The sequence below is a fragment of the Candidatus Allofournierella merdavium genome (assembly GCF_944382735.1).
GTDB classification, from domain to species: domain Bacteria; phylum Bacillota; class Clostridia; order Oscillospirales; family Ruminococcaceae; genus Allofournierella_A; species Allofournierella_A merdavium.
The window spans coordinates 115,344-164,956 of record NZ_CALWND010000009.1; the positions used below are offsets into that span (position 1 = coordinate 115,344).

The window sequence follows — 49,613 nt, forward strand, 5'->3', positions numbered from 1 at the left end:
CCCGGCGGCGGCGGCCAGGGCCAGCTCCTGGTTGCGGCCGCCCTTGCCGGTGCCGGTGAGGCGCACCACCGTCTCGCCGCCGGCCAGAAAAGCCAGCCGCCGGCCCTGGCCGGCGTGGGTCTGGAGCACCGAGGCCAGAAAGCTGCCCGCCTCCCGGGCCTGGCAGCACAGCCGGTCGGTGAGCAGCACCGGCTCATAGCCGAGGGATTGGCAGGCCTGGGCGGCGGCGGCGCACAGCTGCCGCACCGAGCCGGTGATCTGGGTGGTCACGTTGTCCAGCTGCTTGGGGGTCTCCTCCTCCATCAGGGCCAGCGCCCCGTCGCTCAGCTTCAGGCCGTATTTGGCGATGATCGCCTTCGCGTCGGCGGCGGTGGAGGAGTCGGGATAGGCGGGGCCGGAGGCGATCATGTCCAGCGGGTCGCCCAGGATGTCCGACAGCACGATGCTGTACACCCGGGCCGGGGCGCACAGGCGGGCAAACTTGCCCCCCTTCACCGCCGACAGGCGCTTGCGCAGGGTGTTGATCTCCACGATGTCCGCCCCGCAGGCCAGCAGCTGCCGGGTGATGTCCGCCAGTTCCCCGCCGCTCACCAGCGGCTTTTCGAACAGGGCCGACCCCCCGCCGGACACCAGAAAGAGCACCGTGTCCTGGGGGGTGAGGCCCCGCACCAGGTCGATGGCCGCCTGGGCCCCGGCGAAGCTGTTGTCGTCCGGCACGGGGTGGCCGGCCTCCCGGATGTCAAAGTTGGCGATGGGGCCCTTGCTGTGACCGTACTTCGTGACCACCACGCCCGCCTCGATGCGGCTGCCCAGCAGGTCGGCGGCGCACTTTGCCATCTGCCAGGCCGCCTTGCCCACAGACACCAGCCGCACCCGGCCGGGGAACTCCCGGCCTTCCAGCGCCCGCCGCACCGCCTCGTCCGGCTGCACGGCGCGGATGGAGGCGGCCACGATGGCGTCGGCGTCTCTTCGTAATTTTTCGTTCACAGGGAATCTCTCCTTTCCTTGGGGCCCTTGAAAAAAGCGGGCGGGATGTGCCGCTCATCCCGCCCGCGGTGTGCAGTTTCGGATCAGAATACCAGCGACAGCAGGAAGATCTCCACCATGGAAGCGACGCCAAGCACCAGCGTCATCATGGTCTGGGTCTTGTAGCCCTGTTCCGGGGTCATCTCACCGAAGTTGGTGACCACCCAGAAGTAGGAGTCGTTGGCGTGGGAGACGGTCATGGCGCCGGCGCCGATGGCCATGACGGTGAGGGCGGCCCGCACGGGGCTGGCCAGGCCCAGCACTCCCAGCAGCGGGGCCACGATGCCCGCGGTGGTGGTGATGGCCACGGTGGAGGAGCCCTGGGCGCTCTTGAGGATGGCCGCCAGCAGGAAGGGGAACAGGATGCCCACAGCCTCCAGGGCGGTGGCGTTGTCGGTGATGAAGGACACCAGGCTGGTGGAGGAGATCACCTTGCCCAGCACGCCGCCCGCCGCGGTGACGAACAGGATGGGGCCGGTGGTCTTCAGGGTCTCGTTGGTGATGGTGTAGAAATCCGCCATCTTGCCGGCGCCCGCCAGCTGGAGGATGCCGAAGATGGTGCCCACCGCCAGCGCGATGATGGGCTTGCCCAGGAAATCGCACAGGGAGAAGAGCATGCCGGTCCAGCCGGCCATGGAGGCGATGGAGCCCAGGGCCATCAGCACGATGGGCACCAGGATGGGGGCCAGGGCGTTCAGGCCGCCGGGCAGCTTGCCGTACTCGGCCACCAGCTGCTCATAGCTCTTGGTCACGCGGGAGGCGTCCTCCTCGTCGGCGCTCTTGACCTTGCCGCCGATGAACTTGGCGTAGAAGTAGCCGGCGATCAGGGGGAACACCGAGGCCAGCGCGCCCACGCCCATCACCAGCAGCAGGTTGTTGCCCACGCCCAGGGTGTTGGCGGCGGCGATGGGGCCGGGGGTGGGGGGAATGAACACATGGGAGATGTACAGGCCGGCGCTCAGAGCCACGGTCATGGCCACGCTGGAGGTGCCGGTGCGCTTGACCAGCGCGCTGCGGATGGGGTTGAGGATGACGAAGCCGCTGTCACAGAACACAGGGATGGAGACCACCCAGCCCATCAGCTCAATGGCCAGCTCGGGGTGCTTTTTGCCCACCAGCCGGATGACCATGTCCGCCAGCTTCAGCGCCGCGCCGGTCTTTTCCAGAATGGAGCCGATCAGCGCGCCCAGGATGATGACGATGCCGATGCTGTTGAAGGTGCCCGAGAAGCCCGCGCCGATGACGGTGGGGATGCCGGAGACGGTGGTGCCGTCGGCGTTCTTCACATCGGTGAGGGGGATGCCGGCGATCAGCGCCAGCACCACCGACACCGCCATGATGGCCAGGAACGGGTGGACCTTGAACTTGGAGATGGCCACGATCATGACCACGATCGCAAGAACAAAGGCGATGATAAGCGGTATACCTGTCATAACGATTCCTCCTGTCGCAAAAATCACAGCATATTCACCAAAAACTTTTCCGTGAACGCTGTTTTCGTAGATTTATTGTACAACAGGAGCCGGCCGGAATGCTATGGCCCGAAAAACGCAATTGCGGCCGTATCTTTGTCATCGGGAACAAAGGGGTAAGTTTTTTACCGCCTCTTTTGTGGGAGCCTCACAAAGGAGCGGCCTGGTTTTCCATATCCCGGTAGAACAGCAGCGCCAGGTAGAGGGTGGGCGCGTCGCTGGGTTTGCGCACGTCCAGGCCGGTCTCCTCCGCCAGCCGGCGCAGGCGGTACTGCAGGGTGTTTTTGTGGATGAACAGCGTCGCCGCCGCGGCGTTCAGCGAGCCCTCGGTGAGGAAATAGGCCTCCAGCAGGTCCATCTCCTCCCCCAGCCGGGCCAGGGGCCGGTGGGGGAACACCCGGCGGAGAAATTCCACCTTGCGGCGGGCGGGCACGTCGTCCAGGATCATCTCCGCCCCCAGGCGGCAGTAACTCACCACGGCGTTGCGCCGGTGGTGGGCGATGCGCCAGGCCCGGTTGGCCTGCAGGTAGGCCAGGTGCAGATCGTCGGCGCCGCCGTCCACCCCGGCCATCATCTCCACCCCGTGCCGCCGGCGCACCGTCTCCACGATCTGCGCGGCCAGTTCCTCCGGGTCCAGCGAGTCCCGCCGGGGCACCAGCAGGATCTGGCGGCCGGCGTTGCGCAGGGTCAGCGCCCCGCCGCACCCGGCCAGGCAGCCGGTGACGGTGGCCTCCGCCTCCTCCAGCAGCTGCTGCCCGCGGGAGGTGCCCACCAGTTCGGTGAGGCGGCGGGCGCTCACCACCAGCACCCGCCGGGCGGCGCGGATGTCCACCCCCAGGGCGAACCCCCGCTCGGACAGCTCCTGCGGGTTGGACAGCCCGCTGCCCAGCACCCAGTCCTCCAGAAAGCGGCTGCGCACCCGGCCGTCCAGCCGGCGGCGGTCCTGCTCGCTGCGCTCCCGGATGAGGATCTCGGTCATCTTCTTCACGATCTGGCCGTAGGCGAACACCTCGTCGTAGCCGCCGGTGATGCCGATGACCCCCACGATCTCCCCGTTCTCCTCGATGGGCAGGTTGACGCCCCGGCGCACGGTGGGGGTCTCCGCCTCCGGCCGGATGTACAACTCCGGCAGCCGGTGGGAGATCACCTGGTACGCCCCCTGGTGGAACATCCCGATGCGCTTGGGGTCGGTGCTGGCGATGATGTGGCCGGTCTCGTCCATCATGTTGATGTTCTGGCGCACCAGCGCGCCGATCTCCTCCACGATCTGCTGGGCGCTGCTGCGGGAAAGGTGATGCATGGAGCCGCCCTCCTTTCGGTTTTCTCCATCATAACACAGCGCGCGGGGATTTTCATCCCCGCGCGCTGTTTCGCCGGCAAAGCCGGCGGCCTTATTCCTTTTTCAGCGAGCCCAGGCAGCCCAGGATGCTGTCCGCCGCGCTGAGTTTCATGGCCTCTTTCTCGGCGAAGGCCGCGTCGGCGGTGTTCCACAGGCTGATGGCCCGCCGGGTGGCCAGGATGGAACTGGCGCTCACGCTGAACTCGTCCAGCCCCCAGGCCAGCAGCAGCGGCAGCAGCGCCGGGTCGGCGGCGGCCTCGCCGCACATGCCCACCGGGATGCCCGCCGCCTTGGCCGCGGCAATCACGCTTTTGATGATGCGCAGCACCGCCGGGTGGAACACGGTGTAAAGCTTCGCCACGTCGGCGTTGCCCCGGTCCACCGCCAGGGTGTACTGGGTCAGGTCGTTGGTGCCGATGCTGAAGAAGTCCGCCTCCTGGGCCAACAGGTCCGCCACCAGGGCGGCGGCGGGGGTCTCGATCATCACGCCCACCTTGATGTCCGCGTCAAAGGCCTTGCCCTCGGCGGCCAGCTGGCTCTTGGCCTTTTCCAAAAGGGCCTTCGCCGCCCGCAGTTCCTCCACGCCGGTGACCAGCGGCAGCATGATGCGCACGTTGTGCTTCTCCGCGCCCGCCTGCAGCAGGGCCCGCAGCTGCACCAGGTACAGGTCGGGATTGTCCAGGCAATAGCGGATGGCCCGGTGGCCCAGGAAGGGGTTCTCCTCCTTCTTCATGGCCAGGTAGGGCACGTCCTTGTCGCCGCCCACGTCCAGCGTGCGGATGATGACCTCTTTGCCGGCGAACTGGGCCGCCACCTGCCGGTAGGCCGTCAGCTGCTCCTCCTCGGTGGGGGCGGCGTCCCGGTCCATGAACAGGAATTCGGTGCGGAACAACCCGATGCCCTCGGCGCCTTTCTCCAGGGCGGGGGCGGCGTCCTCCGGCCGGCCGATGTTGGCGTAGAGCGCCACCGTGCGCCCGTCGGCGGTGACGGTGGGCTTGCCCAGATAGCCCTTGAGCATGACCCGCCGCTTCTCAAAGGTGACCCGGCGCGCCTCGTAGTCCTTCACGGTGCGCTCGTCCGGGTCCACATAGACGTGGCCCAGCTCGCCGTCCATGGCGATCTTCACCCCCGGGGCGATGGCGGCCAGCGCACCCGGCACGCTGAGCACCGCGGGGATCTCCAGCGCCCGGGCCAGGATGGCCGAGTGGCTGGTGGCGCCCCCCGTCTCGGTGATGATGCCGGCGATGTTCTCCCGCTTCAGGCCCACCGTCATGCTGGGGGTCAGGTCGTGGGCCACGATCACCGAACCCGCCGGCGCGGCGGCCAGGTCCTGATCCTCCCGGCCCAGCAGGGTCTTGAGCAGCCGGTCCCGCAGGTCGGCCACGTCGGTGGCCCGCTGGCGGGTCAGTTCGTCCTCCACCCCGCTGAACATGGCGATGAAGCTGCCGCACACCGCGTCCACCGCCGCCTCGGCGGTGGAGCCTGCCTCGATCTGCTCGTTCATCTGGCTCAGCATGAACGGGTCGGCCAGCATCATGACCTGGCCGGAGAGGATCTCCGCCGCGTGTTCGCCCACACGGCTGGTCATGGTCTTGGCCATGGAGGCCAGCGCCTCGCTCACCGTCTTGGCCGCGGCGGCCAGCCGGGCCTTCTCGTTCTCGGCCCCGGAATACACCACGGCCGAGTAGTCCAGATCCTGCGGCTGCACCACCAGCGCGGTGCCGATGCCCACGCCGGCGCAGACGCCCGTACCCTTCAACATGGCGACAGTCTCCTTCCCTTGTGTGTTCGTTACTCGCCCAGGCCGCTGTCGATCAGCCGCAGGGCCTCCGTCAGGGCGGCCTGCTCGTCGGGGCCGCTGCACTGCACCTCCACCTCGGTGCCGCACTTGATGCAGGCGGCGATCAGGTTCATGATGCTCTTGGCGTTCACGGTCTTGCCGTTCGCCACCAGTTCCACCTCGCTGTCGAACTTCATCATGGCGTTGGCGAACATGCCGGCGGGACGCATGTGCATCCCCATGGGGTTGACGATCTTGGTTTTCTTCGAGACCATTTTATATTCTCCTTTGTTTGTGAGGTGAAAAGCGGGGGGCGCACAGCCCCCCGCGCGGTTCACAGGATTCAGGCTTCCTTGTTCTTCTTGAGCAGGGCCAGCATGGCCATGCCCACCACGCTGCCGGCCACCAGGCTGATGACGTAGCCCGCCACGTTGGTGACCACCGGGAAGACGAAGATGCCGCCGTGGGGGGCCATCAGGCCGCAGCCGAACACCATGGAGAGCGCGCCGGCCACCGCGCTGCCCACCACGCAGCTGGGGATCACCCGCAGGGGATCGGCGGCGGCAAAGGGGATGGCGCCCTCGGAGATGAAGCACAGGCCCATGATGTAGTTCACCGGGCCGGACTTGCGCTCGTCGGCGGTGAACTTCTTCTTGAAGAAGGTGGTGCACAGGGCGATGGCGATGGGGGGCACCATGCCGCCCACCATGACGCTGGCCATCATCTGATACTCGATGGCCCCCTGGCCCGCGCCCGCCGCCAGGGCGGTGGCGATGGCGCCGGTGCCGGTGACGTAGGCAGCTTTGTTGAAGGGGCCGCCCATATCGATGCTCATCATGCCGCCCAGCACAGCGCCCATCAGCACCTTGCTGGTGCCGCCAAGACCGGCCAGGAAACCGGTCAGCGCGGTGTTCAGCGCGCCCACGATGGGCCCGAAGGCACACATGAACAGGCCCATGAACAGAACGCCCACCACGGGGTAGATCAGGATGGGCTTGATGCCCTCCAGGCTGCGGGGCAGCTTGTCACACAGCTTTTCCAGGCCCAGCATGAAGTAGCCGCCCACGAAGCCCGCCAGCAGCGCGCCCAGAAAACCGGAGGAGACGGCCGTGCCGGTGCCCAGGATGGTGGCGAAGCTGGTGCCGGCAGCCGCCAGGCTGCCGCCCACGAAGCCCACCACCAGGCCCGGCCGGTCGGCGATGCTCATGGCGATGTAGCCCGCCAGGATGGGCAGCATGAAGTTGAAGGCCGCGTTGCCCACCGTCTTGAAGAAGGCGGCCACGGGGGTGCCCATGCCGAAGTTGGCGGCGTTGTTCGGGTCAAAGGTGTCCAGCAGGAAGGCCAGGGCGATCAGGATGCCGCCGCCGATGACGAAGGGCAGCATGTGGGACACGCCGTTCATCAGGTCCTTGTAGGTCTTGCGGCCCAGGGACTCCTTCACCGCGGAGGAGGCGGCCTCCGCGGCCTCGCCGCCGCCCTGGTGGTGGTAGACGGGCACCTTGCCCTCCTCCACCTGGCGGATCAGCTCCTCGGGACGGTGGATGCCGTCGCTCACCGGCACGAACAGCACCGGCTTGCCGTCAAAACGGGCGGTCTCCACGTTCTTGTCGGCGGCCACGATGATGCCGTCGGCAACGGCGATCTCGGCGGCGGTCAGGGCGTTCTTCACGCCGCCGGAGCCGTTGGTCTCCACCTTCACGGTCACGTTCATGGCTTTGCCGGCCTTCTCCAGCGCCTCGGCGGCCATGTAGGTATGGGCGATGCCGGTGGGGCAGGCGGTGACCGCCAGCACCCGATACTCGGCACCCTCGTTTTTGGCGGCCTTGGCGGCGGCCTCCTCGCTGGTCTCCACCGACTCCACGCCCGGCACGCCCGCCTCACCGTACTTGGCGGCCTCGGCCTTGTCGATCACCGCCAGGAACTCGTCGGTGGTCTTGGCGGCCCGCAGCGCGGCGGTGAAGTCCGCGTCCATCAGCAGCACCATCAGGCGGCTGAGGATCTCCAGATGGAGGTTGCCGTCCATGGGGGCGGCGATCATGAAGAACAGGTCGCTGGGCTTTTTGTCCATGGCGCCGTAGTCCACGCCCTCGGTGAGGGTCATGGCCGCGAGACCGGGGTTCGCCACCGCGTCGCTCTTGGCGTGGGGCACCGCGATGCCCGCCTCGATGGCGGTGCTGCTCTGGGCCTCACGGGCCAGGATGGCCTCCTTGTAGGCGGCCTTGTCCGCCAGGTGGCCGCCGGCGGCCTGCAGGTCGATCAGGGTGTCGATGGCGCTCTGTTTGTCAGCCGCCTGACCGCCCAGCAGGATGCTCTGGGGTTTGAGCAAATCTGTGATGCGCATGTTGTTCCTTCCTCTCGGTGTTTTTTATCTGTATAAAGCAAAGGCTCTGCCCGCTTTGGGTCAGCAATGGGGAATGGGGCCCGGTATCAGCGCCGCAGCAGGGCGTCGATCTCCGCCCGGGTGGCCAGGGTGTCGGAGAAGGCGGTGGCGCTGCCGCAGGCGGAGCCCAGGCGCAGCGCCCAGTCGTAGTCGCCCTTTTCCAGCCAGCCGGCCACAAAGCCGGCCACCATGGAATCGCCCGCGCCCACCGAGTTCTTCACCTTGCCCCGGAAGGCCTCCAGCCGGTGCACGCCGCCGGTCTCGTCCAGCAGCAGCGCGCCGTCGCCCGCCATGCTCACCAGCACGTTGCGGGCGCCCTTTTGCTGCAAAAGGCGGGCGCAGTCGGCGATCTCGTCGTCGGTGGAGAGGGTGCGGCCGAAGATCTCGCCCAGCTCGTGATTGTTGGGCTTGACGAGGAACGGCCGGTAGGGCAGCACCTTCACCAGCAGCTGGCCGGTGGCGTCCACCGCGCACAGCACCCCTTTGGGGGCCAGCTGTTCCAGGATGCGCTGGTAGATGTCGCTGGGCAGGCTGGCGGGAATGCTGCCCGCCAGCACCAGCACGTCCCCCGCGCCCAGGGCGTCCAGCTTTTTGAACAGTTGCCGGAGGGCGTCGGCGGGGATGTCCGGCCCGCGGCCGTTGATCTCGGTCTCGGCGGAGGCCTTGATCTTCACGTTGATGCGGGTGAGCCCCCCGGGCAGATGGATAAAGTCGGTGGTCACTCCCCGGCGGGCCAGGCCCGTTTCCACGGCGTCGCCGGTGAAGCCGGCCACAAAGCCCAGGGCCACGCTCTCAAAGCCCAGCTGCCCCAGCACGCAGGAGACGTTGATGCCCTTGCCGCCCAGCTGGATGTCCTCGCTGTCGGTGCGGTTCACGTCCCCCGGCACCAGGTCCGACAGGCGCACCACATAGTCCAGCGCGGGGTTAAAGGTAACGGTGTAGATCATTGGTCCGGTTCGACCTCCTTGACGATGGCGTGTTTGGCGTATGTTTTGTCCGGCAGGCGGTCGGTGAGGATGCAGGCCCGGTCCAGCGGGGCGATGGACACCGCCGACACCCGGCCGAACTTGGAGGAATCCGCCAGCACATAACTCACATAGGCCTGGGTCATGGCGGTGGATTTCACCAGCGCTTCCTCCGGGTCGGGGGTGGTGTAGCCCTGGCTGAGGGCGATGCCGTTCACCCCCAGAAACGCCTTGGTGAAGTTGTAGCGGGAGAGGCTTTGCACCGCCGCCGCCCCCACGATGGCCTCGGTGCCCGGCTTGAGCATACCGCCCGGCACAAAGGCCCGAAAGCCCTTCTGCACCAGCTTTTGCGCGTGCATCACCCCGTTGGTGATGAACACCGCGCCCCCCGGCTGCAGAAAATCCAGCATCATCAGGGTGGTGCTGCCCGCGTCCAGAAAGACCACGTCGTCCGGCTGGATCTGCCGGGCCGCGTAGCGGGCGATGGCCTGCTTTTCGGCCACGTTCTGCTGCTCCTTGGCGCTCATGGTCTCCTCGCCCGCGTCGAAGGTGTCCTCCCGGGCCACGGCGCCGCCGTGCACCTTGTTTAGTTTGCCCTGCCCGGCCAGGAGTATCAGATCCCGCCGGATGGTGGACTCGGAGGTGTTCAGCGCCCGTGCCAGCTCGGTGACGGTGGCCGCCCTCTTTTTGTGCAGCAGTTCCTGGATCACAGCGAACCGTTCCTCTGCCAGCATGCCGTCACTTCCTTTCTTCTGCCTTCACTATACCACGTCAAATAATCAAAATCAAGCATAAGCATGCATATTCGTGCACAAGCTTCCCGGATTATTTTGGTCAACCTGCACAGTTTTGACGTAATTCGCGGGAAAAACGGGGGATGGACGGGAAAAAGCGCGCGAAATCCGCAAAATTCGTGCGCGTTCGGGCGGCGCGCAGAAAAGCGGCCCGGTGAGAACACCGGGCCGCTTTGGGCGGAAAATGTTTTTTACAGGGACCGGCGGCGGGCCTCCCGCGTCAGAAAGCCTGCCGCAGCATCCGAAAAAATCAGGGGTCGGCGGGAAGGGTGAGATCCTCCTCCAGCAGACGGGCTTTGACCTGCAGCAGGCTGGCGGCCTCGGTGGCGAAGCAGCGCACCCCCTGGCGGGCGTAGCGCACCACCTGGTTGGGGCTGCCCGCGTGCACCCCGCAGATGCACACCGGCACGCCCGCGGCCTTGGCGGCGTCCAGGGCCATGCCCACCAGCCGGTGCACCGCCGGGCTTTGCCCGCTGAAAAATTCCGAAAAACGGCTGTCCAGCCGGTCGGCGGCGTAGGTGTACTGGATCAGGTCGTTGGTGCCGATCACCAGAAAGCGGCAGCCGGCGGCCAGGATGTCCGGCGCCAGCAGGGCCGCGCTGGGGGTCTCCACCATGCAGCCGAACTCCAGTTCCTCGTTGAACACCACCCCCCGGCGGCGCAGGGCGCGGCGGGCCTTCTCCACATGTTCCATGGCCTGCAGCCAGTCCTCGGGGGTGCTCACCATGGGGATGGACACCCGCAGCGGCCCCCGGGTCCCCGCCCGCAGCAGCGCGCACAGCTGCTCCTCGAACATCTGGGGATGGGCCAGGCTCATCCGCAGCCCCCGCATGCCCAGCGCCGGGTGGGGAGAATCCTCGGTGAGGCCGGGCACGCTCTTGTCCGCCCCGATGTCAAAGGTGCGCACCGTCACCGGCTTGCCGCCGGCGGCCTGCAGGCAGCTGAGGTAGAAGAAATACTGCTCCTCCTCGCTGGGCACGCGCCCGGCCATGATGGAGAACTCGCTGCGCAAAAGGCCCACGCCCTCGGCCCCCGCCTGCATCGCCAGCTCCACGTCCTCGGGGCCGGAGCAGCTGGCCAGCAGGGCCACATGGGTGCCGTCCTTGGTGCGGCAGGGCCCCGCGCCCAGGGCGGCCAGCCGCTTTTTCAGGATGGAGGCCCCCACGATGCGCCGCTGGGCGTCCTTGCGGGCGGCCTCGTCCGGCTGGAGGATCAGGCAGCCGTTGTCCGCGTCCAGCACGCCGCCGCCGGCGCAGTTCTGCTCCAGAAAGGCGCCGCCCAGCTGCACCACCGCCGGGATGCCCATGGTGCGGGCGATGATGGAGGCGTGGCTCTGCTCGCTGCCCTCGGCGCAGGCCACCCCCAGCAGCATCCCCCGGCCGATGGCCACGATGTCGCTGGGGTAGAGGAATTCGCTGATGAGGATGGAGGGGGTCTCCAGCCGCAGGGGGGTGCGGGGCCGCCCGTCCAGGATGTTCACCACCCGGCGGCAGGCGTCCCGCACGTCCATCGCCCGCTGGCGTATGTACTCGTCGTCCCCCGCCTCGATGCGCCCGGCGTAGATCTCCGCCGCCCGCTCCACCGCGGGGGCGGCCCCCGCGCCGGCGGCGATGTAGGCCGCGATCTCCCGGTTGAGGCCGGGGTCGTCCAGCATCACCCGCTGGAACAGGAAGATGTCCTTGTCGGTGCCCTCGGCGGCCTCCTCCAGCTGGCGCAGTTCGTCCTTGGCCAGCACCACCGCCGCGTTCAGCAGCGCCTGCTCCCGGCCGGGGGTCTGCACCACCCGCTCCAGCCCCGGCCCGCTGTGATGCAGCCGGCGCACCGGCCCCATCACCAGGCCGGGCGACGCCTTTGTGCCCTGATACACCAGCATGGATCCTCGCCCTCCTCTCGCTGCCGGCCTGCCGGCCGGGCTCAAAACGGATGCGGTCGGCGCCTTACTGCGCCGTCAGAACAAAGCGGACCAGCGCCGTCAAAAACTCGCCCGGGGCGGCCGCGGCGGCCGCGGACTCCTTCAGGCACAGGCCCGCGCCCTCCCGGAACAGGGGGGCAAAGCGGGCCGCGGCCGCGCCGTCGCTCTTTTCCAGAAAGGCCGCGCACAGCCCGTCGGCGGTGTAAAGGCCCACCGGGTCCACCCCGGCCAGTTCGGCCGCCCGCTCCAGCGGCAGCAGCGCCCGGGCCGGCCCGGCGGGGCAGGCGGATTCCATCGGGCGCAGCGCCGCGCCCTCCGCCAGCGCCAGGGCGGGGTTGCGGCCGATGGCCGCCCGCAGCACCCGGGCGTAGGGCCGCACGAACCGCTCGGCCAGCTCCTTCTCCTCCCCCGCGCGGATGGCGTAGGCGGTGCCGGAAAGGCGGCCGAAGGCGCGGTAGCAGTCCTGATAGCCCAGGGCGATGTTCCGCCTGGCGGTGGCGGGCTCGAAGCGCAGGATGGGCCCCAGGTCCCAGTAGCTGCGCACGAAGGTGGTGGGCAGGCCGGTGAGGTTGGGCAGGGTGACGCCCACCCCGTCCACGTCCACCGCCAGCAACTCCTCGGCCCCCATCCGGGCCGCCAGGCCCAGGGGCATGTTGTCGGACCAGCCCCCGTCGATGTACTCCTCCCCGTCGATGACGTGGGGCCGGAAGGCCGGGAAGCAGGCGGCGGAGGCCAGCATGTAGTCCGCCAGTTTGCCCTCGGGGATCTCCTCCAGGGTCAGCTTCAGGGGCTTCAGGGTGTTCTTCTGCACCGTCACCAGGCCGTAGCGCACCGGCGAAGCGCGCAGGGCCTTTTCGTCCACCACCCGGCGCACCGTGGCCTCCAGGGGCGACACGTCCATGCCGCCCTGTTCCACCGCCGCCTGCAGAAAGGCGGCCCAGTCGGCGGGGCGGCCGTCCGCCGCCGGCTCCATCACCTGCCCGTCCCCGATGGTGAGCCACATCTCCTGGGCCAGCTCCCAGTCGTCCAGCGCGAAGAGCGCCCCGTTCAAACACCCCACCGAGGTGCCGGCGATCACGCCGCAGCGCCAGTCCAGTTCGGTGAGGGCTTTGTAGACCCCTACCTGGTAGCTGCCCCGGGCGCCGCCCCCGGCCAGCACAAGACCCTTTGTCATCCCTGCGTCCTTTCCGGCCCGGACGGGCCCCTGTTGCGAAGTCTTTTATGTATACCATATTATACCACGAATTTATGACGGAACAACGGCGGATCGGTAAAACCAAAATGACAAAAAATCAGCATATTTTACAAATTATATTGCCCTTTGTGGAGAAAGAGGATATAATGAAACAACAAGAGTGCGTCGCCCGTAGCCTGCCGCGGAATGCGGCAGGCTGTTTTACATGGGGACGCCCAACATCAAAAGGAGGGTTTTGGTTTCTATGGACGCAATGCTTCTTGTGGCGGCGGGCGCGGTGCTGGCGCTGGCCTTTGCCGCCACCATGTTCCGGCGGGTGAAGGCGCAGCCCGCGGGCACCCCGCAGATGGAGAAGATCTCGAACGCGGTGAGCAGCGGCGCCACCGCCTATCTGAAGCGGCAGTACAAGGGCGTGGCCATCTTTTTCGCCGTGGTGTTCTGCATCCTGCTGGTCATGGCCGCCGCGGGCCTTTTGAGCTTCTTCACCCCCTTCGCCTTTGTCACCGGCGGCTTCTTCAGCGGCCTGGCGGGCTTCATCGGCATGAAGACCGCCACCATGGCCAACTGCCGCACCGCCAACGCCGCCTCCGAGAGCCTGAACCGCGGGCTGCGGGTGGCCTTCTCGGCGGGCAGCGTGATGGGCTTCACGGTGGTGGGGCTGGGCCTTTTGGACCTGTCCTTCTGGTATTTCTTCCTGCGCTTCTGGTACACCACGGTGGACCCGGCGGCCACCTCCGAACTGCTGATCCAGAGCATCACCTCCAACTTGCTCACCTTCGGCATGGGCGCCTCCAGCATGGCGCTGTTCGCCCGGGTGGGCGGCGGCATCTTCACCAAGGCCGCCGACGTGGGCGCCGACCTGGTGGGCAAGGTGGAGGCGGGCATCCCGGAGGATGATCCCCGCAACCCCGCCGCCATCGCCGACAACGTGGGCGACAACGTGGGCGACGTGGCCGGCATGGGCGCCGACCTGTACGAGAGCTATGTGGGCAGCATCGTCTCCACCAGCACGCTGGCGGTGGCCGCGGGCTACGGCGTGGGCGGCGTGGGCGTGCCCATGCTGCTGGCGGCGCTGGGCGTGGCCTGCTCCATCGTGGGCAGCTTCTTTGTCAAGACCAAAGAGGGCGCCAGCCAGAAGAACCTGCTGGCGGCCCTGCGCACCGGCACCTACATCGCCAGCGCGCTGATCATGGTGTGCGCCTGGTTCGCGGTGCACTGGCTGCTGCCCGCTGAGAACGCCCTGGGGGTGTTCATCGCGGTCATCAGCGGCCTGGTGGCGGGGGTGGCCATCGGCGCCATCACCGAATATTACACCTCCGACACCTACAAGCCCACCCAGCGGCTCAGCGCCTCCAGCGAGACCGGCAGCGCCACCGTCATCATCAGCGGCCTGTCGCTGGGCATGCTCAGCACCGTGGCCCCGGTGGTGATCGTGGGCGTGAGCGTGCTGATCAGCTACTTCTGCGCCGGCGGCGCGGCCGACTTCAACATGGGCCTTTACGGCGTGGGCGTGAGCGCCGTGGGCATGCTCAGCACCCTGGGCATCACCCTGGCCACCGACGCCTACGGCCCCATCGCCGACAACGCCGGCGGCATCGCCGAGATGACCCACATGCCCGCCGAGGTGCGCCAGCGCACCGACGCGCTGGACTCCCTGGGCAACACCACCGCCGCCACCGGCAAGGGCTTTGCCATCGGCTCGGCGGCCCTCACCGCCCTGGCCCTCATCGCCAGCTACATCGACAAGGTGCACCAGATCAAGCCGGACATCGCGCTGGATCTGTCCATCACCAACCCCACCACCCTCATCGGGCTGTTCGTGGGGGGCATGCTGCCCTTCCTGTTCGCGGCCCTCACCATGGACGCGGTGGGCAAGGCGGCCCAGAGCATCGTGGTGGAGGTACGCCGGCAGTTTTCCACCATCGCCGGCCTGATGGAGGGCAAGGCGGAACCGGACTACGCCCGCTGTGTGGACATGTGCACCCGCAGCGCCCAGAAACTGATGCTGGCCCCCGCCCTCCTCGCGGTGATCGTGCCGGTGGTGGTGGGCCTCATCCTGGGTGTGAACGGCGTGGCGGGCCTCTTGGCAGGCACCACCGTCACCGGCTTTGTGCTGGCGGTGATGATGGCCAACGCCGGCGGCGCCTGGGACAACGCCAAGAAATACATCGAGAGCGGCCAGCACGGAGGCAAGGGCAGCGACTGCCACAAGGCCGCCGTGGTGGGCGACACCGTGGGCGATCCCTTCAAGGACACCTCCGGCCCCGCCATCAACATCCTGATCAAGCTGACCAGCATGGTCTCCATCGTGTTCGCCGGCCTGATCGTCGCGGTGCATCTTCTGTAAATCCGTCCAATCAAAATCGGGAGCCCCGGGGCCGAAAGGCCCCGGGGCTCTCCCTCTTTTTGCCGGTCAGCCCTGCTTCAGCTTTGCCAGCAGCCGGGCCGTTGTCATCATGCCGGTGCGCTCAAACCGCCCCAGCCGGAACAGGCACTCCGGCGCGCGGGTGAGCCGGTTGGCCTTCTCCTCGCCGGTCATGGTCACCCGCGCCCCGCCTGCGCCGGAGGGAAGGGCCCGTTCGGCATAGGAGTGGGCCGGGCGGCCCACACTGTTTTCAAAAAGAGGCCGCCGGACAAGCCGCCGGCGGCCATGGGAGGCAGGTATGGGTTCCATCTGGGAGAAAAGCTGGCAAATGCCCCGCCGCGGGCGGCTGGAAAAAAATATTTGCGCCGACGCGGCGGTCATCGGCGGCGGCATGGCGGGGGTGCTCACCGCCCGGGCGCTGGGTCGGGCGGGGCTGCGGGCGGTGGTGCTGGAGGCCGGGCGGCTGGGGGGCGGCGCCACCGGCCACACCACCGCCAAGGTCACCGCCCAGCACGGGCTGTTCTGCGCCGCGCTGCTGCGGGCGGCGGGCCCGGCGGACGCCCGGCTCTACGCCCGGGCGAACCTGGCGGCGGTGGAGGACTTCCGGCGGATGGTGCGGCAGGAGAACATCGACTGCGACTGGGAGGACTGCGCCGCCGCCGTCTACGGCGGCCGGCGGGCGGTGCTGGAGGTGGAGGCCGCCGCGGCCCGGCGGCTGGGCTTGCCGGTGACCCTCACCGCCTCCACGCCGGAACTGCCCTTTGAGACCGCGGGTGCGGTGTGGCTGGAGGGGCAGGCCCGGTTCCACCCCCTCAAGTTCCTGGCGGCGGCCGCCGAGCCGCTGGAGGTCTACGAGCACACGCCGGTGCGGCGGGTGGAGGGCGACACCCTCCTCACCCCCGGCGGCAGGGTCCGGGCAACGGCGGTGGTGTTCGCCTGCCACTATCCCTTTGTGGATTTTCCGGGCCTGTACTTTGCCCGGATGTACCAGCAGCGCTCCTATGTGGTGGCGCTGGAAGGCGCGCCGCTGCCCGACGCCGTCTACATCGGCGCGGGGCCGGAGGGCCTCTCGCTGCGCCGGTGGCAAAACTACCTGCTGCTGGGGGGCGGCGGCCACCGCACCGGCGAGGCGGACAAGGGCGGCTATCCCCCGCTGCTGGCCCAGGCGGAAAAGTGGTTCCCCGGCAGCCGGCCGGCGGCCCGCTGGTCCGCCCAGGACTGCATGACCCCCGACGGCCTGCCCTATGTGGGCCGCTACGCCCCCTCCCGGCCGAACTGGTATGTGGCCACCGGCTTTCACAAGTGGGGCATGACCGGCTCGATGCTGGCGGCGAAGCTGCTGGCAAATATGATCTGCGGCCGGCCCGACCCGCTGGCGGCGGTGGTGAGCCCCCGGCGCTTTTCCGCCGCCGCCCTGGGCCGGGCGCTGGCCCAGGGCGGGCAGGCGGTAAAGGGGCTTGCCCGGCGGTTTCTGCCCGCCGGGGCGGGGCCGGACTCCCTGGCCTCGGGGTCCGGGGGCGTCATCCGGCTGGAGGGCGAGACGGTGGGCGCCTGGCGGGAGGCGGACGGGCGGCTGTGCGTGGTGGATCTGCGCTGCCCCCACATGGGCTGCCGGCTGGAGTGGAACCCCCACGAACGCAGCTGGGACTGCCCCTGCCACGGCTCCCGGTTCGACCGCTACGGCCGTCTGCTGGACGGCCCGGCCCAGAAGGAGGCGCGCTATGGCTGAACGGTATTTTTGCGGCTGGTATTTCAAGTGCCAGGGCCCCGGCGGCAGCCTGGCCCTCATCCCGGCGGCGCACGCGGGGGGCGGCTCGCTGCAGCTCATCACCGCCGGCGGCAGCTGGAACATCCCCTTCGCCCCCGGCGAGACGGCGGTGAGCGGGGCCCGACCCCGGGCGGCGCTGGGGCAAAACCTCTTTTGCGAGCGGGGCCTGCGCCTGGCGGTGGACGCGCCGGGCCTGTGGGCAGAGGGCGAGGTGCGCTTCGGGCCCCTCCTTCCCCCCGCCTACGACGTCATGGGCCCCCTGTGCGCCCTGCCCTTTCTGCAGTGCCGGCACCGGGTGGCCAGCATGGCCCACCCCCTCGCCGGGCGGCTGGAGGTGAACGGCCGGGCCTTTGACTTTGACGGGGGCAGGGGTTACCTGGAGGGGGACCGGGGCCGGTCCTTCCCGGCGGGCTATCTCTGGACCCAGTGCTTTTTTGAGGGCGGCTCGCTGATGCTGGCGGTGGCCGACGTGCCCCTGGGGCCGGCGGCCTTCCGGGGGGTCATCGCCCTGGTGCGGCTGGCCGGGCGGGAGTGGCGGCTGGCCAGCTACCTGGGGGCCCGGGCCACCGCCCTGGGGGGCGGCGGGGTGACGGTGCGCCAGGGGGACCTGTGCCTTGCGGCCCGGCGGCTGGGCGGGCCGGGCCGGGCGCTGCGGGCCCCCGCCGCGGGGGCGATGGAGCGCACCGTGCGGGAGAACCTGGTCTGCCCGGCGCACTACCGGCTGACAAAGGGCGGCCGGGTGCTGCTGGAACTTGCGGCGCCAAACGCCTCTTTTGAATACGAGTGGCCCTGAGGGGGCCGCGGCCGGGCGGGCGCTCCGCCCGGCCCTTCTGTTTTGCGCCCGGATGTGGTATACTGGCCCTGTAAAACTGCATTGCGGGGTGCTTTGGATGACCGGGACGAAAACCGAACAACGACGGGCGGCGCAGCTGGCGTGGCGGGCCGCCGGCTGGGTGTGGCTGGCGGCGGCCTGGCTGGCGGGCCTGGCGCTGGTGTGGCGCTTCGGCCGCGCTCTGCTGGACAGCGACATGGCCTCCGAGATGGTGCTGGCGGACCTGTTGAACAAAGAGGGGGGCGTGCTCAGCCAAAACTGGTACTACTCCACCGAGCTGCGGGTGATCTGCCAGCAGCTGCTGTTCAAGCTGGGGCTGCTGGTCTTTCCCGGCAGCTGGCACGCGGCGCGGCTGCTGGCCCAGGGCCTTTTGTCGGCGCTGCTGGCGGCAAGCTACCTCTTCTTCGCCCGGGGCGCGGGGCTGTGGAAAAGCGCCCCCTGGGCGGCGGGGGCGCTGCTCTGCCCCTTCGGCTTCTGGCAGCTCTACCACGGGGTGTTCGGCGGGTTTTACTTTGTGCACATGGCCTTTGTGCTGGCCAGCTTCGGCCTGGCGGTGCGGCTGTGCCGCCCGGCCTCCCGGCGGCGCACGGGCCTTTTGGCGGCGGCGCTGGCGCTGGTGAGCTTTGCCGCCGGCCTCAACGGGGTGCGGCTGCTGATGAACCTGTATGTGCCGCTGGCGGCGGGGTGCGCCCTGCTGCTGGCGCTGCGCTGGCTGCGGGCCCCTCTGGGCCCCGGCGCGGCGCGAGACCCGGAGGCGCGGGCCTTTGCCGCCGCCCTGCTGGCCTGCGCCGGCGGCTGCGGGGGGTATCTGGTGAACCGGGCGGTGCTGGCGGCCCGCTACACCTTCCTGGACCAGAGCGCCCGGGCCTGGACGGCCCTCACCCTGGGGGGCGTGCTGGAAAGCTGGAGCGATTTCCTCGCCCTCTTCGGCTACCCGGCGGACCGCTGGCAGCAGGGCGCCACCGGGGCGGTGCCCCTCTTCTCGCTGCCGGGCCTGCTGGGGGCGGCGGGTATCCTGCTGGCGGCGGCGGTGGTGGTTGCCCTGGTCTGGCTGCTGCGGCAGGGGGACGCGCTGCCCTTCGCCCTGCGGCTGACGGGGGTCACCCTGGCCGCCTGCCTGGCGGTGGACGGCCTGGTCTTCGCCTGCATGAACGACGGGGAGGCCGTCAACGGCAGCTACTGGCTGCCGGTGGCGCCGCTGGCCGTCGCGGCCCTGGCAGCGATGGCGGAACGCTTCCCTCTGCGGCGGTGTGCCCTGCGCCGGGCGCTGGCGGAGGCGCTGGCGGCGCTGGTGGTCTGCGCCAGCACCGGCACCACCCTGCGCTTTGCCGCCGCACCGCCCCACGGCAGCCTCGCCCTGGAAACGGTGGCCGGCTGGCTGGAGGAGCAGGGGTATACCAGGGGCTACGCGACCTTCTGGCAGGCCAACGTCCTCACCGAACTGTCCGACGGGGCCATCGAGGTGTGGCAGGTGGAGGACCTGGCCTCCCTGAAAATGCGCCCCTGGCTGCAAAAGACCAGCCACGCCGCGCCCCCGGAGGGCCGGGTGTTCGTGCTGGCCGGCCCCGGGGAGATCGACCGGTCGCTGCCCTGGGCGGCCGTGGCCGAGGCGGTGTATTCCGACGAGGCGGGCTATGTGGTCTTCGCTATGGAGCAATGACAAGGGGATCGCGGCAAAATGGCCGCGCCCGAAACAGCGCGAAAAAAAGCGGGTCCGGAAAGAGGCGAACTTACCTCTTTTGGGACCCGCTTTTTCGGCTTTTTGAGGAGCCGCCGTCCTTCCCCGGTTCCATGGCGGACCGGCCGCGCGCTCGCCGCCCCGCGGAAGAGCGGCGATTTTTCCACACGTTCACAAAAAGTCGGGGAAAATTTCGCTCTCCAGCCCCCGCACCGCCGCCAGGGGCAGCCGCCGCCCGCCCTCAAAAAGCAGCAGGCCGGCGGCCTCGTCCACCCGGCGCAGCCGCCCGGTGAACACCCGCAGCGCCCCGCCCTCCTTTTTTTCGTCCGGCTCGAACCAGGTCACCGTCACTTCCGGGCGGCGGGGCAGGTTTTCCACCAGCAGACGCAGCTTTTCATCCAGCGCCGCCGCCCCGTCCTCCGCCAGTTCCACAGCCGGCTCGGTGAGGCGCGCCGCCTCCCGGATGGCCGCCTCGTAGCCGGACAGGGCCGCGAAGGGGGAGAACTGGGCCGCCCGCTCGGCGCCGGTGAGGGGCTTCGCCCGCCGGCACACCGGGCGGGGCAGGTGGATGATGTCGTCGTAGCGGCCCATGGCTGTTCCCTCCCTCTCACGCCTTGTGGCCGCCGATCTGGCCGTTGCGCAGCTTCCCGGTGGCCCCCTCCTCCAGGTCCATGCCCTTGAGGATGGCGTTCTTTCCGTATTTTTGTTTGATGCCCAGCATCGCCTGCTGCATCTTTTTCTCCCGGGCCCGGCGGGCGGCGGCCTCCTTTTGCCGGGCGGCCTCCGCCTGCCAGTCGTGGAAGAGGTCCAGCTGGCGGCACACCACCGCCGCCTCGGCCTCCGCCTCCGGCAGCACCCGCCCGGCGGTGAGGGTCAGCCGCCGCACCAGCAGCGCCGGGTCGGCGATCTTGTCCATCAGCGCGCCGGCCGCCGCCACCAGCTCCCGGGCGGAGGCGGTGGGCGTTTCCAGTTTGGCGGTGCCGTGGGCGGGTTTCGGCACCCGGCGGCCGTAGTGGTCGGTGACCACCGGCCCGTGATAGGCGGCCTTGCGGGCCGGGTCGGTGAGGTTTTCAATGTCGTAGCCCACCGCCAGGGTCAGCCGGTCGGTCACCAGGCCCTGAGCCACCAGGTCCAGCGCCAGGGCGTCCGCCATCTCCCGCACCGCCAGCGCCGCCTTGGCAAAGGGGTAGGGCTCCTGCAGCACCTGCCCGCTGCCAAGGCTGTGGTCGGCGGGCTTGTAGGCCTTGATGTCCGCCATGGTGCAGCTCTCGAAACCCCAGGCGTGGTCGATCAGCAGTTCGGCGTTCACCCCGAACAGCCGGAACAGCTTCTCCTGCCCCGCGTCCGAGAGGGACAGGCGCGCCACATCCCCCAGGGTGGCAAGGCCGTTTTCCTCCAGCCGCCGCGCGATGCCCCGACCCACCCGCCAGAAGTCGGTGAGGGGGCGGTGGTCCCAGTATTTCTGCCGGAAGCTGCCCTCGTCCAGCCGGGCCACCCGCGCGCCGTTTTCGTCCGGCGGGCAGTGCTTGGCCTCGATGTCCATGGCCACCTTGGCCAGATACAGGTTCGGCCCGATGCCCGCCGTGGCGGTGATGCCGGTGGCCGCCAGCACCTGCCGCACCGCCTCGCGGGCGAAGGCCTCGGCGGTGACGCCGGCGCTTTTTAAGTAATCGGTGGCGTCGATGAACACCTCGTCGATGGAGTACACATGGATGTCGTCGGGGGCGGCAAAGCGCAGGTACACCTGATACACCCTGGCGCTCATCTCGATGTAGTGGGCCATCCGGGGCGGGGCCACCAGAATGTCCATCTCCAGGCCGGGGTCGGCGGCCAGGGCCCTCTCGTCCCAGCTTCTGCCGGTGAACACGCCCCCCGGCGCCCTTGCCCGCCGGCGGCGGTTGGCCTTTTCCACCGCCTGCCGCGCCTCGAACAGCCGCGCCCGGCCGGGCACGCCGTAGGCTTTCAGCGCCGGCGACACCGCCAGGCAGATGGTCTTGTCGGTGCGGGCCTCGTCCGCCACCACCAGGTGGGTGGCCATGGGGTCCAGCCCCCGCTCCACGCACTCCACCGAGGCGTAGAACGATTTGAGATCGATGGCAAGATAGGTGCGTTCGCCCAAAAAGCCCGCCCCCTTTCCCCTTTATTGTACAGGGTTTCGGGAGCGGGCGCAAATCCAATTATTGCCCGGGAACGAGGGCGGCCTCGATGGCCCGGCGGCGGGCCAGCCAGTAGACGAGGCCCGCGGCGTCCGCCAGCAGCCAGCCGATGGGCACCGACCACCAGATGCCCGCCACCCCGAAGAAGGGCAAAGCGGACAGGGCGTAGGCCAGCGCCACCCGGGTGCCCAGGGAGATGACCGTGAGCACCATGCTCATGGAGGGCAGCCCCACCGCCCGGTAGAGGCCGTAGAACAAAAACAGGCAGCCGATGGCGGGGTAGAAGGCGCCCTCGATGCGCAGGTACTGCACGCCGATGCCCAAAATCTCCGTCTCGGAGGCCTCCACAAAAATGCGCATCAGCGGCTGGGCGAAGAGGAACACCAGCGCGCTGACGGCGGCGGAAAAGCCCGCCGCCCAGCCCGCCGCCGCGGCCATGCCCCGGCGGATGCGCTCGGGCTTGCCCGCGCCGTAGTTCTGGGCCACGAAGGTGGAGAAGGCGTTGCCGAAATCCTGCACCGGCAGATAGGCGAAGGCGTCGATCTTCACCCCGGCGGCGAAGGCGGCCATCACCGCCGGCCCGAAGGAGTTCACCCGCCCCTGCACCAGCAGGATGCCGAAGTTCATCACCGACTGCTGGGCGCAGGTGAGCAGCGAAAAGCGGGCGATGCGGGAAAGGTTCTCCCGCCCGAGGCGCCGCTCGCCCCGCCCCGGCAGCAGCTGGGGCCAGCGCAGGGCGGTGTAGGCGGTCATCGCCGCGCCCGAGAGGTACTGGGCGATCACCGTGGCCGCCGCCGCGCCCTCCACGCCCCAGCCCAGGCCCACCACGAACCACAGGTCCAGGGCGATGTTCACCCCTGCCGAAAGGCCCAGGAACACCAGCGGGGCCGCCGAGTCGCCCACCGCCCGCACCAGGCAGGCGAAGAAGTTGTAGAGGAAGGTGGCCGGGATGCCCAGAAAGATGACCCACAGGTAAGCCCGCATCAGGCCGTAGTTTTCCGCCGGCACCTGCAGAAAGCGGAGGATGCCGTCCAGAAAGAGAAAGGCGAAGGCGGTGAGCGCCGCCGTCAGCGCCGCGATCAGGCAGAAGGCGGAAAAGACGCTGCGGCGAAGTTCCGCCAGGTCCCGCCGGCCCCACTCCATCGAGAACACCGCCCCGCTGCCCAAAGCAAGGCCCAGCAGGATGGAGGTGAGAAAGGTCATCAGGGTGTAGGCCGAGCCCACCGCCCCCAGGGCCGCCGCCCCCAGAAACCGCCCCACGATCAGGGTGTCGGCCACATTGTAAAGCTGCTGCAGCATGTCCCCCGCGATGAGGGGCAGGCTGAACAGCAGCATGGTCTTTGCCACCGGGCCGGTGGTCAGGTCCTGCCGCATGGGCTCGCCTCCCGCAAGCGTTTTTCGGCGCCCCGCGCCGGGGCGGCCATCCTCTATCATATACCCCCGGCGGCAAAAGCACAAGAGCCGGGTCTCAGGCCCGCAGCAGCCGCTCCAGCGGCTGCCGCACCCGCCCCAGGATCAGGTTCACAAAAAAGCCGGTGCACAGCGCCGCGATCACCGTGCCCTCCCGGGTGCCCTGCACCGTGAAATGGAAGAACAGCAGCGACAGCGCCACCGCCCCCAGCACGCACACCACGTCAAAGGCGATCTTCAGATCGCCGAAGCGCTTGCCGGTGGTGTCGGCCAGGGCCTTGACAAAGGCCTCGCCGGAGTTCATGATCACCCCCGCCACCACCGAGGGCGACACCCCCAGCGCCAGCACCAGCGTGCCCAGCACCACCAGCCCCAGCCGCACCGGGTAGGCGCTCACCGGCAAAAAGCCCGCCAGCCACACACCCAGGTCGGTGAACCAGCCGAACAAAAAGGACAGGGGCACCTGCAGCAGCTGCACCGGCGAAAAGCGGCGGCGCAGCAGCAGGATCTGCCCGGCAATGAGCAGGAAATTCCAGAGGATGAGCCAGCTGCCCAGGCTCAGGGCGGTGGCCTTCAGGCTCACCACCAAAAGAAAATACCGCCGGGCCAGTTCCCCGCGGCTCATGACGTTGGTTTCGTTCTCTTTCATATTCTTATCCTCTCTCCCTTTCCCGCCCGCCGCGCAACTCAAAAAAACGACAAGACCCCGCAGGGTCTCGTCGTTTTGAACCATTGCAGCAGCCGCGCGGCGCGGTGCACTGTGTATTCAACCTTTATGGTATAGCACAGCGGAAGGCCCGCGTCAAATCCTCACCCGCCGCCGGGCGTTCATCGGCCGCCGCAGCCGCCGCAGCCGGCGCAGCCCTCCTCCGCGGGGCGGCCGAACACCTGTTCGTAGAGCCGGCGGGCGGTGGGGGTGGCGGCAAGGCCGCCCTCGGCGGTCTCCTTCAAAGCGGGGGACATGGCGTCCCCCACCTTTTTCATGGCCGCGATCACCTCGTCGGCGGGGATGGCGCTGGCGATGCCCGCCAGCGCCAGTTCGGCGGCCACAAAGGCCCCCGCCACGCCGGAGGCGTTGCGCTTGATGCAGGGGATCTCCACCAGGCCCGCCACCGGGTCGCACACCAGGCCCAGGATGTTCTTCAGGGCGATGGCCACCCCGTCCGCCGCCTGCCGGGGCGTGCCCCCCGCCAGTTCCACGATGGCGGCGGCGGCCATGGCCGCCGCGCTGCCGCACTCGGCCTGGCAGCCCCCCTGGGCCCCGGCCACACAGGCGCTCGTGGTGATGACCATGCCCACCGCGCTGGCGGTGAACAGCGCCATCACGCAGTCGTGTTCGGCGCAGCCCTTCTCCTTTTGCATGGTGAGCACCGCCGCGGGCAGGATGCCGCAGCTGCCGGCGGTGGGGGCGGCCACCACCCGGCCCATGGCGGCGTTCAGCTCGCTCACCGCCAGCGCCCGGTACAAAGCGCCCCCCAGCACCCCGCCGGTGAGGTTTTTGCCCGTCTCCACCGCCCGGCGCATCCGGAAGGCGTCGCCCCCGGACAGGCCGCTGGCCGAGCGCAGGCCCTCCTCGCTGCCCGGCTCGATGCAGGCGGCCATCACGGCGTAGGTGTCCCGCATGCGGGCGTACACCGCTTCCTCGCTCTGTTCCAGCTGCCGCGCCTGCTGGCGCAGCACCAGCGCCGAGATGGGCTCGCCCGCCGCCTCGGCGGCGGCCACCAGGCCGGCGATGGAATCGTATCTCAGTTCTTCGGTCATGGCGTTCTCCTTGCGTCAGATGGGCTGTAACATGGTGGAGGAGAGGATGTTGGGCAGCGCCTCCACCTCCCGGTTCAGCTTGGGCTCAAAGCTGCCGTCCAGCTCGATGGTCATCACCGCCACGCCCCCCTTTTCCCGGCGGGCCAGGCGGAAGTTGCAGATGTTCACCCCGTGGGCCGCCAGCACGTCGGCCACCGCGGCGATGGTGCCGGGGGTGTCCCGGTGCAGCACGATCAGGGTGGTGTACTGGCCGGTGATCTGCACCTCCATGCCGTTGACCGAGGTGATGAGGATGTTGCCGCCCCCCACGCTGGCCCCCTGCACCGTGACGGTGCGGCCCGCGGCGTCCCACAAAAGGATGCGGGCGGTGTTGGGGTGCGCCCCGTCCAGTTCCACCGTCTCGATGGTCACGGCCAGGTGCGCGGCGGCGGCCAGTTCCGGCGCGCGGCGGATGCGCTCGTCGTCCGGGGCCATGCCCATGATGCCGGCGATGATGGCCTTGTCGGTGCCGTGGCCCTTGTAGGTCTTGGCAAAGCTGCCGTGCAGCTGGATCACCGCCCGCGCCGGCTCGGCGGCCAGCAGCGCCCGGGCCACGCCCCCGATGCGGGCCGCCCCGGCGGTGTGGCTGCTGGAGGGCCCGATCATCACCGGGCCCAGGATGTCGAAAACGTTCATGGCCTGTCGCCTCCTGCAAAATAGGTTGGCCCGCTCACCGGCGGCCCATGCGCCACAGCGCCGCCGCCACCGCCACAAAGGCGGCGGCCAGCAGGCCCATGGCCCCCAGCAGCACCCCCGGGTGTTGTTCCACCAGCGCCCACAGCGCCGGCGCGTTTGCCCCGGGGGCCGGGGTGGCGGCGGGCGGGGCACTGGCGGAGGGGCCGTCCTCCGGCCGCGGTGTGGCCGCGGGCGGGTCCACCACCCTGCCGTCCAGCGCGTCGGCCAGCCGGTCGGCCACCAGCATGCAGGCCGCCTGGAGCGGGGCCTGCAGATCGGCGGCGATCACCGTGCGGCCCTCGTCGTCCACGTCGGCGTACTCGTTGGCCAGCAGATACAGCTGCACCCCCGCGTCCTGGGAAAAGGTGTTCCACACCAGCGCCCGGAACCCCTCGCTGTCGCCGGTGTCCGCCCCGCCGAACTGCAGGGCCACGAACTGCTCCGCGCGCGCCGCGTCCGGGTCACTCGTCCCGGCCAGAAGGGAATAATAGCCCTCCAGCGCGTCGGCCAGCCCCTCGCCCGCCAGCAGCCGCTGGCCCAGGTTCACCCCGTCCACGTCCGCCAGCCAGTCGCTCAAGGGAAAGTAGCCGGTGCCGTCGGGGGCGGCAAAGCCGGCCGCCAGCGCCTCGTAGCAGGCCGCCGGGTCGCCGGATGTGCCCCGGGCCGGTGCCGCCAGCTGCACGCAGTCGCCGCCCCAGCTGCACACGATCTGGGGCATGCCGTAGCCGTAGCACGCCCCCGCGGCGGCCGCCAGATGCAGAAAGTCCACCGCCTCGCCGGTGGGCAGCGTCACGTCCGCAAGGCTTTGCAGCGCCCCCAGGCCGGGGTCGTTTTGGCGCACATAGTCCTCAAAGGCCTCGCTGCCGCCGCCCAGCACCAGGCTCCACAGCGGGTCGTCGTACCGCTGGCCGCACAGGTAGTTCACCGTCAGCTCCATCGGGTCGCTGCCCGGGTGCTCGCCGGCCCAGGCGTCGGCCAGCGCCTCCAGCCGGCGCACCTGGGCCAGCGTGTCCTCCAGCGCGGGGGCGGCGGCCCGGGCGAAGCAGGGCCCCGCCGCCAGCAGAGCGAAAAGCAGCGCCAGCAGGGCGGCGGCGAAGCGCCGCGCCGGCGAAAAAATGGAACGGGTCACGGCACACAAGCCCCCTCTCGGTGGAAAAACAGGGCGGCGCCCGCCGCCCTTTCAGCGCAGTACTATCATAGCGTATCGGGCCCCCGCCGTCAAATGAAAGACGGCCAAAGACGGGCGGGATTCGTGTACATTCAGAGGGGGGCGGGTGAGACCTCGGCATGGGGGGGAGGCGGTAGAGGGATTATCTACAAATAAGTGCAGCATACGGCGAAAATGGCAAACGCTTTTTCAGCAATGGCTTCGCATGATTAAAGAGTCGTTGATAATACACTCTATTATCAACGACTCTTTAAAAACGGCTTTTAATAAGAATTTTAGTTATATTTTGGCCAAAAGATTGGCTTTTTTTGTTCGAATTCTTCGTCAGAAATAATGCCTTTTTCTTTCAACTCGAACAGCATTTGGATTTGAGTGAGCGGATTTGTGTCTGGTACGACTTGTGAAGAGTTAGCAACGGTTTTAATTATGCTTACGATAGTTGCATGAATTTCTTGTGCTATTTTATATGCTTTCTTATATTTTTCGCTTTCTCGATTAGTGACCGTCTCCAGAATAGGTATAATAATCAACGCATTGTTGACATCAGAAGTAATAATTCTGATTGATAAATTATCGACAATAAGTTTGCTTTTCCTGGTACTTGCGCCAACAATAGCCCCAGCGCCACCAGCAAGTACGCCTCCTACAACTGCACGACCAATTCCTCCTGATTGTACTGTTGCACCATTTTCTACAATTTGACACTCCAATATTTTTTGAAAGGGGATAATCTGTAACTCGTCTTTATAATAATTGCACAAGGCAATCCGTTCGTTTTTTACATCAATTTTCATTACCGAAGAAATGCTGTCAAGAGTGAGATAGACCTCTTTGCTTTCATCGAAACCAAGTGTTATAAGTTCTTCATTGATTCGCTGGCGGTTTGTACTCTTCAAATTGTTTTTTTCGTTGACCTTGTTTTTTCTGTTTTGCGTTCGGGTGTTTTGTGTTTCAATGTAAAAAGCCAAGGCTCCTACTGCAATGATTATTGCTACAAAAACAGGATTTGATGAAAACAAAAGCACTGCAATAACAAGAATTATCAATAATAGATAAACCATATATTCCCCCATCTTTCTCTTATCATTGCAAAAATTCAATAAAATCCCAGCAACTGATATCATTATAAAAATTATTATGCCATTGTAAAAAAATGTTGTCAACTTAAAACGAAAATTAGAAAATTAATAAAAGAACCAATCCGAACCCAGCGCCAATCGGCACAAGGTTCGGATGTGTTTGTTATGGTGGACCGATATCCAGATGAACCGCAGCGAATGGAGTTACACCCCGCGCGGGGCCGGTCCGGGCAATGTGGTGGATAGAGAGGTTGGCGCTGCGCCCACCACAAGCGGGAACAGCCACCACCGCAAATATGTTTGCCCCTGCTGCGGCAACAGCGTACGAGCCATCACGGCAGCGAATATTCTTTGTATGGATTGTGGAAAACAGATGGCGGTGCAGGGATAAAAACGGCCAGAAGTATCCGCTTCCGGCTGTTGTCATGCACACATCAAGTTTGCGGGACAAACAGTGTGTACCAGGCCCCGTCGTAGACCATCCGCCAGTCGTCCCGCCCGGCGAAGTAGGAGGCGGTCAGTTCCGCATCGTACTTTGCCAGCAGCACCGCGTCGAACTGCCAGCGGGTCAGCACCTGGTCGATGGACCAGGTGGCGGACTGGCGGCGGGTGCCCGCCAGGATCTGCGCGTCCACCAGCATCTCGGGGGTGAACAGCTGGGCCCGGGAATCCACAAAGGACCGGAACCCGGCCTGGATGGCCATGCCCCCCGCGTTGAAGCTGGTGTACAGCCGCTGGGGGTCTGCCTGTTCCAGCGCGTCCACCAGTTCCGGGGGGAACACCCGGTAAAACCGGTTGTGCAGCGCCGCGGGGGCAAAGCACGCGCCGGCGGCCAGGGCGGCGGCGGTCACCAGCGGGAAAAGGGCCCGGCCCGCCGCCCGGGCAAGGGGACGCAGCCGCCCGGGGCGAAAGCGCCCGGCCACCCGCTCCAGGCCGGCGCGCAGCGCCGGGGCCTGCCGCAGCAAAAACGCCGCCGCGCACACGCACCACCAGAACATCCCCCGCACATGCAGCAGGGTGAAGCCGGCGGTGAGCAGCAGGGGAGCCACAGGCTCCAGTTCAAAGGGCCGGCGGGCCAGCAGCCAGACCAGGGCCAGCAGTCCCATGGCCGCGAAAAAGGCGGGGGCGTTGTCCCAGGCGGCGGGCTGCCACTCGGTCACGCCCACCAGGGCGCTGGTGGCGTCCACCTGAAAAAACTGCCCGTAGAGCCGCGGCCCGTAGGGGTTGCAGCAGCCGGCCAGCGCTTCCAGGCCCAGCAGCAGCGCAAAGCGCCGGGCCGGCGCGCCGCGCCGGTGGCACAGGCTGCCCCGCTGAAAGGGCGGCAGCAGCGCCAGCAGCCCGTACAGCCCGGTCATACCCAGCAGCAGCGGCAGGCTGCCGCCGTGCAGGTTGGCCCACAGCGCCGCCAGCGCCGGCAGCAGAAAACAGCGCCGGCGGTGCGGGTGCTCCCAGGCGGATCGCAGCAGATACAGCGCCAGGGCGAAGAGGACCAGCGCCAGCTGCTGCGGGCGGGGGTTGCCCCAGGTGTAGCGCAGGCAGAGCCACACGCCCAGGATCACAGCCCCGTCCGCCAGGCGGTGCGCCAGCCGCTGCCCCGGGGCCAGCAGCCCGCGGCCCCACAGCCCGAACAAGGCCAGCGCCAGCAGCGCCAGGCACCCGGCCAGATACACCACCGCCCCGGCGATCTCGGTGGGGCCCCACAGGCTTAGCCGGTAGAGCAGCCAGTCGGCCAGCCAGGAGTGGTTCACATATTCCAGGCCCTGCTGCTGCGCGGCCCAGGAAAGCCCGTCCGCGCCGGGCAGGCGGCCGGTCCGGGCCAGCACACGGCCCAGGGCAATGTGCCAATAGTAGTCGCTGTCGCAGTAGTAATTGCCGCCGCCCAGCACCCGGATCAGGGCGGCCAGCGGCGGCGCGGTCAGCGCCAGCACCCGCACCGGCGCGGGCACAGAACGGGACATACGATCTCCCCCTCTTTCGCGGCTGGGTCTCTTTCACAGCATAGCATGTTTGGCAGCAAAGAAAAAGAGGACGGCGCGGGCCATCGGCCGCGCTTTCCCCCTTTTTTCTGAAGGGCGTTTCCTTCCTGAACAGGGACCGCGCCCGAATTTTTCAGGGGCAGCCTTGTCCCACGCCATTTCCTCCGCCGGTGATGACTATGCCCGGGATATCCGCTTCGGGATGCGAAATCCAGACAGAAGAACCGCTGTCGCCTCCCGGGGCGGGCGCGGGACTGTCGGAGGAGCCGGCGGCATCCTGGGCCGCCTGTTGGGCTGCCTGCTGCGCCGCCGCCTGGGCGGCGGCCTGGGCCGCGGCCTGCTCGTCCGCCGCCCTGGTGGGGCAGCTGGCGGAGGTGTGGCCGGTCTGCCCGCAGTAGGAGCAGCTCACGTCCCGCACGGTGAGGGCGTACTCCGCGCGGGCCTGGCCCGCCGCGGCGGTGACGGTGGCGGCGCCCACCTTCACCGCCTTGACCCTGCCGCTTGCGTCCACGGTGGTCACGCTCTCATCGCTGGAGGCATAGGCGAAGGTCACCCCGGTGGCGTCCTCCGGCGTCGCCTTCGCGTCCAGCCGGGCGGTGTTCTCCCCGTTCACCACCAGCGCCAGGGCTTCGGGGGCGCTCACCCCCCGGAGGGGCACCTCCACCGTCATCGGGCAGACGGCGGTCAGCGCCCCGTCCCGGGCAGGCTCACCGAGTCGATCTTCGCCCCGCAGGCGGCGAGGCTCAGCGCCAGCGCCCCCGCCGGGGCGGGTCCGGGCGGCGGAACGGCCAGGGAGGACGCGGAAAAACCGGCCGCCGGGCCGGCGCGGGAACAAAGGGCGGAAAAACGGCGGCAGGCGCCCCTCCTGTGAGAAGGGGCGCCTGCCGCCGTCTGGTGGGCCACCAGGGGCTCGAACCCTGATAAACCCGGTTATGAGCCGGGGGCATTGACCAATTATGCGAATGGCCCGTTTTGTACCCGTCTATTATACCAGCCGTTCCCCGAAAAGGCAAGGCGAACGGCGCGGCGGCAAGGCCCGCGGCCGCGCTACGCCTCGCCCGCCGGGGGCGTGTGGGGAACGGCGGCCAGTTTTTTGGCCAGGAAGGAATCCAGCAGCGCCCGGGGGAATACCGGCTCCCGGTAGCCGAAGGCCTCCCGCAAAAAGCACAGGGTCACCACCGTCTGCCGGCCCGCGTCCAGCCGCAGGCTGTAAAGGGTGTCCACCGGCTGCCCGGTGGGCTTGTGCAGGGTGAAGTGCAAAAGAAAGCTGCCGTCCGGCTGGCGGGTGCAGGTGTATGCGAATTCGTCGTCATCGGCCCGGGCGGCCAGCGCGTCCAGGCACTCGTCGAAGGCGAGGGCGGTGCGGTATTCCAGGCAGTCGGCGCCGGGGGCCTTTTTGGCCCGCTTCGCCTCCAGATGCCTTGCCAGCCGCCAGCAGAGCGCGGCGGCCGCGACGATGGCGACCACGGAAAAAATGGCGGGCATGGCGTCTCCTCCTCCAGGCGCGGCTCAGGCCGCGGGCTTGCTCAGTGTGTGCTTGTAGAACAACAGGAAGATGGTCAGGGTGGTGGCGCTGGCGATGATGTCCGACGCGGGCTCCGCCAGGTAGATGGCGAAGGGGTCGCCGCCCAGCAGCATGGGCAGCAGGATGGCCAGCGGGATCAGCAGGATCACCTTGCGCAGCAGCGCCAGGAACAGGCTCACCTTTGCCTGGCCCAGGCCCATGAAGGCCGCCTGGCAGCTCATCTGCGCCCCGAAGGCCCAGATGCCGCCGAAGAACACCGGCATGGCCTTCACCGTCAGTTCCAGAAGGGCGGCGTCGGAGGTGAACATCCGGGTCAGCGGCCAGGCCAGCAGCCACACCAGCAAAAAGGCGCTCACTGTGTAGGCCATGCTGATGAGGAACACCCGCCTGAAGGTGGCTCGCACCCGGCCCAGGTTCTTCGCGCCGTAGTTGTAGCTGATGATGGGCTGGGTGCCCTGGGTCACCCCCTGCAGGGGCAGCACGATCAGCTGCATCACGCTTTGCAGGATGGTGATGGTGCCCATGTACAACTCGCCGCCGTAGCTGGACATGCCCCGGTTCAGGGTGATGGTCACCAGGCTCTCGGTGCTCTGCATGATGAAGGGGGAAACGCCCAGCGCGGCCACGCTGGCTAGCACCGGTCCGGAAAAGCGCAGGTTCTTTTTGCGGATGCGCAGGGCGCTGCGGCCCGAAAGCAGAAAGGCCAGCACCCACACGGCGCTCACCGTCTGGCTGAGCACGGTGGCGATGGCCGCGCCCTTGACCCCCATATCGAACACAAAGATGAAGATGGGGTCCAGCACGATGTTCAGCGCCGCGCCGATGGCCACGCTGAACATGGCCACGCCGCTGCGCCCCTGGGCGCTGATGAAGGTGTTGAGGCCCAGCGCCAGCTGCACGCTCACCGTGCCCCACAGATAGATGGAGATGTAATCCTGGGCGTAGGGCAACAGGTTGCCGGTGGCGCCGAAGGCGATGAGGATGGGGGTGCGGAAGATCTGGAACACCGCCGTGAGCGCCACGCTCAGCACCAGCAGCAGCGTCAGACAGTTGCCCAGCACCAGTTCCGCGCCCTCTTTGTCCCCCGCGCCCAGGCGGATGCCCGCCCGGGGCGCGCCGCCCATGCCCGCGAAGGCCGCGAAGGAGGACACGATCATCAGCACCGGAAAGGTGACCCCCACGCCGGTGAGGGCGGTGGCCCCGATGCCCGGGATGTTGCCGATGTACATCCGGTCCACCACATTGTAGAGCACGTTGATCAGCTGGGCGGCCACCGCCGGCAGCGAAAGTTTCAAGATCAGCCCGCCGATGGGCGCCTGCCCCAGCAGGCGGTCGCTGTCGGAGGCGGCAGGGTGACGGTGAGAAACGGACAAAGCGGAAGATCTCCTTTCGGCACCCGGCCCGGGGGCGGCGCGCCCGGCTTGCGGCGGGTGCGGCGGGTGTGGTATAATGGCGCAAAGCGCGCATATCGTTGTGTGAGGGCCTGCGCCACAAAGCGGGAGACCCTCTTTTCATTATAACACGCCCGCCGCCCGAAGGAAAGGGCGGCCCGCGGAAAGGAGACCGTCCCTTGAACGTCCGTCTCACCCTCTCCAAAAAGACCTACTACGCTCTGGGGATGCTCAGCGCCGCCTGCACCATGGCCGCCGCCCTGGGGGCCGCGGTCTCCTTCCCTATGGCGCTGGTGGAGAACCTGGCCATGCTGCTGACCCTGCTGATGCTGGGCTTTCTGGCCAGTGTCAAGGGCACCGGCAAGCAGGACAAAAAGGCCCTGGCGGGCTGCATCCTGCTGCAGGTGCTGGCGCTGGCGCTGCCCGTGCCGCTGCTGCAGCATCTGCTGCTGGCCCTGGTGTGGCCCTGCTTCGCTGGCTGGGAAAAGGCCGCCGACCCCCGCCTCGCCCCCCAGTTCCGCACGCTGGCCGCCGCCGAGGCGCTGTGGTTCGCCGCCCGGGTGCTGGTGCTGCTGGGCGGCGCCGCGGTGCTGGGCCTGTTCATGAACCTGTGCGGCCTGGCCGCCGGCGCGGCCCGGGGCTGGCTCACCCTCACCCTCTACCGCCGCGCGCGGGACGAGGGCTGACCCGTCCGCCCGACTTCGCCCCCCGCCGGGGGCCGTGAAAAAACGGAGAAACTGCCATGAAACACCTTCCTTTGAAAACCGCGGCGCTGGCCGCCGCCCTCTCCCTGCTGTGCGCCGGCTGCGCCGGCGCGCCCGCCTCCTCCGCGCCCGCCTCCTCCGGCGGGGCCTCCTCCTCCGCCCCCGCGTCCGACGCGCCGGCCCCCGACACGTCGGTCCCCGCCGCCCCGGCGGAACAGGCCGGCGAGTACCGGGCCATGTGGGTGAGTTATCTGGAGTGGGAGAGCTTCGATTTTTCCAGCGAGGCGGCCTTTGCCGCCGACGCGGACGCGATGATGCAAAACTGTGCCGACCTGGGCCTGAACGTGGTGATCGCCCAGGTGCGCCCCTTTGCCGACGCCCTCTACCCCAGCGAGCTGTTCCCCTGGAGCCACCTGTGCACCGGCACCCAGGGGGGCGACCCCGGTTTTGACCCGCTGGCGGTGCTGGTGGAGGCCGCCCACAGCCGCGGCCTGGAACTGGAGGCCTGGCTGAACCCCTACCGGGTGCGGCTGAACGCCACCCGCCCGGCGGGCGAGCTGGCCGCCTCCAGCCCCGCCCTGCTTCACCCCGAGTGGGTCAAGGAGGTGGACGGCGGCCTCTACTTCGACCCCTCCCTGCCCGAGGTGCGGCAGCTCATCACCGACGGCGTGCTGGAGATCCTGCGCAACTACGACGTGGACGGCATCCACTTCGACGACTATTTCTACCCCACCACCGACCCCTCTTTCGACGCGGCGGAGTACACCGCCGCGGCCAGCGGCCTGTCGCTGGAGGAGTGGCGGCGGGAGAACGTGAACCAGCTGATGCGCCAGGTCTACGCCGCGGTGAAGGCGGAAAAGCCGGCGGTGCGGTTCGGTGTAAGTCCCCAGGGGAATATGGACAACAATTACAACTCCCAGTATAGCGACGTCTCTCTCTGGATGGCGGAGGGCGGCTATGTGGACTATGTGCTGCCTCAGCTGTACTGGGGCTACGGCTACACCACCGGCTCGGGCAGCACCCGCTACGCCTTTGAGAACATCAGCGCCGAGTGGGCGGCGCTGGAGCGGGCGCCCAGCGTGGCGCTCTACTTCGGCCTGGGTGCCTACCGCATCGGCGACGGGGACGGCGGCAACTACGACGCGGCCCAGAGCGGCTGGCAGACCGGGCACACCCTGGCGGACATGGTGGCCACCGGCCGGCAGCTGGGGGCGGACGGCTATGTGCTCTACCGCTACGACTTCCTCTACAAAAACGGCTCCTGGGCCGACCTGGCGGCGCAGGAGGTGGAGAACCTCAGGGCGGCCAACGCGGAATAACAACACAGAAAAAGGGCCCGGCGGACAAAACGTCCGCCGGGCCCTCTCTTTTCCCCGCCGCGGGCGGGGCCATGATCCCCCGAGGCATCCGCCCCGGTGTGCGCTTAATCGGCCCTGCCCGCTTCGCAGGCGGCCCTGCGCCGGCTGTAATAGCCGTCGGTCCAGCCCAGGTACAGCCCGCCGCCCACAACGTAGAACACGGCGGTGAGGGCGAAGCCCGCGGCCAGCCCCACCGGCTGCTGCAAAAAGCCCATCAGCAGCGAGCCCAGGCCGATGCCCACGTCGTAGGAGAGCATGTAGGTGGCGTTGGCCACCCCCCGCTGGGGCGGCGGCGTGGTGCCGGTGACGAAGGCCTGGAACAGCGGCTGCAAGATGCCGTAGCCCACGCCGAAGAAGAAGCCGGCGGCCAGCAGGTGCGCCCCGGTGGCGAGGAAGAGGTAGCTGGCCATGGTGAGGATGAGCACCACCAGGCTGGCGCAGACCAGCGCCCGGTGGTTGCCCGTGTCGACGTGTTTCTGGGTGGACAGCTTGGACACCAGCATCCCCGCCACCAGGAAGATGTAGAACCAGGGCAGCCAGGGGGTGAGGCCCTTCTCCTGGGCCAGGATGGAGGAGTAGGCGATGACCGCCCCGTAGGGGATCATCAAAAACATCATGTTGAACATGAAGGGCAGCGCCGGGGCGTAGATGGAGCCCCGCAGCGAGAATTTGCCCCGCTTGACCTTGGGATACCGGATGCGGCACAGGCTCACGCAGACCAGCGCCGCCACCGCGATGCCGAAGATGGTGAGGAAGGAGGCCCGGCTGCTCAGGTTCTCCTGCACCTGCAGGCCCACGAAGGGCCCCAGGGCCATGCCGATGGACACGGTGAAGGCAAAGCGGCTGATGCCCTGGGTGATTTTGGCGGCGGGCAGCACGTCCCCCGCCAGGGTCATGGTGGCGGAGCCGCACACCGAGTAGACCGCCCCCATATACAGCCGCACCACGATCAGCGCGCCGAAGGCCGGGAATGCCAGAAACGCCGGGAAGGACAGGCAGAACAGCGCCAGAAACACCAGATACACCCGGTAGCGGTCAAAATTGTCCAGCAGGTAGCCGGCCACCGGGCGGAACAGGATGGTGGCCACCGACATGGCGGTGAGCACGATGCCGATCTTCGAGCCGGTGATGCCGATCTCCTCGCAGTAGAGGGGGATGATGGGGATGGAGGCGTAGAATGCCGCCAGCACCAGCAGGTTCGTGATGAACAGCAGGACGAACCGCCGGTTCCATATCGTTTCGCTTTTTTCCATGGGATACTTCCTTGCGCCTCTCGCTGGACAAGAGCGTCATCGCCAAGACGGTGGCCAGGCTGGAGGAGACGGGGTTTCTCTCCCGGCGCACCAACCCCAAAGACAAGCGCACCTACGACATCCACCCCACCGAGAAGGCGCGGGCGGTGTACCCGGCGCTGCAGGGGCAGGTGGACGAGGGCTTTCGCCGCATGACCGCCCGCATGACCGACCGGGAGCGGGCCCAGTTCCAGCGGCTGCTGGCCCTGGCGGCGGACGCCTGCCTGGAGCGGGAGGAGTGAGCCGCCCCGGCGGGTCTTTGGCGCGGGCGGGCCGCCCCTTGCCGCGCCGGCACTTCACCCCCAGGATACAAAACAAAGCGCCGGGCAGGAAGTTCCTGCCCGGCGCTTTCGGGTGTATCGGGGGCGGGTCAGTTCTTCTCGAACTTGTCCCGCAGGTTTTTGAAAAAGCCCTTGCGCTGCTCGTAGTTGTCGTCCTTGAGGCTCTGCTCAAAGGCGGACAGCGCCTCCCGCTGGGCGCGGGTGAGCTTTTTGGGGATCTCCACCATCACCTTGACGTACTGGTCGCCCCGGCCCCGGCCGCCGAGGTACTGGATGCCCTTGCCCCGCAGCCGGAAGGTGGTGCCGCTCTGGGTGCCCTCGGGCACGGTGTACTCCACCTTGCCGTCCACGGTGGGCACCACGATGGAGGCGCCCAGCACCGCCTGGCTGTAGGTGATGGGCACCGTGACCCACACGTCGTAGCCGTCCCGCTCGAACATGGGGTCCGGCCGCACGGTGATGATGACGATCACATCACCGGCAGGCCCGCCGTTGGCGCCGGCGTCGCCCTGGCCCCGCAGCGCGATGCTCTGGTCGTCGCCGATGCCGGCGGGGATCTTCACCTCCAGGGATTTCTTGGTGGCCACCTTGCCGGTGCCGTGGCAGTGGGAGCAGGGGGTCTTGACGATCTTGCCCTTGCCGCCGCAGCGGGAGCAGGGCTGGCGCTGCTGCATCACCATGCCGCCCATGCGCAGGTTGCGGTTGATGTAACCGGTGCCGCCGCAGTCGGGGCAGGTCTCGGGGCTGGTGCCCTTGGCCGCGCCGGTGCCGGAGCAGTCGGGGCAGGTGTCCTGCTTGGTGATGGTGATGGTCTTGGTGCAGCCGTGGGCCGCCTCCATGAAGCCCAGCACCAGGCTCACCCGCACGTCGGCGCCCTTGCGGGGGGCGTTGGGGTTGGAGCGCTGGCCGCCCCCGAAGCCGAAACCGCCGCCCATGCCGCCGAACAGATCGCCGAAGATGTCGTTCAGGTCCACGCCGCCCATGCCGCCGAAGCCGCCGAAGCCGCCGGCCCCGCCGCCGCCGGGCGCGCCGGCGCCGTAGCTGGGGTCCACCCCCGCAAAGCCAAACTGGTCGTACCGCGCCCGCTTTTCCTTGTCGCCGAGCACCTCGTAGGCCTCGTTCACCTCTTTGAACTTCGCCTCGGCCTCCTTGTCGCCGGGGTTCAGATCCGGGTGATACTTTTTCGCCTGCTTGCGATACGCCTTTTTCAGGTCCTCTTCGCTGGCGTTTTTCGCCACGCCCAGGACCTCATAGTAATCGCGTTTTTCTGCCATGGATTATTCACCTTTGTCTGCCCGCCGGGCGGGCTCTCTTTCCTGAAAAATGTAGGGGCGTATTAGCCCAGAATGCCTCCCCTTGAAACCAAGGGGAGGCTTGTGATCAGGCTCAGACTTCCTTGAAGTCGGCGTCCACGACCCCGTCGTCGGACTTGCCGCCCTGGCCGGCCGCGCCGGTCTCGGGGCCGGCGGCCGCGCCGGCGGAACCCTGGGCGTTCTTGTACAGCTCTTCGCTGATGGCGTAGAAGGCCTTCTGGACCTCCTCCTGCTTTGCCTTGATGGCCTCGATGTCGGTGCCCTTCAGCGCCTCTTTCAGCTCGCTCAGCTTGGACTCGACCTCGGCCTTCTTGGCCGCGTCCACCTTGTCGCCCAGCTCATTCAGGGTCTTCTCGGTCTGGAACACCATCTGGTCGGCGGCGTTGCGGGCGTCCACCTCTTCACGGCGCTTCTTGTCCTCGGCGGCGAACTGCTCGGCCTCCCGCACCGACTTCTCGATGTCCTCCTTGCTCATGTTGGTGGAGGCGGTGATGGTGATGCTCTGCTCCTTGCCGCTGCCCAGGTCCTTGGCGCTCACATGCACGATGCCGTTGGCGTCGATGTCAAAGGTGACCTCGATCTGGGGCACGCCGCGGGGCGCGGCGGGGATGCCGTCCAGCTTGAACATGCCCAGGCTCTTGTTGTCGCGGGCAAACTCACGCTCGCCCTGCAGCACGTTGACCTCGACGCTGGGCTGGTTGTCGGCCGCGGTGGAGAAGATCTGGCTCTTCTTGGTGGGGATGGTGGTGTTGCGCTCGATGATCTTGGTGCACACGCCGCCCAGGGTCTCGATGCCCAGGCTCAGCGGGGTGACGTCCAGCAGCAGCAGGCCCTTGACGTCGCCCTGCAGGACGCCGCCCTGGATGGCTGCGCCCACGGCCACGCACTCGTCGGGGTTGATGCCCTTGAAGGGCTCGCAGTTCAGCTCCTTCTTGACGGCGTCGTAGACGGCGGGGATACGGGTGGAGCCGCCCACCATCAGGACCTTCTTCAGGTCAGAGGCGCGCAGGCCGGCGTCGGCCAGGGCCTTGCGCACGGGGGTCATGGTGCGGTCCACCAGGTCCACAGTCAGCTCGTTGAACTTGGCCCGGGTCAGGGTCATGTCCAGGTGCTTGGGGCCGGTGGCGTCGGCGGTGATGAAGGGCAGGTTGATCTGGCTGGTCATGGCGCTGGACAGCTCGATCTTGGCCTTCTCGGCGGCCTCCTTCAGGCGCTGGGCAGCCATCTTGTCCTTGCGCAGGTCGATGCCGTTCTCGCGCTGGAAGTCCTCGGCCATCCAGTCGATGATGCGCTGGTCAAAGTCATCGCCGCCCAGGTGAGTGTCGCCGTTGGTGGCCAGGACCTCGGTGACGCCGTCGCCCATCTCGATGATGGAGACGTCGAAGGTGCCGCCGCCCAGGTCGTAGACCATGATCTTCTGGTCCTCTTCCTTGTCGATGCCGTAAGCCAGGGATGCGGCGGTGGGCTCATTGATGATGCGGCGGACGTTCAGGCCGGCGATGGTGCCGGCGTCCTTGGTGGCCTGCCGCTGGCTGTCGTTGAAGTAGGCGGGCACGGTGATCACCGCGTCGGTGACCTTCTCGCCCAGGTAAGCCTCGGCGTCCGCCTTCAGCTTGGACAGGATCATGGCGCTGATCTGCTGGGGGTTATAATCCTTGCCGTCGATGGACACCTTGTAGTCGGTGCCCATGTGACGCTTGATGCTGCTCACGGTGCGCTCGGGGTTGGTGATGGCCTGGCGCTTTGCCACCTGGCCCACCAGCCGCTCGCCGGTCTTGGTAAAGCCCACCACGCTGGGGGTGGTGCGGGCGCCCTCCGCGTTGGCGATGACCACGGGCTCGCCGCCCTCGATCACGGCAACACAGCTGTTCGTAGTGCCAAGGTCGATGCCAATGATTTTACTCATAGTATATCTCTCCTTATTTATAACTCAAATATGGTGGAACTCTCATTTATGGGAAAGGGCGAAAGGCCCTTTCGGCGAATTATTCGGCCACGATCACCGTGGCGTGCCGGATGACCCGGTCGCCCAGCTTGTAGCCTTTCTGGAACACCTGCAGCACGGTGCCGCTCTCCTCGCCGTTCTCGGCGGCCTTTTGCATCACCGCGTTGTGCAGCGCCGGGTCGAAGGGCAGGCCCAAAGCGGGGATCTCCTCCACCTTCAGGGCCTCGAAGGCGCCCTTTGCCTTTTCCAGCGTCAGGGTCACGCCCTTCTTGAAGTTCTCGTCGGTGGAGGGGGCCGCCTCGGCCATCTCCAGCGCGTCCAGAATGGAGAGGATCTGGCTCACCGCGTGGGCCACGCCGTTGCCGAAGGCGGCGTCCTGCTCCCGGGCCGAGCGCTTGCGGAAGTTGTCGTACTCGGCGGCGGTGCGCAGCAGCCGGTCCCTGGCCTCCTCCGCCTCGGCGCGGGCCTTTTCGGCCTCGGTGCGGGCGGCGGCCAGCTGTGCCTCCAGATCCTTTTTGTCTTTCTTTGTCTCTTTCTTTTCCTTTTCGGGGGCCTTCTCCGCCTTGGGAGCGGCCTTTTGTTCTGTCGCTTCGGCCTGGGGGGCCGGGGCTTCGGCGGCGGCCTCTTCGGGCCGCTTGTTGGTTTCGTCCATCATTGCGGGTCCTCCTGTGCCTTGCCGGCCATACACTCGCCGAGTTTCAAGGCAAAATAATCCAAAACGGGCATCAGCTGCTCAAAGGGCATCCGGGTGGGCCCCAGCAGGACGATGGCCCCGGTGAGGCCGCCGCCGGCCAGGTACCGCTTGCTCATGAAGCACAGCCCCGGCAGCGGGCGCTGCAGGTCCTCGCCCAGCAGCACGGTGGTGCGGCCGGTGCGGGGGGTGATGAGCCGGCCGGCGCGCTCGTCGTCGGTGAAAAGCTCCAGCACCCGGGGCAGCAGGCCGGTCAGTTCCGGCCAGCGCATCAGGTATTGCAGCCCCTGGGGGTAGGTGCGGGCCTGGGCGGCCTGCCGCAGCAGCGCCGCCGCCGCGTTCAGCACCGGATAGAGCCGGTCGCTCCCCTCGCCCAGGCGGGCGGCCAACTCGCCCAGCTTCGCGCCGGACAGGTCCGCCGGGGCCACAAAGGCGAGCCCCTGGTTGAGGGTCTGGGTGAGCAGCGCCGCGTCCTCGCGGGTGAAATCGGTGTCCAGCCGGGCCACCCGGGTGCGCACGCCGCCGGCGCTGGTCACCGCCAGCACCGCCGCGGTGCAGCGGCCCACCTGCACCACCTCGTAGTGGGCGATGCACAGATCGTCCGCCCGGGGGGTGGTGGCCGCCACCATGTAGCCGGCGTAGTCCGCCAGGGCCCGGGCCGCACCGGACGCCAGCCGCTCGGGCTCGTAGTCGAGGCCGGCGAAGATGTGGTCGATCTCGGCTTTCTGCCGGGCGGTGAGCCCCTTGGCGGGATGCATCAGATTGTCCAGGTAATAGCGGTAGCCCTTGGCGCTGGGCACCCGGCCCGCGCTGGTGTGGGGCTGCTCCAGCAGGCCCAGCTTTGTCAGTGCCGCCATCTCATTGCGCAAGGTCGCGCTGGACACCGCCATGTCGAAATACTGGCACAAAAGGCTGGAGCCCACCGGCTCGCCCCCCTGGGTGTACAGGGCCACAATGGCTTCCAGCACGCGCTGTTTGCGATCGTCCATGGCCATGCGGCCCCACCTCTTTTCTCTCATTTTAGCACTCATTGCTCTCGAGTGCTAAATTTATTGTACTCCATTTTATCCGTCTGTCAAGGGGGTGGTGCAAAAATTTTCAAAGTTTCATCGTTTGTTCACACACTGCCCCTTCCGGGCCGCAAAAAAGCGCCCGCGGCCCCCCTTGCGGGCGGCGCGGACGCCGAAAAAAGAAGGCGGGCGGCGCTTTAACTCTCCATCTGCTTTGCCAGAAAGGCGGCGGCGATGGCCAGGGCTTTCTGCTCCTCGGGGGTGGGGGTGGCGCTGCGCTCGTCGCTCAGCAGCACCACCGCCCCGGCCACGTCGCCGGCGGCGATGATGGGCACCGCTATGTGGATGTGCCGGGAGGCCCCCTCGCAGGGGAACTGGCAGTCCTCGGCCTGGCCGCCGTGCAGGTAGGTGCGGCGAGCGTGCATCAGCTTTTCCAGCGGGATGCTCACCCGCTTTTCCAGGCACTCCTTGCGGGCGGGGCCGGCGGCGGCGATGATGCTGTCCCGGTCGCAGATCAGGGCGGTGCGGGAGAGGTTCTTGCAAAGCACCTCGGCGTACTGGGCGGCAAAGGCGGCCATCTCGCCGATGGGGGAATATTTTTTAAAGATCACCTCGCCGTCGCCGGTGGTGAAGATCTCCAGCGGGTCGCCCTGGCGGATGCGCTGGGTGCGGCGGATCTCCTTGGGGATGACCACCCGCCCCAGCTCGTCGATGCGGCGCACGATGCCGGTTGCTTTCATGGTGTGTACCTCCTGTAAGGCGGCGGGGCGGGCCCCGCCGCTTGTGCTCTTTGTTGCTTAGTATCTGCCAGCGCAGGCAAATTATACAAGCGCCGCCGCCCCGCCCGCCTTTCCGCCGGCGGCGGGCTCTGTTATAATAAGGTAAAAACATCCTGCAAGGAGGAAACGCCATGGCGCCACTGATCCTGATCGCGGAGGACAACGACGAAATTCGCGCGCTGCTGCGCCTCTATCTGGAGGGGGAGGGCCTGCGGGTGCTGGAGGCCGCCGACGGCGACGAGGCCCTGGCAAAGGCCCGGGCCGAGGGGCCGGACCTGGCCATCCTGGACGTGATGATGCCCGGCCTTTCGGGCTATGAGGTGACGCGGGCGCTGCGGCGGTTCAGCGACATGCCCATCCTCATCCTCTCGGCCAAGAGCGAGGACAACGACAAGATCCTGGGGCTGAACCTCGGGGCGGACGACTATGTCACCAAGCCCTTCAACCCGGTGGAGGTGGTGGCGCGGGTGAAGGCCCAGCTGCGGCGGGCCGCCCGGGCGGGGGGCGAGGTGCTGCGGGGGGGCGAGTTGGCGCTGGACCTGGCCGCCATGCGGCTGGAGAAGGCGGGCCGGCCGGTGCCCCTCACCCCCATGGAGGCAAAGATCCTGGCCATCCTGATGCGCTCGCCGGGGCGGGTGTTCACCAAGGCCCAGCTGTACGAGGGGGCCGCGGGGGACTACTTCGAGGGGGACGAGAACGCCATGATGGTGCACATCTCCAAACTGCGGGACAAGATCGAGGACGACCCCCGCTCCCCTCGTTACATCAAGACCATCCGGGGCCTGGGCTACCGGTTTGAGGGGGGCCCCGCATGAAAAAAACGGAAAAGGGCGGCCTGTTCGGGCTGCTGGCCCGGCAGTACCTGCTGTTCAGCCTGGCGATGCTGGCCATCGCGGCGGCGGTGTTCGCCGCCTGGAACCTCTACCTGGACCGGCTGTGGCGCGCCGCCGACTGGTACGGCCTGCTGGCCGACCCGGCCCTGGCGAAAGGGCGGTACGAAACGCTGCACCGGTATCTGGGGCAGGGGGGCGCCTTTGCCGTCTACGACGAGGAGGGCGCGCTCCTTTTTGCCGACGGCGCTGGTTTTGACCGGGCGGTGGAGCCGGGGGCGCTGGCCTGCGTGCCCGTCTGGGGCGACGGGGTGCAGATCGACGCCTACGAACTGGACGGCGGCGAGGGGGCGGCGCGGCATCTGGTGGTGGCCCACACCCACGACGGCACGGGGGGCGAGGCCACCCGCACCGCCGTGCTGGACGGCGGGCTGCGGGTGCTGCTGGGGGACCTGGGGGACGGCAGGACCGCCTACACCCCGGCGGAGTACGCCTATCTCACCGGGGCGCGGTTTGAAAACGCGCTGCTGGCCCGGGCGGCGTTCACCGCCGCCGACGGCAGCGGGCGCACCCTTCTTTTGCGGGAGAGCTTTCTCACCGACGGCCAGTACCAGCAGATCCTGAACCGCAGCGGCTGGGTGGCGGCGCTGTTCCTGCCGCTGTTCCTCCTCACGGCGGGGCTGTTCATCCGCCATCTGCGCCGGCGCATCGCCCAACCGCTGGAGGCCCTGGGCGCGGCGGTGGAGGCCCAGGCCGCCGGGCGGGACGTGCGGGTGGGCGACTGCGGCGGCCCCCGGGAGATCCGCCGCATCGGCGAGAGTTTCGACCGGTTCGCCGCCCTGCTGGCCGAGAGCGAGGCCGAGCGAAAGCGGCTGGACGAGGGGCGCCAGAAACTCATCGCGGACATCTCCCACGACATCAAGACCCCGGTGACGGTGATCTGCGGCGCGGCGGACGCGCTGTGCGACGGCAAGGTGCCCGCGGCCGAGCGGCAGCGCACCCTGGAGATGATCCGGGGCAAGGCCCGGGACCTGGCCCGCCTCACCGACGCCTTTCACGAGTACAGCAAGACCCAGCACCCCCGCTTTGAACTGCACACCCGGCGGGTGGACGTGTGCGAATTCCTGCGGGCCTGGCTGGCCGAGCGCTACGACGAGATCGACCTGGCGGGCTTTTCCCTGGAGCCGGCCATCCCGGAGACGCCGGCGTTCTGCATGGTGGACGAATGGCAGCTGCGCCGGGCGCTGGACAACCTGCTGTCCAACGCAGTGCGCCACAACCGGCTGGGCACCCAGCTCTTTGTGGAACTGGAGGTGGGCGCGGGGGCGGTGACGGTGCGGGTGGCGGACAACGGCGCGGGCATCCCCCCCGCCCGCCGCAAGACCATCTTCGAGCCCTTTGTCACCGGCAGCGACGCCCGCACCGGCGCGGGCAGCGGGCTGGGCCTTGCCATCACCCGCCGCATTCTGGAAAAGCACGGCGGCGCCATCCGGCTGAACGACAGGCCCGCCCCCGGGCGGGCCACCGAATTTGTGCTCACCCTGCCCCTGGCGGAGGGATAAAACAACCAGGCAGCGCCGCGCCGCCCCGAGGAAAAGGGTGGCGCGGCGCTGCCGCGTTTTGCCCGGGAAATACCGGGCTATGGGGGAAAAAGGCCGGGGCCTGCCGGGTGGGAGGAGTCGAAAAAACCACACCGGGCACGCCGCGCAAATGGGGGAGGAAACACGGGGCCCGCGGCCTTTTGGCAAAGGGAAGGGGGCGGTCAGTCGCTCTTGATGGCCTCCAGCGCCGGGATGCGCACCGCCTTGCCGGCGGGGTAGTAGCCGGAGCCCAGGCCGATGAGCACCGAGAAGACCACCGCGAAGACCAGCAGCCAGGGCGGCGTGACGCATACCCGGGCGGGGCCCTCGCCGCCCAGCAGGGCAAGGCGCATCGTCTCGGGCGACGGCCCGCCCAGGGCGACGATGTTGGCGATGAAGCCGCCGGTGAAACTGATGACACAGCTCACCAGCCCGCCCATCAGCCCGATGCAGCCCGCCTCGGCCAGAAACAGGGCGCGGATGTCCCGCACATAGCAGCCCAAAGCTTTCATCACACCGATCTCCTTCGTCCGTTCGGAAATGGACATCACCATGGTGTTGGTGATGCCGATGGCCGCCACCACCAGGCTGATGGCCCCGAGACCCCCCAGCATCATCTGCTTCTGCCGGGCCTCCTTCTCCATGGGGGCGCGGATGCTCTCCATGGATTCGGTGGCGCAGCCCAGGGCGCGGATGCGCTTTTCCAGGTCCGCCACCCGGGAGATGCTGCTGGCCTTCACCAGCACCGACTGGTAGGGGGAGGCGCCCTTCTTGTTCAGGTGCAGCTTCTCGGTGAGGGCCTTCAGGTCCTTCAGGTCCATCAGCAGCCCCTCGCCGGTCTCGCTGCCCTTGGAGTAGTCCTCCCTGGCAAGGCCCACCGGCTTCAGGGTGAGGCTGGCTTTGTACTCGCCGTTTTGCGCCTCCAGGGTGAGCGTCTCCTTCATGGGGTCAAAGTAGGCGGGAGGCGGGTCGTTCATCCGGCCGGTCTCCTCGTTCCACCCGGCGGACCAGCGGTCCACCATATCGCTGCCGGCGGGGCGCAGGGTGTCCCGGAAGCTGTAGGCCGCGTACTGGCCCACCACCACATCGCCGGTCTTTGTCATCCGCTCGCCCTTTTCCAGCCGGAAACCCATGGCCTCCATGCCGGCGGCGTCCAGGCCGGTCACCGGCACCCAGTCCGCCACATAGCGCTTTGCGCTGCCGGCGTAAAGGCGCAGGCTCTCGGTGTCCAGGGTCTGACGGGGCATCACCGCCACCGCGCCGTCCAGCTTTTTCAGCCGGGCCACCAGGGCGTCGTCCAGCTTCACCTTGCCCCGCCCGCCCCGGGGCGCGGTGACGGTGATGATGGTCAGGTCGCCCAGTTCGGCCAGCAGCTTGTCCTGGGCCTCCTTCATGCCGATGCCCAGCGACACCATGATCACGATGGAGCAGCCGCCGATCACCACCCCCAGCACCGTGAGGAAGGTGCGGGAGCGCTTGCGCAGCAGGTTTTGCAGGCACAGGCGGAACAGGTCCTGTTTGCGCATGGCTCATTCCTCCCCGCCCGGCTCGTTTTCACCGGGCAGCTGGTCCCAGTTCCAGGCCTCGGCCATCGGGTCGTCGCCCGCGGCCTTGCGGCGCAGCCGTTTCACCAGGAAGAACACGGTGCCGCCGGCGGCGGCCAGCGCCGCGGTGGCGGGGATCACCGGCAGCCAGGCGGGGGCGGCGGGGGCGGCGGGCTCCTCCTCCATGGAGAAGTCCGTCTCGCTCATCCCCTCCTCCACCGTCAGGGACAGGGGGTATTCCCGGGTCTGGGTCTGCAGATCGGCGTCCTCGTAGGTCACCTTCACCGTCAGGTTCAGCGGCCCGGCGGCCTCGGGGGTGAGGGCAAAGCCGATGCTGCCGGAGGCGCCCGCCGCCACGTTGCCCAGGTACTGCACCTTCGCGGGGGATTCAAAGCCCTCGCCCACCAGCTGCGCCTCCAGGTTGCCGATGTCCGCCCGGCCCTTGTTCACATAGGCCAGGGTGATCTCCCCCTCCTCGCCGGCGGAGAAGTTCGCCGCCGCGGGCGGGTTCAGCTGGAAGCGGTCGGGCTGGCTCACCGGCACCGACAGACGAATGTCCGCCGTCACCGCGCTGCGCTTGCTGCCGTCCACATACTCGTATTTGAAACTCACGGTGATGCCCTGGGCGCCGCTCTTGCAGGTGGGCACCGCCTGCATGGGCAGTTCCTGGGTGAGGGTCTTGCCGGGGGCCAGGCTCTTGTAATGGGCGGTGTTGGTGCCGCCGTCCACCGTGAAGCACTCGCCGCCGTCCACCGTGACCACGATGTTTTCCACCTTGGTGGCGCCGGTGTTCTCAAAGGTAAAGGAGAGGGGGAACCGGCCGCCGGCGGCCACCGGCTTTCCGCCGTAGTCGAATTTCTGCACCACGATGTTGGGCACCGGCGTCTCGGCGGAGGAGGCCGCGGCCGCCTTGGCCGGGATGTTCAGCCGGTCGGAGGCGGTGGCGGCGGTGGCGGCGCCGGCGCTGTCGTAGGTGTAGCGCAGGTCCACCGCGAGGCTTTGGGCCGCGGAAGAGATCTGATTCGCGCCCTGCAGCTTGACGGTGATGGAGCCGGTCTGGCCGGGGGCGATGTCCGCCACCGGGAAGGTGGAGGCGGCGTTCAGCAGGGTGAGCCCCTCGGAGGGGGCCACCGTGGCCGCCGCGTTCTTCACCGCCACGTCGCCGGTGTTCTTGAAGGTGAGCATCAAATCGAACACCTCGCCCGGAGAGATGGGGCTGGAGATGTCCGAGCGGGTGATGAGCACCAGGGGCTGCGACGCCGCGGGCTTTGCCTTCACCGGGATGTTCAGCCGGTCGGAGGCGGTGCCGGCGGCGGGGGCCTGCTCGCCGTAGGTAAAGCGCAGTTCCACGCCCAGGTTCTGCACGCCGGTGGCGGCGTCCGCCGCCCGCACCTTCAGCGCCACGCTGCCGGTGCCGCCGGCGGGGATGTCCTCCAAAAGGAAGCTGGAGGACCCGCCCGAAAGGAGGATGCCGTCGGCGGGGGAGAAAGCGGCCACTGGGTTCTTGAGGGCGGTGTCGCCCAGGTTGCGGAAGTACACGGTGATCTCCGCCTCGCCCCCGGCGGGCAGGTCGGCCATCTCGCTGCGGCTGATGAGCACCCCCGGTGCCGGCGCGGGGGCCGGCGCGGGGGTGGCCTCCGCCGCGGAGGCGGGCGCGGAGGCAGGGGCCTGGGCGGGCACGGGCGCGGAGGCAGGGGCCTGGGCGGGCACGGGCGCGGGCACAGGTTCGGGGGCCGCCGGCGGGGCGGCGGGGGCCTGGGGCGCGGGCGAAGCGCCTTCCGCCGCGGTCACGGCGGGCACCGGCACGGGGGCGGCGTCTTCCGCCAGCGCCCGCAGGCTCACAAGGCTCAGGGCCAGCAGCGCCATCAGGGAGGCGACGCCCCGGCGAAAATAAAACATTCTCATTTACTGCACGCTCCTTTTGGTCACTTCCTCCCGCACGATCTCCCCGTCGATGAGGGTCACGATGCGGTCGGCGTAGCGGGCCATCTCCGGGTCGTGGGTGACCAGGATGATGGTCTGATGAAAATCCCGTGCGAAGCCGCAGATCATCTCCATGACCTCCACGGTGGTTTTGGAATCAAGGTTGCCGGTGGGCTCGTCGGCGAACACCACGTCCGGCCGGGCCAGGAAAGCCCGGGCGATGCCCGCCCGCTGCTGCTGCCCGCCGGACATCTGGGCGGGGTAGTGGTCCATCCGGTGCCCCAGGCCCACCCGTTTGAGCATGGCCCGGGCGGCCGCCTCCCGCTGGGCGGGGGGCACGCCCCGGAACAGAAGGGGCATGGCCACATTCTCGGCGGCGGTGAGGCTGGGCAGCAGATTGTAGGACTGGAACACAAAGCCCAGATGCCGCTGGCGGAAGGCCGCCAGCTGCTCCTCGCTCATGCGGGAGATGGGCGCGCCGCCGATGCGCACCTCGCCCCGGGTGGGTTTTTCCATGCCCGCCAGCTGGTTGAGCAGGGTGCTCTTGCCGGAGCCGGAGGTGCCGAAGATGCAGCAGATCTCCCCCCGCATGATGGACAGGTCGATGTGTTTGAGGGCCACCACCGTCTCGTCCCCCAGGGGGTATTCCTTGCGCAGGCCCCGCACCTCCACGATGGGCCGCTGGCGCGGCGAAGGGGTTTGCATGGCGTTCGCCTCCTTTCGTGAAGTGAGTATACCGCCCCATTCTTTCCTCTGCCTTTGCGCCGCCTTAAGATTCGGAAAGGTTTTTCATAAGCGCGGGGCGGGCTTGGCCGCAACGCGGGTGGTCGTCCCGCCGCCGGCCGCCAGGGCCGTGGGGGCCAGGGCCGTGGCCAGCAGCAGCGCCGCCAGCAGCCCGGCCAGCAGCCGCTTTGCTTGCTTCATGCTTTTGTTCCTCCTTTTTGTTTTTGGGCATAAAAAAAGCCCGCCGAAAGCGGGCTGGAAAAGGGTATAAAAAAACGAGATACGACCGACGGTCGCACCTCGTTTTTGGCTTGTTTATGCGGTTTTCCGGGTACGACCGTCGGTCGTACCCGGATATATTCAAGTCAAATCTCCGGCATCAAACCCTGCATCTGGGTCAAGATCCACGGTGGGGCTGTCATGCACATGGCCGCCAGACGGGTTCTCTGGCTGTGGTTCCGGTTGGGGCTGCGGCTCCGGCTGGGGCGCGGGCTCCGGCTGGGGCGCGGGCTCTTGCTGCACCGGCTGCGAGGGCTGAGCGGCAGCTGCGCCGCTGCTCTGGCCGCCGGCGGGGGCCACAGCCGTGCTGCCGGTGCTGCCGGCGGTGGCTGCGGGCACGCTGCCAGTGCTGCCGGCGGCAGCCTTGCCGGTCAGCGTAACGCTGCCGGTCACCTCCCAGGCGGTCTCGGCGGTGATGGTCACCTCGCCGGTGCCCACCATCTTCACCGTGCCGCTCTCGTCCACGGTGGCAACGGCCTCGTCGCCGGAGGACCAGGTCAGGGCGGCGGCGTCCACCGCCGCGCCGGTCTCATCGGCGGCGGCAATGGTCACAGTGCCCCCCTTCGTCACCTGGGTCTTTTCGGCGGTCAGCGTCAGCTCCTTCGGGCCGCTCCACACCGTCACCATCGCCTTGGCGCGGGTGCCGTCCGGCGCGAGCACCAGCAGGCTGGTGTG

The 49,613-nt window shown here is 68.1% G+C and carries 43 protein-coding genes and 1 tRNA gene (1 of these 44 only partly in view); 9 read left to right on the top strand and 35 right to left on the bottom strand.

What is annotated here, in order from left to right; all coding sequences use genetic code 11:
• The 10 genes from ACH2A7_RS09165 to ACH2A7_RS09210 form a co-directional block, all read right to left on the bottom strand.
• Positions 1 to 987, bottom strand: the 5' portion of a protein-coding gene (locus tag ACH2A7_RS09165; protein ID WP_394961533.1) for a glycerate kinase. Its footprint begins 249 nt before the window's first position; 987 of the gene's 1,236 nt are visible here — the first part of the coding sequence; the start codon lies at positions 985 to 987; the stop codon falls past the left edge of the window.
• 83 nt (positions 988 to 1,070) lie between these two features.
• Positions 1,071 to 2,459: a GntP family permease gene (locus tag ACH2A7_RS09170; protein WP_394961534.1), complete on the bottom strand. Its 1,389-nt coding sequence runs from the start codon at positions 2,457 to 2,459 to the stop codon at positions 1,071 to 1,073.
• Positions 2,460 to 2,646: 187 nt separating this feature from the next.
• Positions 2,647 to 3,798: a CdaR family transcriptional regulator gene (locus tag ACH2A7_RS09175; RefSeq protein WP_394961535.1), complete on the bottom strand. Its 1,152-nt coding sequence runs from the start codon at positions 3,796 to 3,798 to the stop codon at positions 2,647 to 2,649.
• Positions 3,799 to 3,889: 91 nt separating this feature from the next.
• Complete coding sequence (gene ptsP / locus ACH2A7_RS09180; protein ID WP_394961537.1) at positions 3,890 to 5,599, bottom strand: phosphoenolpyruvate--protein phosphotransferase; 1,710 nt, start codon at positions 5,597 to 5,599, stop codon at positions 3,890 to 3,892.
• Between the two features lie 29 nt (positions 5,600 to 5,628).
• A complete protein-coding gene (locus ACH2A7_RS09185) occupies positions 5,629 to 5,892 on the bottom strand; it encodes an HPr family phosphocarrier protein (RefSeq protein WP_394961538.1) in 264 nt (87 codons plus the stop codon).
• 68 nt (positions 5,893 to 5,960) lie between these two features.
• Positions 5,961 to 7,958, bottom strand: a complete 1,998-nt coding sequence (locus ACH2A7_RS09190; RefSeq protein WP_394961539.1) for a fructose-specific PTS transporter subunit EIIC — start codon at positions 7,956 to 7,958, stop codon at positions 5,961 to 5,963.
• 86 nt (positions 7,959 to 8,044) lie between these two features.
• Complete coding sequence (gene pfkB, locus ACH2A7_RS09195; protein WP_394961540.1) at positions 8,045 to 8,944, bottom strand: 1-phosphofructokinase; 900 nt, start codon at positions 8,942 to 8,944, stop codon at positions 8,045 to 8,047.
• On the bottom strand, positions 8,941 to 9,696 hold the full coding sequence (locus ACH2A7_RS09200) for a DeoR/GlpR family DNA-binding transcription regulator (RefSeq protein ID WP_394961542.1): 756 nt from the start codon (positions 9,694 to 9,696) through the stop codon (positions 8,941 to 8,943). Before ACH2A7_RS09200 ends, pfkB begins: the two co-directional genes overlap by 4 nt.
• Positions 9,697 to 10,006: 310 nt before the next feature.
• Entirely contained in the window at positions 10,007 to 11,629 is a 1,623-nt protein-coding gene (locus tag ACH2A7_RS09205) for a phosphoenolpyruvate--protein phosphotransferase (RefSeq protein ID WP_394961543.1), read from the bottom strand.
• A 64-nt stretch (positions 11,630 to 11,693) separates the two neighbouring features.
• Positions 11,694 to 12,842 (bottom strand): patatin-like phospholipase family protein, encoded by a 1,149-nt coding sequence (locus tag ACH2A7_RS09210; RefSeq protein WP_394961545.1) that lies wholly within the window; start codon positions 12,840 to 12,842, stop codon positions 11,694 to 11,696.
• Positions 12,843 to 13,107: 265 nt separating this feature from the next.
• On the opposite strand from ACH2A7_RS09210, the gene ACH2A7_RS09215 reads away from it, so the two are divergent.
• Positions 13,108 to 15,210, top strand: a complete 2,103-nt coding sequence (locus ACH2A7_RS09215; protein WP_394961546.1) for a sodium-translocating pyrophosphatase — start codon at positions 13,108 to 13,110, stop codon at positions 15,208 to 15,210.
• Positions 15,211 to 15,276: 66 nt separating this feature from the next.
• Here the strand turns inward: ACH2A7_RS09215 and ACH2A7_RS09220 are convergent, their stop codons facing one another.
• Positions 15,277 to 15,408: a hypothetical protein gene (locus ACH2A7_RS09220; protein WP_394961548.1), complete on the bottom strand. Its 132-nt coding sequence runs from the start codon at positions 15,406 to 15,408 to the stop codon at positions 15,277 to 15,279.
• Positions 15,409 to 15,526: 118 nt separating this feature from the next.
• Here ACH2A7_RS09220 and ACH2A7_RS09225 point away from each other — a divergent pair, with 118 nt between their 5' ends.
• The 3 genes from ACH2A7_RS09225 (at position 15,527) to ACH2A7_RS09235 (ending at position 19,488) form a co-directional block, all read left to right on the top strand.
• Positions 15,527 to 16,957: an FAD-dependent oxidoreductase gene (locus tag ACH2A7_RS09225; protein WP_394961549.1), complete on the top strand. Its 1,431-nt coding sequence runs from the start codon at positions 15,527 to 15,529 to the stop codon at positions 16,955 to 16,957.
• Positions 16,950 to 17,789: a hypothetical protein gene (locus ACH2A7_RS09230; protein WP_394961551.1), complete on the top strand. Its 840-nt coding sequence runs from the start codon at positions 16,950 to 16,952 to the stop codon at positions 17,787 to 17,789. The genes ACH2A7_RS09225 and ACH2A7_RS09230 overlap by 8 nt, the downstream gene beginning before the upstream one ends.
• A gap of 97 nt (positions 17,790 to 17,886) precedes the next feature.
• Entirely contained in the window at positions 17,887 to 19,488 is a 1,602-nt protein-coding gene (locus ACH2A7_RS09235) for a hypothetical protein (protein WP_394961552.1), read from the top strand.
• Between the two features lie 189 nt (positions 19,489 to 19,677).
• Here the strand turns inward: ACH2A7_RS09235 and ACH2A7_RS09240 are convergent, their stop codons facing one another.
• The 13 genes from ACH2A7_RS09240 to ACH2A7_RS09300 form a co-directional block, all read right to left on the bottom strand.
• A complete protein-coding gene (locus ACH2A7_RS09240) occupies positions 19,678 to 20,097 on the bottom strand; it encodes a hypothetical protein (RefSeq protein ID WP_394961554.1) in 420 nt (139 codons plus the stop codon).
• A 16-nt stretch (positions 20,098 to 20,113) separates the two neighbouring features.
• On the bottom strand, positions 20,114 to 21,625 hold the full coding sequence (locus tag ACH2A7_RS09245) for a DNA methylase (protein WP_394961556.1): 1,512 nt from the start codon (positions 21,623 to 21,625) through the stop codon (positions 20,114 to 20,116).
• A gap of 58 nt (positions 21,626 to 21,683) precedes the next feature.
• Positions 21,684 to 23,036: an MATE family efflux transporter gene (locus ACH2A7_RS09250; protein ID WP_394961558.1), complete on the bottom strand. Its 1,353-nt coding sequence runs from the start codon at positions 23,034 to 23,036 to the stop codon at positions 21,684 to 21,686.
• Between the two features lie 94 nt (positions 23,037 to 23,130).
• Positions 23,131 to 23,721, bottom strand: a complete 591-nt coding sequence (locus tag ACH2A7_RS09255; RefSeq protein WP_394961559.1) for a YitT family protein — start codon at positions 23,719 to 23,721, stop codon at positions 23,131 to 23,133.
• 179 nt (positions 23,722 to 23,900) lie between these two features.
• Positions 23,901 to 24,833 carry an L-serine ammonia-lyase, iron-sulfur-dependent, subunit alpha gene (gene sdaAA / locus ACH2A7_RS09260; protein WP_394961561.1) on the bottom strand — a complete coding sequence of 311 codons (933 nt, stop codon included), beginning with the start codon at positions 24,831 to 24,833 and terminating at the stop codon, positions 23,901 to 23,903.
• Between the two features lie 15 nt (positions 24,834 to 24,848).
• Positions 24,849 to 25,508 (bottom strand): L-serine ammonia-lyase, iron-sulfur-dependent subunit beta, encoded by a 660-nt coding sequence (gene sdaAB / locus ACH2A7_RS09265; protein ID WP_394961563.1) that lies wholly within the window; start codon positions 25,506 to 25,508, stop codon positions 24,849 to 24,851.
• A gap of 34 nt (positions 25,509 to 25,542) precedes the next feature.
• Positions 25,543 to 26,676, bottom strand: a complete 1,134-nt coding sequence (locus tag ACH2A7_RS09270) for a hypothetical protein (RefSeq protein ID WP_394961564.1) — start codon at positions 26,674 to 26,676, stop codon at positions 25,543 to 25,545.
• Positions 26,677 to 26,990: 314 nt separating this feature from the next.
• On the bottom strand, positions 26,991 to 27,776 hold the full coding sequence (locus tag ACH2A7_RS09275; RefSeq protein WP_394961565.1) for an SHOCT domain-containing protein: 786 nt from the start codon (positions 27,774 to 27,776) through the stop codon (positions 26,991 to 26,993).
• Positions 27,777 to 28,228: 452 nt separating this feature from the next.
• Positions 28,229 to 29,752 carry a hypothetical protein gene (locus tag ACH2A7_RS09280; RefSeq protein WP_394961566.1) on the bottom strand — a complete coding sequence of 508 codons (1,524 nt, stop codon included), beginning with the start codon at positions 29,750 to 29,752 and terminating at the stop codon, positions 28,229 to 28,231.
• Positions 29,753 to 29,903: 151 nt separating this feature from the next.
• Positions 29,904 to 30,413 (bottom strand): Ig-like domain-containing protein, encoded by a 510-nt coding sequence (locus ACH2A7_RS09285; protein ID WP_394961567.1) that lies wholly within the window; start codon positions 30,411 to 30,413, stop codon positions 29,904 to 29,906.
• A 249-nt stretch (positions 30,414 to 30,662) separates the two neighbouring features.
• Positions 30,663 to 30,739: transfer RNA gene (locus ACH2A7_RS09290), tRNA-Ile, on the bottom strand.
• Between the two features lie 78 nt (positions 30,740 to 30,817).
• Complete coding sequence (locus ACH2A7_RS09295) at positions 30,818 to 31,255, bottom strand: hypothetical protein (RefSeq protein ID WP_394961568.1); 438 nt, start codon at positions 31,253 to 31,255, stop codon at positions 30,818 to 30,820.
• 24 nt (positions 31,256 to 31,279) lie between these two features.
• Positions 31,280 to 32,668 (bottom strand): MATE family efflux transporter, encoded by a 1,389-nt coding sequence (locus ACH2A7_RS09300; protein ID WP_394961569.1) that lies wholly within the window; start codon positions 32,666 to 32,668, stop codon positions 31,280 to 31,282.
• A 197-nt stretch (positions 32,669 to 32,865) separates the two neighbouring features.
• Between ACH2A7_RS09300 and ACH2A7_RS09305 the strand changes: the two genes are divergently transcribed.
• Together ACH2A7_RS09305 and ACH2A7_RS09310 are read left to right on the top strand one after the other, a co-directional pair.
• Positions 32,866 to 33,372, top strand: coding sequence for a hypothetical protein (locus ACH2A7_RS09305; protein ID WP_394961570.1), 507 nt, complete (start codon positions 32,866 to 32,868; stop codon positions 33,370 to 33,372).
• A 56-nt stretch (positions 33,373 to 33,428) separates the two neighbouring features.
• Complete coding sequence (locus tag ACH2A7_RS09310; RefSeq protein WP_394961572.1) at positions 33,429 to 34,709, top strand: glycoside hydrolase family 10 protein; 1,281 nt, start codon at positions 33,429 to 33,431, stop codon at positions 34,707 to 34,709.
• Between the two features lie 104 nt (positions 34,710 to 34,813).
• Here ACH2A7_RS09310 and ACH2A7_RS09315 read toward each other — a convergent pair whose 3' ends face one another.
• The gene (locus ACH2A7_RS09315; RefSeq protein WP_394961573.1) at positions 34,814 to 36,001 is read right to left on the bottom strand and encodes an MFS transporter; all 1,188 of its coding nucleotides are present in this window, start codon (positions 35,999 to 36,001) and stop codon (positions 34,814 to 34,816) included.
• Between the two features lie 11 nt (positions 36,002 to 36,012).
• Between ACH2A7_RS09315 and ACH2A7_RS09320 the strand changes: the two genes are divergently transcribed.
• A complete protein-coding gene (locus ACH2A7_RS09320; protein WP_394961574.1) occupies positions 36,013 to 36,282 on the top strand; it encodes a MarR family transcriptional regulator in 270 nt (89 codons plus the stop codon).
• A 128-nt stretch (positions 36,283 to 36,410) separates the two neighbouring features.
• On the opposite strand, the gene dnaJ is transcribed toward ACH2A7_RS09320, so the two are convergent.
• The 5 genes from dnaJ to ACH2A7_RS09345 all read right to left on the bottom strand — a co-directional run bounded on the left by dnaJ (position 36,411) and on the right by ACH2A7_RS09345 (position 42,020).
• Positions 36,411 to 37,595 carry a molecular chaperone DnaJ gene (dnaJ, locus tag ACH2A7_RS09325; RefSeq protein WP_394961575.1) on the bottom strand — a complete coding sequence of 395 codons (1,185 nt, stop codon included), beginning with the start codon at positions 37,593 to 37,595 and terminating at the stop codon, positions 36,411 to 36,413.
• A 112-nt stretch (positions 37,596 to 37,707) separates the two neighbouring features.
• Entirely contained in the window at positions 37,708 to 39,540 is a 1,833-nt protein-coding gene (dnaK, locus tag ACH2A7_RS09330; protein ID WP_394961577.1) for a molecular chaperone DnaK, read from the bottom strand.
• A gap of 79 nt (positions 39,541 to 39,619) precedes the next feature.
• A complete protein-coding gene (locus ACH2A7_RS09335) occupies positions 39,620 to 40,234 on the bottom strand; it encodes a nucleotide exchange factor GrpE (protein WP_394961578.1) in 615 nt (204 codons plus the stop codon).
• Entirely contained in the window at positions 40,231 to 41,265 is a 1,035-nt protein-coding gene (hrcA, locus tag ACH2A7_RS09340; RefSeq protein WP_394961579.1) for a heat-inducible transcriptional repressor HrcA, read from the bottom strand. Before hrcA ends, ACH2A7_RS09335 begins: the two co-directional genes overlap by 4 nt.
• A gap of 212 nt (positions 41,266 to 41,477) precedes the next feature.
• Complete coding sequence (locus tag ACH2A7_RS09345) at positions 41,478 to 42,020, bottom strand: stage V sporulation T C-terminal domain-containing protein (RefSeq protein ID WP_394961580.1); 543 nt, start codon at positions 42,018 to 42,020, stop codon at positions 41,478 to 41,480.
• A 170-nt stretch (positions 42,021 to 42,190) separates the two neighbouring features.
• On the opposite strand from ACH2A7_RS09345, the gene ACH2A7_RS09350 reads away from it, so the two are divergent.
• Together ACH2A7_RS09350 and ACH2A7_RS09355 are read left to right on the top strand one after the other, a co-directional pair.
• Positions 42,191 to 42,874, top strand: coding sequence for a response regulator transcription factor (locus tag ACH2A7_RS09350; protein ID WP_394961581.1), 684 nt, complete (start codon positions 42,191 to 42,193; stop codon positions 42,872 to 42,874).
• Positions 42,871 to 44,451: an ATP-binding protein gene (locus tag ACH2A7_RS09355; RefSeq protein WP_394961582.1), complete on the top strand. Its 1,581-nt coding sequence runs from the start codon at positions 42,871 to 42,873 to the stop codon at positions 44,449 to 44,451. The genes ACH2A7_RS09350 and ACH2A7_RS09355 overlap by 4 nt, the downstream gene beginning before the upstream one ends.
• Positions 44,452 to 44,651: 200 nt before the next feature.
• On the opposite strand, the gene ACH2A7_RS09360 is transcribed toward ACH2A7_RS09355, so the two are convergent.
• The 5 genes from ACH2A7_RS09360 to ACH2A7_RS09380 form a co-directional block, all read right to left on the bottom strand.
• Positions 44,652 to 45,995 carry an ABC transporter permease gene (locus tag ACH2A7_RS09360; protein ID WP_394961583.1) on the bottom strand — a complete coding sequence of 448 codons (1,344 nt, stop codon included), beginning with the start codon at positions 45,993 to 45,995 and terminating at the stop codon, positions 44,652 to 44,654.
• A 3-nt stretch (positions 45,996 to 45,998) separates the two neighbouring features.
• Positions 45,999 to 47,918 (bottom strand): COG1361 S-layer family protein, encoded by a 1,920-nt coding sequence (locus tag ACH2A7_RS09365; protein WP_394961584.1) that lies wholly within the window; start codon positions 47,916 to 47,918, stop codon positions 45,999 to 46,001.
• Entirely contained in the window at positions 47,919 to 48,641 is a 723-nt protein-coding gene (locus ACH2A7_RS09370; RefSeq protein ID WP_394961585.1) for an ABC transporter ATP-binding protein, read from the bottom strand.
• Positions 48,642 to 48,725: 84 nt separating this feature from the next.
• Positions 48,726 to 48,860, bottom strand: coding sequence for a hypothetical protein (locus ACH2A7_RS09375; RefSeq protein ID WP_394961587.1), 135 nt, complete (start codon positions 48,858 to 48,860; stop codon positions 48,726 to 48,728).
• A 159-nt stretch (positions 48,861 to 49,019) separates the two neighbouring features.
• On the bottom strand, positions 49,020 to 49,613 hold a 594-nt coding region (locus ACH2A7_RS09380; protein WP_394961588.1), incomplete at its 5' end, for an Ig-like domain-containing protein.

What these genes read in the sequence shown, in the direction of transcription:
- sdaAB (WP_394961563.1), bottom strand. Translation starts at nt 25,508, where the DNA reads ATGAACGTTTTCGACATCCTGGGCCCGGTGATGATCGGGCCCTCCAGC.
- pfkB (WP_394961540.1), bottom strand. Translation starts at nt 8,944, where the DNA reads ATGATCTACACCGTTACCTTTAACCCCGCGCTGGACTATGTGGTGCGC.
- ACH2A7_RS09230 (WP_394961551.1), top strand. Translation starts at nt 16,950, where the DNA reads ATGGCTGAACGGTATTTTTGCGGCTGGTATTTCAAGTGCCAGGGCCCC.
- ACH2A7_RS09295 (WP_394961568.1), bottom strand. Translation starts at nt 31,255, where the DNA reads ATGCCCGCCATTTTTTCCGTGGTCGCCATCGTCGCGGCCGCCGCGCTC.
- ACH2A7_RS09170 (WP_394961534.1), bottom strand. Translation starts at nt 2,459, where the DNA reads ATGACAGGTATACCGCTTATCATCGCCTTTGTTCTTGCGATCGTGGTC.
- ACH2A7_RS09240 (WP_394961554.1), bottom strand. Translation starts at nt 20,097, where the DNA reads ATGGGCCGCTACGACGACATCATCCACCTGCCCCGCCCGGTGTGCCGG.
- ACH2A7_RS09280 (WP_394961566.1), bottom strand. Translation starts at nt 29,752, where the DNA reads ATGTCCCGTTCTGTGCCCGCGCCGGTGCGGGTGCTGGCGCTGACCGCG.
- ACH2A7_RS09355 (WP_394961582.1), top strand. Translation starts at nt 42,871, where the DNA reads ATGAAAAAAACGGAAAAGGGCGGCCTGTTCGGGCTGCTGGCCCGGCAG.
- ACH2A7_RS09210 (WP_394961545.1), bottom strand. Translation starts at nt 12,842, where the DNA reads ATGACAAAGGGTCTTGTGCTGGCCGGGGGCGGCGCCCGGGGCAGCTAC.
- ACH2A7_RS09335 (WP_394961578.1), bottom strand. Translation starts at nt 40,234, where the DNA reads ATGATGGACGAAACCAACAAGCGGCCCGAAGAGGCCGCCGCCGAAGCC.
- ACH2A7_RS09310 (WP_394961572.1), top strand. Translation starts at nt 33,429, where the DNA reads ATGAAACACCTTCCTTTGAAAACCGCGGCGCTGGCCGCCGCCCTCTCC.
- dnaJ (WP_394961575.1), bottom strand. Translation starts at nt 37,595, where the DNA reads ATGGCAGAAAAACGCGATTACTATGAGGTCCTGGGCGTGGCGAAAAAC.
- ACH2A7_RS09235 (WP_394961552.1), top strand. Translation starts at nt 17,887, where the DNA reads ATGACCGGGACGAAAACCGAACAACGACGGGCGGCGCAGCTGGCGTGG.
- hrcA (WP_394961579.1), bottom strand. Translation starts at nt 41,265, where the DNA reads ATGGCCATGGACGATCGCAAACAGCGCGTGCTGGAAGCCATTGTGGCC.
- ACH2A7_RS09225 (WP_394961549.1), top strand. Translation starts at nt 15,527, where the DNA reads ATGGGTTCCATCTGGGAGAAAAGCTGGCAAATGCCCCGCCGCGGGCGG.
- ACH2A7_RS09205 (WP_394961543.1), bottom strand. Translation starts at nt 11,629, where the DNA reads ATGCTGGTGTATCAGGGCACAAAGGCGTCGCCCGGCCTGGTGATGGGG.
- ACH2A7_RS09370 (WP_394961585.1), bottom strand. Translation starts at nt 48,641, where the DNA reads ATGCAAACCCCTTCGCCGCGCCAGCGGCCCATCGTGGAGGTGCGGGGC.
- ACH2A7_RS09345 (WP_394961580.1), bottom strand. Translation starts at nt 42,020, where the DNA reads ATGAAAGCAACCGGCATCGTGCGCCGCATCGACGAGCTGGGGCGGGTG.
- sdaAA (WP_394961561.1), bottom strand. Translation starts at nt 24,833, where the DNA reads ATGACCGAAGAACTGAGATACGATTCCATCGCCGGCCTGGTGGCCGCC.
- ACH2A7_RS09275 (WP_394961565.1), bottom strand. Translation starts at nt 27,776, where the DNA reads ATGGTTTATCTATTATTGATAATTCTTGTTATTGCAGTGCTTTTGTTT.
- ACH2A7_RS09190 (WP_394961539.1), bottom strand. Translation starts at nt 7,958, where the DNA reads ATGCGCATCACAGATTTGCTCAAACCCCAGAGCATCCTGCTGGGCGGT.
- ACH2A7_RS09375 (WP_394961587.1), bottom strand. Translation starts at nt 48,860, where the DNA reads ATGAAGCAAGCAAAGCGGCTGCTGGCCGGGCTGCTGGCGGCGCTGCTG.
- ACH2A7_RS09365 (WP_394961584.1), bottom strand. Translation starts at nt 47,918, where the DNA reads ATGAGAATGTTTTATTTTCGCCGGGGCGTCGCCTCCCTGATGGCGCTG.
- ACH2A7_RS09200 (WP_394961542.1), bottom strand. Translation starts at nt 9,696, where the DNA reads ATGCTGGCAGAGGAACGGTTCGCTGTGATCCAGGAACTGCTGCACAAA.
- ACH2A7_RS09175 (WP_394961535.1), bottom strand. Translation starts at nt 3,798, where the DNA reads ATGCATCACCTTTCCCGCAGCAGCGCCCAGCAGATCGTGGAGGAGATC.
- ACH2A7_RS09255 (WP_394961559.1), bottom strand. Translation starts at nt 23,721, where the DNA reads ATGAAAGAGAACGAAACCAACGTCATGAGCCGCGGGGAACTGGCCCGG.
- ACH2A7_RS09250 (WP_394961558.1), bottom strand. Translation starts at nt 23,036, where the DNA reads ATGCGGCAGGACCTGACCACCGGCCCGGTGGCAAAGACCATGCTGCTG.
- ACH2A7_RS09215 (WP_394961546.1), top strand. Translation starts at nt 13,108, where the DNA reads ATGGACGCAATGCTTCTTGTGGCGGCGGGCGCGGTGCTGGCGCTGGCC.
- dnaK (WP_394961577.1), bottom strand. Translation starts at nt 39,540, where the DNA reads ATGAGTAAAATCATTGGCATCGACCTTGGCACTACGAACAGCTGTGTT.
- ACH2A7_RS09360 (WP_394961583.1), bottom strand. Translation starts at nt 45,995, where the DNA reads ATGCGCAAACAGGACCTGTTCCGCCTGTGCCTGCAAAACCTGCTGCGC.
- ACH2A7_RS09315 (WP_394961573.1), bottom strand. Translation starts at nt 36,001, where the DNA reads ATGGAAAAAAGCGAAACGATATGGAACCGGCGGTTCGTCCTGCTGTTC.
- ptsP (WP_394961537.1), bottom strand. Translation starts at nt 5,599, where the DNA reads ATGTTGAAGGGTACGGGCGTCTGCGCCGGCGTGGGCATCGGCACCGCG.
- ACH2A7_RS09350 (WP_394961581.1), top strand. Translation starts at nt 42,191, where the DNA reads ATGGCGCCACTGATCCTGATCGCGGAGGACAACGACGAAATTCGCGCG.
- ACH2A7_RS09185 (WP_394961538.1), bottom strand. Translation starts at nt 5,892, where the DNA reads ATGGTCTCGAAGAAAACCAAGATCGTCAACCCCATGGGGATGCACATG.